The sequence below is a fragment of the Cobetia sp. 29-18-1 genome, from assembly GCF_029846405.1.
GTDB lineage: Bacteria > Pseudomonadota > Gammaproteobacteria > Pseudomonadales > Halomonadaceae > Cobetia > Cobetia amphilecti.
On sequence record NZ_JARWKS010000012.1, the window covers coordinates 1 to 57,671 of the forward strand.

Annotated in this window: 45 protein-coding genes (1 of these 45 running past the window's edge); 24 read left to right on the forward strand and 21 right to left on the reverse strand. The window is 64.1% G+C overall.

The features are described 5' to 3' along the window. The first annotated feature begins 322 nt into the window (after positions 1 to 322). The 4 genes from msrB to htpX all read left to right on the forward strand — a co-directional run bounded on the left by msrB (position 323) and on the right by htpX (position 4,528). Entirely contained in the window at positions 323 to 745 is a 423-nt protein-coding gene (gene msrB / locus QD208_RS10665; RefSeq protein WP_043334292.1) for a peptide-methionine (R)-S-oxide reductase MsrB, read from the forward strand. Between the two features lie 233 nt (positions 746 to 978). Next, complete coding sequence (gene ylqF / locus QD208_RS10670; RefSeq protein ID WP_043334293.1) at positions 979 to 1,956, forward strand: ribosome biogenesis GTPase YlqF; 978 nt, start codon at positions 979 to 981, stop codon at positions 1,954 to 1,956. A 238-nt stretch (positions 1,957 to 2,194) separates the two neighbouring features. After that, complete coding sequence (locus tag QD208_RS10675) at positions 2,195 to 3,433, forward strand: pyridoxal phosphate-dependent aminotransferase (protein ID WP_225347204.1); 1,239 nt, start codon at positions 2,195 to 2,197, stop codon at positions 3,431 to 3,433. A 195-nt stretch (positions 3,434 to 3,628) separates the two neighbouring features. Continuing rightward, entirely contained in the window at positions 3,629 to 4,528 is a 900-nt protein-coding gene (gene htpX, locus QD208_RS10680) for a protease HtpX (RefSeq protein WP_107336103.1), read from the forward strand. A gap of 111 nt (positions 4,529 to 4,639) precedes the next feature. Here htpX and QD208_RS10685 read toward each other — a convergent pair whose 3' ends face one another. Together QD208_RS10685 and QD208_RS10690 are read right to left on the reverse strand one after the other, a co-directional pair. Further along, positions 4,640 to 5,263 carry a TetR family transcriptional regulator C-terminal domain-containing protein gene (locus QD208_RS10685; protein ID WP_043334296.1) on the reverse strand — a complete coding sequence of 208 codons (624 nt, stop codon included), beginning with the start codon at positions 5,261 to 5,263 and terminating at the stop codon, positions 4,640 to 4,642. Between the two features lie 10 nt (positions 5,264 to 5,273). Further along, positions 5,274 to 6,167, reverse strand: coding sequence for an arginine deiminase family protein (locus QD208_RS10690; RefSeq protein WP_279836776.1), 894 nt, complete (start codon positions 6,165 to 6,167; stop codon positions 5,274 to 5,276). 201 nt (positions 6,168 to 6,368) lie between these two features. Between QD208_RS10690 and QD208_RS10695 the strand changes: the two genes are divergently transcribed. The 5 genes from QD208_RS10695 to argE are packed head-to-tail and all read left to right on the forward strand — an operon-like array spanning position 6,369 to position 10,651. Beyond that, positions 6,369 to 7,169 carry an amino acid ABC transporter ATP-binding protein gene (locus tag QD208_RS10695; RefSeq protein WP_279836777.1) on the forward strand — a complete coding sequence of 267 codons (801 nt, stop codon included), beginning with the start codon at positions 6,369 to 6,371 and terminating at the stop codon, positions 7,167 to 7,169. 18 nt (positions 7,170 to 7,187) lie between these two features. Continuing rightward, a complete protein-coding gene (locus QD208_RS10700; RefSeq protein ID WP_248380800.1) occupies positions 7,188 to 7,961 on the forward strand; it encodes a transporter substrate-binding domain-containing protein in 774 nt (257 codons plus the stop codon). A gap of 44 nt (positions 7,962 to 8,005) precedes the next feature. Then, a complete protein-coding gene (locus QD208_RS10705; RefSeq protein ID WP_043334300.1) occupies positions 8,006 to 8,731 on the forward strand; it encodes an ABC transporter permease subunit in 726 nt (241 codons plus the stop codon). After that, positions 8,724 to 9,488, forward strand: coding sequence for an ABC transporter permease subunit (locus tag QD208_RS10710; RefSeq protein ID WP_279836778.1), 765 nt, complete (start codon positions 8,724 to 8,726; stop codon positions 9,486 to 9,488). Before QD208_RS10705 ends, QD208_RS10710 begins: the two co-directional genes overlap by 8 nt. 8 nt (positions 9,489 to 9,496) lie before the next feature. After that, a complete protein-coding gene (gene argE / locus QD208_RS10715; protein WP_279836779.1) occupies positions 9,497 to 10,651 on the forward strand; it encodes an acetylornithine deacetylase in 1,155 nt (384 codons plus the stop codon). A 97-nt stretch (positions 10,652 to 10,748) separates the two neighbouring features. Here argE and nhaC read toward each other — a convergent pair whose 3' ends face one another. Both nhaC and pdxB read right to left on the reverse strand, forming a co-directional pair. Then, complete coding sequence (nhaC, locus tag QD208_RS10720) at positions 10,749 to 12,305, reverse strand: Na+/H+ antiporter NhaC (RefSeq protein ID WP_279836780.1); 1,557 nt, start codon at positions 12,303 to 12,305, stop codon at positions 10,749 to 10,751. 303 nt (positions 12,306 to 12,608) lie between these two features. Then, positions 12,609 to 13,787 (reverse strand): 4-phosphoerythronate dehydrogenase PdxB, encoded by a 1,179-nt coding sequence (pdxB, locus tag QD208_RS10725; RefSeq protein WP_043334303.1) that lies wholly within the window; start codon positions 13,785 to 13,787, stop codon positions 12,609 to 12,611. A 211-nt stretch (positions 13,788 to 13,998) separates the two neighbouring features. Here pdxB and QD208_RS10730 point away from each other — a divergent pair, with 211 nt between their 5' ends. Further along, positions 13,999 to 14,277 carry a WGR domain-containing protein gene (locus tag QD208_RS10730; RefSeq protein ID WP_043334304.1) on the forward strand — a complete coding sequence of 93 codons (279 nt, stop codon included), beginning with the start codon at positions 13,999 to 14,001 and terminating at the stop codon, positions 14,275 to 14,277. 93 nt (positions 14,278 to 14,370) lie between these two features. Here the strand turns inward: QD208_RS10730 and QD208_RS10735 are convergent, their stop codons facing one another. Both QD208_RS10735 and rlmKL read right to left on the reverse strand, forming a co-directional pair. Continuing rightward, positions 14,371 to 14,721: a glutaredoxin family protein gene (locus QD208_RS10735; RefSeq protein ID WP_279836781.1), complete on the reverse strand. Its 351-nt coding sequence runs from the start codon at positions 14,719 to 14,721 to the stop codon at positions 14,371 to 14,373. A gap of 3 nt (positions 14,722 to 14,724) precedes the next feature. Further along, the gene (rlmKL, locus tag QD208_RS10740) at positions 14,725 to 16,941 is read right to left on the reverse strand and encodes a bifunctional 23S rRNA (guanine(2069)-N(7))-methyltransferase RlmK/23S rRNA (guanine(2445)-N(2))-methyltransferase RlmL (RefSeq protein WP_279836782.1); all 2,217 of its coding nucleotides are present in this window, start codon (positions 16,939 to 16,941) and stop codon (positions 14,725 to 14,727) included. 488 nt (positions 16,942 to 17,429) lie between these two features. Here rlmKL and rmf point away from each other — a divergent pair, with 488 nt between their 5' ends. Then, the gene (gene rmf / locus QD208_RS10745; RefSeq protein WP_043334308.1) at positions 17,430 to 17,639 is read left to right on the forward strand and encodes a ribosome modulation factor; all 210 of its coding nucleotides are present in this window, start codon (positions 17,430 to 17,432) and stop codon (positions 17,637 to 17,639) included. An 833-nt stretch (positions 17,640 to 18,472) separates the two neighbouring features. On the opposite strand, the gene QD208_RS10750 is transcribed toward rmf, so the two are convergent. The 9 genes from QD208_RS10750 to doeA form a co-directional block, all read right to left on the reverse strand. Next, positions 18,473 to 19,516 carry a quinone-dependent dihydroorotate dehydrogenase gene (locus QD208_RS10750; protein ID WP_279836783.1) on the reverse strand — a complete coding sequence of 348 codons (1,044 nt, stop codon included), beginning with the start codon at positions 19,514 to 19,516 and terminating at the stop codon, positions 18,473 to 18,475. Between the two features lie 207 nt (positions 19,517 to 19,723). Next, positions 19,724 to 20,866: a hypothetical protein gene (locus QD208_RS10755; protein WP_279836784.1), complete on the reverse strand. Its 1,143-nt coding sequence runs from the start codon at positions 20,864 to 20,866 to the stop codon at positions 19,724 to 19,726. 338 nt (positions 20,867 to 21,204) lie between these two features. Next, positions 21,205 to 26,043, reverse strand: a complete 4,839-nt coding sequence (locus tag QD208_RS10760; protein WP_279836786.1) for an NAD-glutamate dehydrogenase — start codon at positions 26,041 to 26,043, stop codon at positions 21,205 to 21,207. Between the two features lie 357 nt (positions 26,044 to 26,400). Beyond that, positions 26,401 to 27,531 (reverse strand): tRNA (uridine(54)-C5)-methyltransferase TrmA, encoded by a 1,131-nt coding sequence (gene trmA / locus QD208_RS10765; RefSeq protein WP_248380820.1) that lies wholly within the window; start codon positions 27,529 to 27,531, stop codon positions 26,401 to 26,403. A gap of 207 nt (positions 27,532 to 27,738) precedes the next feature. After that, positions 27,739 to 28,692 carry a glutamate racemase gene (gene murI / locus QD208_RS10770; RefSeq protein ID WP_279836787.1) on the reverse strand — a complete coding sequence of 318 codons (954 nt, stop codon included), beginning with the start codon at positions 28,690 to 28,692 and terminating at the stop codon, positions 27,739 to 27,741. A gap of 73 nt (positions 28,693 to 28,765) precedes the next feature. After that, the gene (locus QD208_RS10775; protein ID WP_279836788.1) at positions 28,766 to 29,779 is read right to left on the reverse strand and encodes a LysR family transcriptional regulator; all 1,014 of its coding nucleotides are present in this window, start codon (positions 29,777 to 29,779) and stop codon (positions 28,766 to 28,768) included. Positions 29,780 to 29,873: 94 nt separating this feature from the next. Next, positions 29,874 to 30,377 carry an Lrp/AsnC family transcriptional regulator gene (locus tag QD208_RS10780; RefSeq protein ID WP_192837421.1) on the reverse strand — a complete coding sequence of 168 codons (504 nt, stop codon included), beginning with the start codon at positions 30,375 to 30,377 and terminating at the stop codon, positions 29,874 to 29,876. Continuing rightward, positions 30,374 to 31,459 (reverse strand): N(2)-acetyl-L-2,4-diaminobutanoate deacetylase DoeB, encoded by a 1,086-nt coding sequence (gene doeB, locus QD208_RS10785; RefSeq protein WP_279836789.1) that lies wholly within the window; start codon positions 31,457 to 31,459, stop codon positions 30,374 to 30,376. The genes QD208_RS10780 and doeB overlap by 4 nt, the downstream gene beginning before the upstream one ends. Before the next feature lie 45 nt (positions 31,460 to 31,504). After that, entirely contained in the window at positions 31,505 to 32,815 is a 1,311-nt protein-coding gene (doeA, locus tag QD208_RS10790) for an ectoine hydrolase DoeA (protein WP_279836790.1), read from the reverse strand. 444 nt (positions 32,816 to 33,259) lie between these two features. Between doeA and QD208_RS10795 the strand changes: the two genes are divergently transcribed. Continuing rightward, positions 33,260 to 34,276 carry a glyoxylate/hydroxypyruvate reductase A gene (locus tag QD208_RS10795; protein ID WP_279836791.1) on the forward strand — a complete coding sequence of 339 codons (1,017 nt, stop codon included), beginning with the start codon at positions 33,260 to 33,262 and terminating at the stop codon, positions 34,274 to 34,276. A 54-nt stretch (positions 34,277 to 34,330) separates the two neighbouring features. Here the strand turns inward: QD208_RS10795 and QD208_RS10800 are convergent, their stop codons facing one another. Further along, positions 34,331 to 34,786, reverse strand: a complete 456-nt coding sequence (locus QD208_RS10800; RefSeq protein ID WP_043334316.1) for an Lrp/AsnC family transcriptional regulator — start codon at positions 34,784 to 34,786, stop codon at positions 34,331 to 34,333. A 234-nt stretch (positions 34,787 to 35,020) separates the two neighbouring features. Between QD208_RS10800 and QD208_RS10805 the strand changes: the two genes are divergently transcribed. Continuing rightward, positions 35,021 to 36,100 carry a pyridoxal-phosphate dependent enzyme gene (locus tag QD208_RS10805; RefSeq protein ID WP_279836792.1) on the forward strand — a complete coding sequence of 360 codons (1,080 nt, stop codon included), beginning with the start codon at positions 35,021 to 35,023 and terminating at the stop codon, positions 36,098 to 36,100. Positions 36,101 to 36,206: 106 nt separating this feature from the next. On the opposite strand, the gene QD208_RS10810 is transcribed toward QD208_RS10805, so the two are convergent. Further along, the gene (locus tag QD208_RS10810) at positions 36,207 to 36,767 is read right to left on the reverse strand and encodes a DJ-1/PfpI family protein (RefSeq protein ID WP_043334317.1); all 561 of its coding nucleotides are present in this window, start codon (positions 36,765 to 36,767) and stop codon (positions 36,207 to 36,209) included. A 258-nt stretch (positions 36,768 to 37,025) separates the two neighbouring features. On the opposite strand from QD208_RS10810, the gene QD208_RS10815 reads away from it, so the two are divergent. The 3 genes from QD208_RS10815 to QD208_RS10825 all read left to right on the forward strand — a co-directional run bounded on the left by QD208_RS10815 (position 37,026) and on the right by QD208_RS10825 (position 40,125). Then, positions 37,026 to 37,889, forward strand: coding sequence for a hypothetical protein (locus QD208_RS10815; protein WP_279836793.1), 864 nt, complete (start codon positions 37,026 to 37,028; stop codon positions 37,887 to 37,889). Between the two features lie 195 nt (positions 37,890 to 38,084). After that, complete coding sequence (locus QD208_RS10820) at positions 38,085 to 39,011, forward strand: lysine exporter LysO family protein (protein ID WP_153636470.1); 927 nt, start codon at positions 38,085 to 38,087, stop codon at positions 39,009 to 39,011. Between the two features lie 76 nt (positions 39,012 to 39,087). After that, positions 39,088 to 40,125 (forward strand): LacI family DNA-binding transcriptional regulator, encoded by a 1,038-nt coding sequence (locus QD208_RS10825; RefSeq protein WP_153636471.1) that lies wholly within the window; start codon positions 39,088 to 39,090, stop codon positions 40,123 to 40,125. 58 nt (positions 40,126 to 40,183) lie between these two features. Here QD208_RS10825 and QD208_RS10830 read toward each other — a convergent pair whose 3' ends face one another. Continuing rightward, positions 40,184 to 40,774 carry a gluconokinase gene (locus QD208_RS10830; RefSeq protein WP_324690533.1) on the reverse strand — a complete coding sequence of 197 codons (591 nt, stop codon included), beginning with the start codon at positions 40,772 to 40,774 and terminating at the stop codon, positions 40,184 to 40,186. Positions 40,775 to 41,067: 293 nt separating this feature from the next. On the opposite strand from QD208_RS10830, the gene QD208_RS10835 reads away from it, so the two are divergent. From QD208_RS10835 to betT, 8 genes are all read left to right on the forward strand, one after another. Then, positions 41,068 to 42,426, forward strand: coding sequence for a gluconate:H+ symporter (locus tag QD208_RS10835; protein ID WP_043334321.1), 1,359 nt, complete (start codon positions 41,068 to 41,070; stop codon positions 42,424 to 42,426). Between the two features lie 367 nt (positions 42,427 to 42,793). Continuing rightward, positions 42,794 to 44,239, forward strand: a complete 1,446-nt coding sequence (locus QD208_RS10840; RefSeq protein ID WP_279836795.1) for an efflux RND transporter periplasmic adaptor subunit — start codon at positions 42,794 to 42,796, stop codon at positions 44,237 to 44,239. Continuing rightward, a complete protein-coding gene (locus QD208_RS10845) occupies positions 44,236 to 47,361 on the forward strand; it encodes an efflux RND transporter permease subunit (RefSeq protein WP_279836796.1) in 3,126 nt (1,041 codons plus the stop codon). The genes QD208_RS10840 and QD208_RS10845 overlap by 4 nt, the downstream gene beginning before the upstream one ends. After that, entirely contained in the window at positions 47,358 to 48,776 is a 1,419-nt protein-coding gene (locus QD208_RS10850) for an ATP-binding protein (protein WP_279836797.1), read from the forward strand. Before QD208_RS10845 ends, QD208_RS10850 begins: the two co-directional genes overlap by 4 nt. A 33-nt stretch (positions 48,777 to 48,809) precedes the next feature. After that, positions 48,810 to 49,553: a response regulator gene (locus tag QD208_RS10855; protein ID WP_215823399.1), complete on the forward strand. Its 744-nt coding sequence runs from the start codon at positions 48,810 to 48,812 to the stop codon at positions 49,551 to 49,553. Positions 49,554 to 49,752: 199 nt separating this feature from the next. After that, complete coding sequence (locus tag QD208_RS10860; protein WP_279836798.1) at positions 49,753 to 50,148, forward strand: hypothetical protein; 396 nt, start codon at positions 49,753 to 49,755, stop codon at positions 50,146 to 50,148. Positions 50,149 to 50,391: 243 nt separating this feature from the next. Beyond that, the gene (locus QD208_RS10865) at positions 50,392 to 51,576 is read left to right on the forward strand and encodes a hypothetical protein (protein ID WP_279836799.1); all 1,185 of its coding nucleotides are present in this window, start codon (positions 50,392 to 50,394) and stop codon (positions 51,574 to 51,576) included. Positions 51,577 to 52,585: 1,009 nt separating this feature from the next. Continuing rightward, on the forward strand, positions 52,586 to 54,625 hold the full coding sequence (gene betT / locus QD208_RS10870; protein WP_043334330.1) for a choline BCCT transporter BetT: 2,040 nt from the start codon (positions 52,586 to 52,588) through the stop codon (positions 54,623 to 54,625). 159 nt (positions 54,626 to 54,784) lie between these two features. Here betT and QD208_RS10875 read toward each other — a convergent pair whose 3' ends face one another. The 3 genes in view from QD208_RS10875 to ptsP are tightly spaced (each overlapping or abutting the next) and all read right to left on the reverse strand, a layout consistent with a single transcriptional unit that may run on beyond the window. Beyond that, entirely contained in the window at positions 54,785 to 56,572 is a 1,788-nt protein-coding gene (locus tag QD208_RS10875; RefSeq protein ID WP_279836801.1) for a PTS fructose-like transporter subunit IIB, read from the reverse strand. Then, positions 56,569 to 57,612 carry a 1-phosphofructokinase family hexose kinase gene (locus QD208_RS10880; protein WP_279836802.1) on the reverse strand — a complete coding sequence of 348 codons (1,044 nt, stop codon included), beginning with the start codon at positions 57,610 to 57,612 and terminating at the stop codon, positions 56,569 to 56,571. The genes QD208_RS10875 and QD208_RS10880 overlap by 4 nt, the downstream gene beginning before the upstream one ends. Continuing rightward, positions 57,612 to 57,671, reverse strand: the 3' portion of a protein-coding gene (ptsP, locus tag QD208_RS10885; RefSeq protein WP_279836803.1) for a phosphoenolpyruvate--protein phosphotransferase. 2,985 nt of this gene lie beyond the right edge of the window; only the last 60 of its 3,045 coding nucleotides appear in the window; the start codon falls outside the window, past its right edge; it ends in the stop codon at positions 57,612 to 57,614. The genes QD208_RS10880 and ptsP overlap by 1 nt, the downstream gene beginning before the upstream one ends.

Here is a 57,671-nt window from a genome sequence, read left to right on the forward strand (position 1 = left end):
ACCCCTGTTACCGCCGTGAAAGGGCGGTGTCCTGGACCACTAGACGAATGGGACGTAACGTTCTTGCCTCGTCGAGGTGGCGCGTATATTACAAAGACCCTCCCCCTTCGTCAACCCCCTGCTTCAACAGGATTTTTCCGGCGTTGGCCAAGTGCATCCACCACATGCTTGTGGTCACGCCCTGACGCCCGCATTCTTGGGGTATGTACCGGGTTTCGCGTGAAGACCGGCAGTCACTCTTTTCGAATTGCCGCGCAGGAGAACTTGCTTGCAGGTTCACACGAGCGCCATTCGAGAAACGCATAGATAGAGAGAAGAGATCATGAGCGAACAAGACCCGCAGACTCAGGACAAGCTGATTCGCAGTGAAGAGGAGTGGCGCAAGCGCCTGACGCCGGAGCAATACCGGGTGACGCGCGAGGCAGGGACCGAGCGCCCCTTCACTGGCGATCACGAAGTCAGCCCGACGCCGGGTACCTATCACTGCATCGCCTGTGACGCCAAGCTGTTCGACAACGACACCAAGTTCGACTCCGGCTGTGGCTGGCCGAGCTTCGACCGCCCCTATGCCGATGCCGCCGTCGAGGAGCACTTCGATACCAGCCATGGCATGCGTCGCGTGGAAGTGCGCTGTCGCCGTTGCGAGTCCCACCTGGGGCACGTCTTCCCGGATGGCCCGACTGACACCGGTCAGCGCTACTGCATCAACTCCGTCGCGCTGCGCTTCAAGCCGATACGTGCCTGACACCCGGGACATGGAGAGTCGACAGAGCGCTGAGGCAGTGATGACCGGATAGCGCGCCTCCATGGCCAGGCCGCCTCTGATAGAATGCGTCGCCATACGCGTCCCCTCCTCTGCCGCATGCCATGTAGCGCCATCCCTGATGGATGAGCGCCTTTCCTGGCATGCGGGAAGAAGGAGGCAGGACAGAGGTCACAGAACAACCGTCATACCCCTGACGGCAGGAGAGAAGCGACATGCTGGGCTGGTATCCGGGACATATGCACAAGGCACGCCGTCAGATAAAGGACGCGCTGCCCGAGATCGACGTGGTCATCGAAGTCCTCGATGCCCGCCTCCCCTACTCCAGCACCAATCCGGTGCTGTCCGAACTGACCCGCCACAAGCCGGTACTCAAGCTGCTGTCTCGCGCCGATCTGGCGGACCCGGCACGCACGCGCGAATGGGTCGAGTATTTCGATGCCCTGCCCAACACCCGTGCACTGGCGATCACCACACTTGAGGCGCGTGACCTCAAGCAGATTCCGCGGCTATGCCGCGAGATGGCCGGTCATATCCGCGTCGATCGTGATGCGCGCGTGATGGTGATGGGCATCCCCAACGTCGGCAAGTCGACGCTGATCAATGGCCTGGCGGGTCGCAAGATCGCCAAGACCGGCAACGAGCCCGCCGTCACCAAGCGCCAGCAGAAGATTCGCATCGACGGTGGCATTGCCCTGATCGATACCCCCGGGGTGATGTGGCCGAAGATCGAAGACCAGGCCAGCGCCTATCGCCTGGCCGGCAGTGGCGCGATCCGTGACACCGCCATCGATTACACCGATGTGGCGGTGATCGTCGCGGCGGAGCTGGCCAAGCGCTACCCCACGGAGCTGACCGCACGCTACAAGCTGAAGTCACTGCCGGCCTACAGCGCCAACCCTGACGCCGAGCGAGTCGAGAGTGATGGCCCGCGCAAGGTCGATCTGATGGCGCTGTCCGGCTTCAATGGAGTCGCGATTCTGGAAGAGATAGCCAGCAAGCGCGGTGGCCTGCGTGCCGGTGGCATCATCGACCTGCACCGCGGTGCCGAGGTGCTGCTGCATGAACTGCGCGACGGCAAGCTCGGGCGCCTGACACTGGAAACACCCGCCGACATTCCTGCCGAGCCGGTGCCGGAAGCCAGTGGCGAGACAGAAGATGGAGCCGAAACGCGTGAGCAAGAGAGCGAATAACGCTACCAGAACAAGGCGCTAACGCGACTCTCGTCTGGCTCCCGTCCGCGGAACACGCCTGAATTCCAGTTGAAAATCCCGCCAGAAAACCTCTGGCGGGATTTTTTTCTGCCTGAACATCTCAAACCACAAATTTAACCACGCTATTGGCCCTTGGCCGTGGCGCGGCAGGCCAGCGGCGCGATATGCTGGACGCTCGCCCCTACACCTTACGTGACGGAGATCTACGGAAAGCATCATGGATACCGAGCAAAGAAAGCCCCGCGAAATTCGCAAGTCACACAAGCTGGACAACGTCTGCTATGACATTCGCGGGCCGGTTCTCGAACACGCCAAGCGTCTCGAGGACGAGGGCCATCGCATTCTCAAGCTCAATATCGGCAACCCGGCGCCCTTCGGCTTCGAGGCACCGGAAGAGATTCTGCAGGACGTGATGCGCAACCTGCCGACAGCGCAGGGCTATTGTGATTCCAAGGGGCTTTACTCTGCGCGCAAGGCGATCATGCAGGAGTGCCAGCGCAAGGATATCCAGGGTGTCGGGATCGAGGACATCTACATCGGCAACGGCGTCTCGGAATTGATCGTGCTGGCCATGCAGGCATTGCTCGATGATGGCGACGAGCTTTTGGTACCGGCGCCGGATTACCCGCTATGGACTGCTGCCGCCAACCTGGCCGGTGGTCGCGCCGTGCACTATCTGTGTGACGAAGCGCAGGACTGGGCGCCCTCCATCGAGGACATCCGCGCCAAGGTGACCAGCCACACAAAGGGCATCGTGCTGATCAATCCGAACAACCCGACCGGCGCGGTCTATCCGCCCGCGGTGGTGAAGGACATCCTGCAGGTCGCGCGCGAATTCGGTCTGGTGGTGTTCTCTGACGAGATCTACGACAAGATCCTCTACGACGGTACCGAGCACGTCTCCACCGGCGCGCTGGCCGATGACCTGCTGGTCGTGACCATGAACGGTCTGTCCAAGAGCTACCGCTGCGCGGGCTTCCGCTCCGGCTGGATGATTCTCTCCGGCGACAAGCGCCCGGCGGCCGACTTCATCTCCGGCCTCGACATGCTGGCTAGCATGCGCCTGTGCGCCAATGTGCCGGCGCAGCACGCCATCCAGACGGCGCTCGGCGGCTATCAGTCGATCAATGATCTGGTACTGCCGGGCGGACGCCTGCTGGCCCAGCGTGACGCGGCCTGGAAGAAGCTCAACGAGATTCCCGGCGTCAGCTGCGTGAAGCCCAAGGGCGCGCTCTACATGTTCCCGCGGCTCGACCCCGAGATGTATCCCTTCGAGGACGATCAGCAGATGGTGCTGGAGCTGTTGCTGGAAGAGAAGATGCTGCTGGTGCAGGGCACCGCCTTCAACTGGCCGAATCCGGACCACCTGCGCATCGTCACCCTGCCCTACGCCGACCAGCTGGAAGAAGCCATCGAACGCCTCGGCCGCTTCCTGGCGCGACGTCGCAAGGCCTGACATCGGCCCAGCCCCCGTGATCAAGGGGCTACGCAGATCGCCTCCAGTGGTGATACCTTGCTGTCCTTGCAGACCGTCCTTGCAGACTGTCGACGCAAATTCTGCCCGCGCTGCCGCCAGTGATTCATCTCACTGTCAGTATCGCGGGCAGATAATTGCGCCCTACCGATATATTGGCATTGGAGACCTGACCCCATGATGCGGATAGCCCTTTTCCTGATCACCAACCTGGCGGTGGTGCTGCTGGCCAGTGTCACGCTGCGCCTGCTGGGCTTCGATGGCTACATGGAAGCCAACGGCATCAACTACACGGCGCTGCTGATCTTCTGCTTCATCATCGGCATGGCCGGTTCCGTGATCTCGCTGTTCCTGTCCAAGACGATGGCCAAGTCCTCGACCGGCACCGTGATCATCGAACAGCCGCAGAACGACACCGAACGCTGGCTGCTGGACACCGTCGGAGAACTGGCGCGCGACGCTGGCATCAAGATGCCGGAAGTCGGCATCTTCCCGGCGCAGCAATCCAATGCCTTCGCCACCGGCTGGAACCGCAATGATGCGCTGGTCGCCGTCTCGGCCGGCCTGCTCAATCGCATGCGCCCCGAGGAAGTGCGCGCCGTGCTGGCGCACGAGATCGGCCACGTCGCCAACGGCGACATGGTGACGCTGACGCTGATCCAGGGCGTGGTGAACACCTTCGTGATGTTCTTCGCGCGTATCGCCGCACATGCCATCGACGCCTTCCTCAAGCGCGATGACGAGAACGGCGGCCTGGGCTTCTTCGGCTACATGGCGGTCGTGTTCGTGCTGGAAATGGTGCTGGGCCTGGTGGCCTCGATGATCGTCGCCTGGTTCTCGCGCTGGCGCGAATACCGTGCCGATGCCGCAGGCGCAGGCCTGGCGGGCAGCGGCTCGATGATCAACGCCCTGGCTCGCCTCAAGCAGGAACATGAGCTGCCGGACCAGATGCCCGACACCATGACCGCCTTCGCCATCACCACCGGCAAGAGCCGCAAGCTGATGGAACAACTGTTCGCCAGCCACCCGCCGCTGGATGACCGTATCGCCGCGCTCAAGGCCGCTGCCTACAAGTAAGCTCCGCCAATCCTGCACGGCCTGATTGGCCCCTGCAGACAGCAAAAAGCCCGCCACGTGATCCACGTGGCGGGCTTTTCTGTCAGTGGGCGCCGCTCGACATGCCGCCCCTCACGCCAACGCTTCCCACCCCGACAGCCCCAGCAGATTCACGGCAGCGTCGAGGCCGATCTGTTGCATCTCGCCCACGTTCAGCGAGTCACCCCGCAGGGCGCCCTCGATCCACAGGCCATCGACCAGCCCATTGAGCGCGATGGTCAGATGCTGCAGCCGGGTCTCGTCTTCCTGACGCCCTTCCGCCACCAGAACGTCCTCCACCAGATGACGGAACAGCTCGGTCGTTTCGCGATAGGCCTCGCGGCGAATCTCGGCCATGCGAGGGTCGCCATAGGTGAGCGGCAGAAAGTTGGCCCACAGCAACAATGTCTGCGGCGTCACGATCGGCGGTGACAGATTGGCCTCAAGAAAGGCCTTCAACCTCGCATGCGGTGCCAGCTCTCGCCCTTCTATCGTGTCGGAGGCATCGGACAGCAGGCGCTCAAGAAAGCGGCGATAGGCCGCATAGAGCATGTTGTCCTTGCCTTCGAAATAGAAGCGGATCAACCCATTCGAGACACCGGCATATTCGGCGACACGCCGCACTGTCGTGCGCGAGATTCCCTCGCTGGCAATGCAGGTCAGGGTCGCTTCGATCAGGTCATCCTCTCGGGCATTGTTGTCTCGACGACTGGCCATGGAACGTGAATTACCCCTCGCGCAGAATCGGATTGGTCAGGCAGGTGGGGCCACCTTCGCACGCCATGCACAGGGCGTCACCTTCAAAAGTGCGCACACGTATGCCGGCGGCTTCCATCATGGCACGCGTGCCGGGGAAGCCATCGATCATCACGCAATCGTTCGGCGCCAACGGCATGACATTCAGGCTCAGGCCCAGCGACTGATGGAACTCCTCTTCCGGGGCAATCACGAAGCGGATACCGCGCGCTTTCATCAAGGTCCAGAGTGCGGCAGGGATCAACTTGGGATGTACCAGATAGGTGTCATCCGCCAGCGGCGAGATAACCGACATCAGATGCAGGCAGGCCGCCTCGCCCTCCCAGACGGGCAGGTCGAAGCCCAGCACCTCGATCCCGTGCGGATTGAGCAGCGCGTTGAGCTGACGCACGCCCTCCCGATTGGAGCGGAAGCCCATGCCGACGACAAGGGTGTTCTCATCCAGCCACAGGGTGTCGCCCCCCTCGATGGCCGCCTCACCTTCCAGGTGACCGATGACCGGAATGCCGGCCTGCTCATAGACCTGACCATGCCGGTTCGGTTCGTCCTTGCGCAGCGGCTTGCCCATCTGGAACAGCACGGCGCCAGCACGCGTCACCACCGAAGCATCGCGGGTGAACATGGCATCTGACAGCCCGTCATTGGTGTCCTCGAGCCAGACGATCTCGGCACCGCTCTCCTCCACCATCTCGACCAGGGCCTGGTACTGACTGATGGCTTTCTCGGCATTGAAGTAGTGGTTGTAATGCCAGACCGCCGGATCGGCATTGCGCAGGCTGTCGCCAGGACGACGCATCAGGACACGCGTCATTCGAGCGGCCATTGAGTGGCAACCGAACCGGGAGGAGGCGGGGGTATTCGACATGGAGGAAACCTCATTTTGATGGTCTGTCAGTCGCAATTGACTCGAATGTTATACAGATGCATAATTTTTATACAGATGCATAGTCTTATACAGGCACATGACTTTATGCAACTGCATAGTCTTATACAGGCACATGACTTTATGCAACTGCATAGTCAGTACCCGAGTGCATAACAACAAGATCAATCAGAGGACTCGCGCGTGCCTCACTCCCCTGCCACCCCGTTGACCGACAAGAATGACGATGCCGTCATCGACATTCGCGGACTCTGGAAATCCTTTGCTGGACGCGAAGTCCTCAAGGGCATCGACCTCACCGCCCAGCGTGGTGACGTGATCTCACTGATCGGCAGCAGCGGCTCGGGCAAGTCCACCCTGCTGCGCTGCATCAACCTGCTCGAGACACCCAGCGACGGGTCCTTGCGCCTGCTGGGCGAGGACGTGGCGCTGCGGCGGCGCGGCCAGCGACTCGAACCCGTCAATCGCCGACAGCTGCGTCTGCTGCGAGCTCGCCTGGCGATGGTCTTCCAGAACTTCAATCTCTGGCCTCACATGAGCCTCGAAGCGAACCTCATGGAAGCGCCGATGCAGGTGCTCGGTCAGTCCCGCGCAGAAGCTCGGGAGCATGCTCACCAGCTGCTGGAGCGCGTCGGGCTGTACTCCCACCGCCAGGCCAACCCGAGAACGCTTTCCGGCGGCCAGCAGCAACGTGGCGCCATCGCCAGAGCCCTGGCCATGTCGCCGGAGGTGCTGCTCTTCGATGAACCGACCTCGGCACTGGACCCCGAACTTGTCGGCGAGGTGCTCGAGGTGATGCGCGACCTGGCTGCCGAAGGGCGCACCATGGTCATCGTCACCCATGAGATGAAGTTCGCCGCTGACGTCGCGAACAAGGTCATCTTCCTCGACCAGGGCAACATCGAGGCCCAGGGCACCCCCGACCAGATATTCCGCTCCCCCTCTTCCGAGCGCCTCAAGCAGTTCATCGGCTCGATTACCTGAACCAGGAGAAGACCAACAATGAAAACCCTGTCCGCTATCGCATCTCTCGGGGCCATCGCCCTGTCTCTGAGCACCGTAGCCCAGGCCGACGTCGTACGTGTCGGCTTCGCCAGTGAGCCCTACCCGCCGTTCGCCACCCTGCAGTCGGATGGCAGCGTGACCGGCTGGGAAGTCGATATCGCCAATGCCGTCTGTGCCGCGGCAGAGCTTGAGTGCGAGATTGTCACCTCCTCCTGGGATGGCCTGATTCCGGCGCTGACCACGCGCAAGATCGATGCGATCGCCGCTTCACTCTCCATCACCGAGCAGCGCCGCAAGGTCATCGACTTCTCGGACAAGTACTACCAGACCAGCGCTGCCGTCATGGGTGCCAAGGGCGACGAGATCACGCCGACGCCAGAAGGACTGGCCGGCAAGACACTGGGCGTGCAGTCGGCCTCCATTCATCAGACCTATGCCAAGCGCCACTTCCCCGACACTCGAGTGCGTGAATACCAGACCCAGGATGAGGCCAACCAGGACCTGTTCGCCGGACGCATCGATGCCACCCTAGCCGACATCCTCGTGCTGGATGACTATCTCGCGAGCGACGATGGCGAACTGTGCTGTGACATGAAGGGCAATGTCGCGCACGACGAGAGCATCCTGGGGTCCGGCGTCGGATTCGGCGTGCGCAAGGGCGACAGCGAGCTGCTGGAGCGCCTGAATGCCGGTATCGCCGAGATTCGTGCCAGCGGGCGTTATGACGAGATCAGCAAGCAGTACTTCGACTTCGACATCTACGGAGATTGAAGCCGCCCTCGTCTCGACTTCGCCATACCGCATGAGGAAATTGCATGGCTGACTATCGCAACATGAGCATCGGCGAGCTGCTGTCGCTGACGCCGCCGGGCTGGGGAGGCGCTCTGCTGGATGGTCTGGTGCTATCGCTGCAGGTAGCGGCGAGCGGCTATCTGATTGGCCTGGTGATCGGCATGGCGGGCGCTGCGGGCAAGATCTCGGGTGGCCCCGTCACCCGGGATCTGCTCACCGGCTATACGACGGTGATACGCGCGGTTCCCGAGCTGGTACTGATCCTGCTGGTGTATTTCGCGGCGCCGGATGCCCTGAACCATCTGGCGAGCGCCGTCGGCCTCGGCCCCCTCGAGATCAGCCCCTTCGTCGCCGGGGTGGCCGTCATCGCTCTGGTGCAGGGCGCCTATGCCACCGAAGTCATCCGCGGTGCCATCAATGCCATCCCCAAGGGAATGCATGAGGCCGCACTGGCGCATGGCATGGCGCCCTTCACCATCCTGCGCCGCATCACGCTGCCATTGTTGCTGCCAGGCGCCCTGCCGGGCCTCTCCAATCTATGGCTGATCGCGACCAAGGACACGGCTTTGCTGGCGGTCGTGGGCTTCACGGAGCTGACACTGGCCTCGCGTCAGGCGGCCGGCTCCACCCGTCATTACCTGCTGTTTCTCGGCGCCGCGGGGGTGCTTTATCTGATCGTATCGCTTGCCTCCAACCTGCTGTTCAAGACACTGGAACGTCGCATGGACAAGGGGGCCCACCATGGCTGAGCCCAGACTTCCGCCCCATCGCCTCATCCTGATCGCGATTGTCGTCGCCATCCTGGTGGCGATCGGCACCCAGATGCACTGGGAGTGGGTCGCCCAGTACCGCGGTGAGATCGTCAAAGGCGTACTACTGACGCTCTTGTTGCTGGTCTCCACCAGTGTGGCGGGCTTCCTGCTGGCCATCCCGCTGGGGCTGGCACAGGCACGTGGGCCGCGTCCGCTGGCGTGGCTGGCGCGAGGGTTCTGCAATCTGATTCGCGGTACCCCATTGCTGCTGCAGCTGTGGATTCTCTACTACGGACTGGGGTCTCTGTTTCCGTATATTCTCGGCTTGCGTGGCAGCTGGTTATGGCCGGTGCTGGCAGATCCGTGGATCTACGCCTTCTGTGCCTTGACCCTGTCGTTCGCGGGTTATGAAGGCGAGATCATGCGCGGCGCCTTTGCCGGCGTACCGCGCGGCGAACTTGAAGCGGCTCGCTCGCTGGGCATGTCTCCCTTCAGCATTCTCCGGCGCATCTGGCTGCCCAGAGCCGTACAACGGGTATTGCCCACGCTGAATGGCGAGTTGATCATCCAGCTCAAGGCGACGCCACTGGTCGCGACCATTTCCGCCATCGATACCTATGCCGTCTTCGGGCGTATCCGCCAGGAAACCTATATCGTCTACGAGCCGCTGCTGCTGATGGCCTTGATCTATCTCGTCATCGCGGGACTGATCACCCTCGGCTTTCGCACACTCGAGAAACGCCACGCTTCATGAGGCCTGACATGCAACGTACCCTCGATATCCTCACTCGCCTCATCGCCTTCGATACCACGTCGGACCGCTCCAATCTGGCGTTGATCCACTTCGTGCGTGACCTGCTGGCCGAGCACGGTATCCAGGCGACCGTGCTGGCGAATGCCGAAGGCGACAAGGCCTCACTGCTGGCGACGATAGGGCCGCCTGTCGCCGGGGGCGTGGTGCTTTCCGGTCACACCGACACCGTGCCCGTCACGGGGCAGACCTGGTCGCAGGACCCGTACCAGGCCACGCTCAAGGAGGGGCGCCTGTACGGTCGCGGCTCGGTGGACATGAAGGGCTTCATCGGCCTTTGCCTGGCGATGGTGCCGCAGTTTCTCGCATCGCCTCTCAAGCGGCCGATCCATCTCGCCTTCTCCTATGACGAAGAAAGCACCTGCATGGGCTGCCTGCCGCTGATCGACCACATGCGCGAGACACTGCCCGAGGTCGCCGCCGTCATCATCGGCGAGCCGACGCAAGGCCGCGTGGTGTCAGCGCACAAGGGCGTGCACTCCTGGCGCACGGAGGTGACGGGCGTCCCGGCCCATTCGAGCCGGCCAGACCTTGGCGTCTCGGCCACCTTCTACGCCGCGCGCATCATCTCGGAACTCGAACGCACGGCAAACGAGCTGCGCACTAATGCCATCCGGGGAGAGCTGTTCGAGCCGCCCTATTCCACCCTGCACGTCAGCGCCATGCAGGGCGGCAATGCCCCCAATATCATCGCCAAGGACGCTCGTCTGCATTGGGAGCTGCGCAATCTGCCCAGTGATCCGCCTGACGCGGTGCGTGCACGCTTCGATGACTTCACCGCGCAACTGGCGCGCGAGATGCAGCAGCATTCAGCCGACTGCCGCATCCAGACACTGGAGGACTATGCCTCGGTGCCGGCACTCACCCCGGAACCCGACGGCAAGGCTGAGGCGCTGGCCTTCGCCCTGACGGGACAGAGTGAGCGCTGTGGCGTCGGCTTCTGCTCGGAAGCGGGCTGGTTCCAGGATCGCGGCTTCTCCACCGTCGTGTGTGGGCCGGGCTCCATCGCACAGGCCCACAAGGCAGACGAATACATCGAGATGGCGGAACTTGAGCGATACCGTGACTTCCTCGCGCGCCTCATGCAGCACCAGTGCGCGGATTGAGCGCTGAGAACAACGGTTTCGCCCTGACCTTGAGCCGTAAAAAAGCCCGCCACGTGATCCACGTGGCGGGCTTTTTTATCTATCCCTCAGGATCGAGTCAGCGTGACTCCGAGGTCTCGTGGGGCGTATCCAGCACCAGTGACTCGGCCAGCGGCGTCGGCTCCACGCCTTCAGTCCCCTCGCCTTCTTCAAGGCGCTCCAGTTTGAAGCCGACCATGGCGTAGGCCACTGCCAGCGCCAGGTTGATCAGGTTGAACAGTGCAAAGGGCAGGTAGCTCAAGGTCGCGACGCCCAGGGTGGCCGCCATGTAGGCACCGCAGCTGTTCCAGGGAATCAGCGGCGAGGTGATGGTGCCGGAGTCTTCCAGCGCGCGTGACAGGTTGACCGGCGCCAGGCGGCGGCGACGGAACTCGGCGCGATACATGCGCCCCGGCAGGATGACCGAGATGTACTGATCCCCGGTCACCACGTTGGAGGCCAGGCAGGTGCCCAGCGTGGTGATGACCAGCGAACCGGCATTGCGTGTCGCGCCCAGAAGGCTCTGTACCAGACGCTCCAGCAGACCGAGGCGTTCGATCACGCCGCCGAAGGTCATCGCCGACAGGATCAGCCACACGGTGTTGAGCATGCTGCTCATGCCGCCCTTGGAGAGCAGCGAGTCGATCACCTCATCACCGCTGTGGGAGACATAGCCATCGAACATCGACATCCACACGCCCTTGAGCAGCGCCATGGCGGTGGACATGTCCGTGACGCTTGCCAGCCCCACCACCGCCTGCGGCTGGAAGATGACCGCGAAGACGGCGCCCAGCGCCGCGCCGATGAAGATGGCCGGGAAGGCGGGCATCTGACGCACGGCCATCACCAGCAGCACCAGGAGCGGAATCAGCAGGTGCAGGCCGATGTTGAACTGCTCGCCCAGCTGGGCACGCAGATTGGCGACCTGCTCCGGCGTCTGCAGGCTGGAGACGGAGTCATGGCCGAGCCACAGAAAGCCTGCCAGCGCGAGCAGGATGCTGGGCACGGTCGTCCACAGCATGTGACGAATATGCGCGAACAGCGTGGTGCCGGCCGCTGCCGGCGCCAGATTGGTGGTATCGGACAGCGGCGAGAGCTTGTCACCGAAGTAGGCTCCGGAAATCACCGCGCCGGCGGTGATCGCCTCGGACAGCCCCAGGCCATCGGCGATACCGATCAGGCCGATGCCGATGGTACCGGCGACCGTCCACGAGCTGCCCACCGACAGCGCCACCAGCGCGCACAGCAGACAGGCGGAGGCATAGAAGTACTGCGGCGCGATCACGTCCAGACCGTAATAGATCATCGCCGGCACGGTGCCGCCGAGAATCCAGGTGCCGATCATCGCGCCGACCGCCAGCAGGATCAGGATCGCACCCAGCGAGATCTGGATGCCCTTGTTGATCCCCTCTTCGATATCGCTCCAGCGATAGCCGTTCTTGAGACCGATCAGGCCCGCGATCATCGCGCCGGACAGCAGCGCGACCTGATTGGGCCCCCAGGAGGCATCGGCACCGAACAGCACCACCGCCAGCACCAGCATGGCGATGACCAGCACGATGGGAATCAGGGCATCCAGCAGAGAAGGCGGACGATAGCCGCTGTCCTCAGCAGAGTTATCAGGGTGTTGTTGCATTCAAGACACCATCTTCAAGAAATGAGGACGCCGACACGCCGCGTGGTGACGGGCATGGCAGAAGACACGGAGAATGGGGAGCAACGCCGCGGCGTCAGGCGGGGCATGCCGTCAAGGCCAGCCCCGGCGCGTGTCGCCAAGCGATCTGGGGCGCATTATATCGACCAAGGTCGAAGACCGAAACGGTCAGGGATTCAGGCATGCGGCAAGGTCCTCATCCATCAAGCGACCTCCACAACGCGAACGCCCCCGCCAGCAGAGCTGACAGGGGCGTTCCAGGGCGGCTTGCGAATCACGCCGTGATCATTTGCTGACCAGCTTGACGCGAGAGAAACCGAAGCCCTCGAGTACCTCACGCAGTTCGCGGGCATTCTTCTTGAGCTCGACACGCAGCGTGGAGAACTCGCGACGCAGCGGATATTCCCGTCGATAACGCACGAAGCCCTCGGCATTGCCGAAACGACGCTGATAGCGACGCAGGCCCAGCGCATCGCGACGCACGTCATAGCAGGCGCGTACGCAGAGCCCCAGCGCCTCTTCCGGCGGCGCCCAGCCCGTCAGCACCAGCTTGCGCAGCCACGGGTCCGGCTTGAGCTGACCCAGCTTGCGGCGCGCCGGCAGCCCGAAGTGACGACAGGCCTGCTGATAGATGATCTCGGTGCCCTGCATCTTGCCATCCAGGCTATGCCCGGCGATGTGCGGCGTGGCGATGTCCACCAGTGCGGCCAGCTCGGCATCGATATCCGGCTCGTTTTCCCACACATCCAGCACGGTCAGCAGGTCAGCCTGCTCCTTGAGGCGCTGCTTGAGCGCCGCGGTATCGACACAGCCACCGCGGCCGGCACTCAGCAACACGCTGCCGGGCTTCATGGCGCGGATGCGCTCGGCATTGATCAGATGATGGGTCGGATGCTCGCCACCGGTGACCATCGGGGTGTGCACACAGATGACATCACACTCGGCGACCAGCTCATCGAGGTCCACGAAGCGGGACTTCTCGGGGCGCTCATCGCTCTGGCCCTCAAGCGCGGCGCGCGGCGGGTCACAGACCAGCACCTCGGCACCCAGCGACTCGAGACGCTTGACCAGTCGTGACCCGACCTGACCGGCCCCGACCACGCCGAAGCGGCGGTCCAGCTGCAGATCCAGCCCTTCCTGCTCGGCCAGATGCCACAGCGACGACAGCACGTAATCCACCACCGAGTCGGCATTGCAGCCCGGCGCGTTGGTGAAGTGGATATCGTTGGCCGCGAGCCATTCGAGATCGGCATGGTCGGTGCCGATGATCGGCGAGCCGACGAAGCGCACCCGCGTTCCTTCCAACAGCGCCTGATCCACGCGCAAGGTAGAGCGACAGATCAGCATGTCGACGTCCTTGAGGACGGCATTGGTGATCTCGCGAGTCGGCATGCAGGTCACCTCTCCCAGTTCGGAGAAGAATTCCTCTGCCAGAGGGACGTTATCGTCCACGATGATGTGCATCTGTTGCCTTTCCTTGCTGTGGCAATGAGTGTCGCTGCGGGTTCACGGGCCAGCATGAGCGCCTTAGTGACTTCACACCTTGCCGCAAGGCACGTGAAGATTACAATGGTATGCTTGCTTGCCCGCCGCCGTGCCATCTTAGGCGCACGCAACGGGCGTCACAAGCTCATGATTGAGTCCAGCCACCATCGTTTCGCCTCGGGAGTCACGCGTGATCATCCGCTGGGAAAGCCACCACGATTACGTTCTGGTCCATGTGCATCAGGACATGTTCGGCGACTGGATCGTCAGCCGCTCATGGGGCCAGATCGGCACCCAGTTCGGCGGATTGAAGCACGATCTCGCCGAAAGCCACGAACAGGCCATGACCTGGGTCAGCGACCTCGCCCACATCCAGGCCTCACGCGGCTATACCAAGGTGCTGGAGGCCACGGCCGATAGCCCGGAAGCCGAAGACGCCATGCGCCAGATGTCGCTGCTGGAGAGTTAGTGCGCAGCACGGTGCCGGACACGAAAAGACCGCCGCTACCCTGAGGTAGCGGCGGTCTTTTTGCACCAGCTTATAGCGACACGTCTGCGCCGCTCAGCGCAGAAAGCGACGCCCGTTGCGCAGGGTGGACCCCTGCGGCTCAGTGGCTGAGTCGTGCTCGGCCGGGGGCGTGATTTCGACACCCTGCTCGAGGCGCTGCTCGACGCCCTGCGCGCGCAACCACTCCGGCAACACCTCTTCGCCATCGGCCAGCGAATACTCCGCACCCGATGCGCTCGCCAGTACAGGGATGCGCGTCGCGTAACGCTCGCTCAGCTGCGCATCGAAGGCGATCTCGACCCGCGTGAGCGTGACATCCGCCCCCAGCGCCTGCAGCGTGGCTTCCAGCCGAGCGCACAGATGACAGCCCGCCGTGGTGTAGAGCCACAGCGGGACGCTGGCCATCGCTCAGCCCTTCACATCGCTGGCGCGACGGATGCGGAAGACGTGGTGGATATCCGGACGACGCTTGAAGTCCGGGTCCAGCAGCTTGCGCGACAGGTCTTCCACCACATGGTGCTGGCTGACGCTGTCATCCATCACGAAGCGACGATGGTTGTTGGAGAAGATCAGCGTGCCGCCCGGCGCCAGACTGGCCATCGCCAGGTCGATCAGGCGCGCGTGATCACGCTGGATATCCAGGGTGCCTTCCATCTTCTTGGAATTGGAGAAGGTCGGCGGATCGAGGAAGATCAGGTCGAACTCCTCGCGGGAGCGCTCCAGCCACTTCAGGCAGTCGGCACGCACCAGCTGATGGCGTTTCTCGCTGATGCCGTTGAGCTTGAAGTTCTCGCGCCCCCAGTCCAGATAGGTATTGGACATGTCGACGCTGACGCTCTCGCTGGCACCGCCCAGCACCGCATGCACGGTGGCCGTCGCGGTATAGCAGAACAGATTGAGCACCCGCTTGCCGTCCGCTTCCTTGCCCAGCAGCTTGCGCACCGGACGGTGATCCAGGAACAGGCCAGTATCCAGGTAGTCCTTGAGATTCACCCACAGCCGGGCATCGCCTTCCTGCACCTCGATACGCTGACCGGAGCTGTCCTGACGCGTGTACTGCGCCTTGCCCGCCTGACGCGTGCGTTGCTTGATATGGATATCGTTGGGCGAGCAGCCCAGTACCTGCGGAATCGCCGCCAATGCATCCATCAGGCGGCGCTGCGCCTGACTGGCATCCACGGACTTGGGCGGCGTGTATTCCTGCACGTGCACGTGACGGCCATAGATATCGATGGCCAGCGCGTACTCCGGCATATCGGCATCGTAGAGGCGATAACAGGTGGTACCGCTCTGCTTGAGCCAGCGTGCCAATGACTTCTGGTTCTTCTTGAGGCGATTGGCGAACATCTGGCCGCCCTCGCTCAGCGCGGGCTGACTGCGGGCATCTTCGGCCACGCTGTCTTCGTCGACCGCACGCTCACGCGCCGCCACGTCGATCATCAACAGCTTGCAGTCGAGCTGACCGTTGCGGAAGGCGTACTGGCGATGCGCACGCAGGCCGAGGCGATGGCCGAGATCCGGATTGCCGGTGAACATGCCCAGCGTCCAGCCGCCGAAGTGGCGCTTCATGCGCTCACCCAGGCTTGCGTAGAGCGGCACCAGTGCCGGCAGCTCGCCCAGACGCTCACCATAGGGCGGGTTGGTCATCACCAGGCCAGTGGTGGCGCCCTCGGGACAGGTCAGCTCGGCGACGGAGGCGCCTTCCAGCTCGATCAGCGCCGGAATGCCGGCACGCATGGCGTTGGAGCGCGCGGCAGAAATCGCCTGCGGGCTGTGATCGCGACCGAACAGACGTGCAGTGACCTTGCGGCGCCCGGCAATGGCACGCTGCTCCATCTCTTCCCACAGGCCCTTCCAGATGCGCTCGTCATGGCGCCCCCAGTGACGGCAGGCGAACTCCTGGTTCAGCGACTGCGGCGCGATATCCGCCGCCATCAAGGCCGCTTCGATCAGCAGCGTGCCGGAGCCGCACATCGGGTCGACCAGGCTCTCGCCACGCGCCGCACGCGCCGGCCAGTCGGCCCGCATCAGCAGGGCCGCCGCCAGGTTCTCCTTCAGCGGCGCATGCGCGAGATCAGGACGGTAGCCACGCTGGTGCAGACTGCGCCCCACGAGGTCGATGCCCAGGGTGATGTAGCCATTGTGCAGGTGCGCGTAGATGCGCAGATCTGCATTCTTGCCATCGACGGTCGGCTTGTTGCGGCCTTCCTCGAACATCGCCTCGACGATGCCGTCCTTGACGGTCTGGGCACCGAAGAAGGTGTGGCGAATGTCTTTCCATGTTCCGTGGAAATCGACGGCGATGGACGCACGATCCGGCAATTCCATCGCCCAATCGACACCCGCACTCGCCTTGCGCAGTTGCTCGCCGGTGTCGACGCCACCCACGCGAGTGAGCAGACGAATGATGCGGTTGGCCAGTCGCGACCACAGGATGGTGCGGTAGGCGGTTTCCTGGCTACCGTTGAAGTGTACGCCAGCGACGGTCGTGCCAGTCACCTCGGCACCCAGAGCCGTCAGCTCATCGGCCAGCAGCGTTTCGATGCCACGCGGGCAGGTCGCAAACCAGGTAGAGAGCGAGTTGCTGGGCGCGCGGGGTGTAGTCGCAGAGGTCGTATCAGTCATGAATCTCTCACCGGCAGGTGCCGGACTTATTCCTGTGAGTTGGCTTCTGGCACTAGCGATATTCCTATACGGCTGTCGACAAGCCAGAGGCAGTGTTCTAAAAACTATAGGTGTAGCTGCAATTCGGAAAGGTGACACGCCATGCGAAATAGAGGATCAAGGGACACGAGCCTCATTCGGGCAGCCTACCTGTGCCGCTCAGGAGATCGGACTTCCGGCACGGCAAGGCAGTCGCTCTTTCACCATCACGCTCGAGCATATACAGGCAAGACCTTCCATCATCTCACACTCGTGACCTTTTCCGACAAGAATGGCCAACGACGCGAGGTGATGATGCACGAGGCCGGCAGTGCCCGACAGGGCATCGGCCAACTCTCTCACTCGGCATGTCCAATGGCAGGGACAACCGCGGCCAGACAAGGTCTCGCCGGGTACGTCTCTCCATCACTGGCACACAGTGCCGATGGGTTCTCACTTAGAGGTCATCCATGAAGAGACAGAAACGTGATCGCTTTCAGCGTGCCTATGTTCACGGCTACAAGGCTGGTGTCACCGGCCGTTCCCGTGATGATTGTCCCAGTATCGATGTCAATCTACGTGAATTCTGGATGAGCGGCTGGCGTGAAGGCCGCGGGGACCAGTGGTCGGGAATGACCGGCGTCTCCGGCATCCACAAGAACCCCATGGTGCTCAGCTGAGCACCGCATGACGCCAAGGTTCATCATCCGCGACCAGGAGGTCATCCCATTTCAGGAAAGCGGCACGTCACGGAATGACACTGGCAATACGGCGCCTGGCGCCTTTCACCCCGCCGACGCAGCCTGATGCGCTGCCCAAGCGGATTCTCCGGCATCACGCCACCGGCTCCTGACATGTTACAGGGTCGGCTGGCACGTACAGAGAGGACTCGAGGTGTTCACGGTGAGTCGGTTTAGCGACATCACCCGGAAAATCCCACGGAAGTCGCCCAGCGACACGTCAAATCACCAGGGAGGTAACGCCTTATTTCTATCTTGATGACGCGCGGCACTGACAGGCAAGAGACGCAGTAGGCAATGGGGCCGACTCGCTTCACTTCCTGAAAGGCCGAGATGTTGGCGCTCGTGTCGTTTCAATCGTGGTATGGCTCCAGAAGAGGAGGCGCAGCAGGCGACGGCCTGCGAGGACGACGGTCCAGCGCGGAGCACGACACGGGCAAACGTTCACCTTGACTGCATCAGCAGGTTCTTTCCAGGCCTGCTTCAACCATCCACGCACCCGATGAGCTCAAGGGGCCAACCCCCAACCGCCGTTTCTGACGGCAAAAGCGCTTCGCATCGTGCACGCTGGCTGGACATGGCAGCCAACACGACAACGGCAGATCACGCATCACTTCCCTGCCGTTGTCATATCATCATTCACGCCGGTACCGAGGCCGCCTTCTGATGTCAGAAGGCGGCTTTTCTGTGTCTGCCCTTCCCCACTCGCCCCTCTCTTGAAGCGCCGTGAGTGGGAGATACCAGCATCACGCTGCGACGGAGCCCAGGCCGGATCACACCTTGATCAGGGTATCGGCCTTCTCCAGTGCACGCGCGCACTCACCGATCAATGCCGGGCCGCGGTAGATCAGCCCGGAATACAGCTGCACCAGATCCGCCCCCGCGGCGATCTTCTCACGCGCACTCTCGCCATCGGTGATACCGCCCACACCGATGATCGGCATGTTCGGCAGCGCTTCACGCAGGCCACGAATCACCCGCGTCGACGATTCACGCACCGGGGCGCCGGAAAGTCCGCCCGCCTCCTGCGCATGCGGGCTACCCGCGACCGCCGTACGCTCGATGGTGGTGTTGGTGGCGATGACGCCATCGATGCCGTTGTCCGCCAACGCGCGCGCCACGAACAGGATTTCCTCGTTGTCCATGTCGGGCGCGATCTTGATTACCAGCGGCACCTTCCTGCCGCGCTCGGCATCGAGCTGATCGCAACGCTGGCGAAGCCCGGCCAGCAGCTGGCTGAGATGATCACCGAACTGCAGATTGCGCAGCCCCGGGGTATTGGGCGACGAGATATTGGCGGTGATGTAGTCGGCATGCGCATGCACGGCATCGAGGCAGACCAGATAGTCGCTCAATGCATCATCCACCGCCGTGGTCAGGTTCTTGCCGATGTTGATCCCCAGCACGACACCAAAGGCAGCACGCGCCTGACTGGCCTTGACCTTCGCGACCAGATGCTCGACTCCGGCATTGTTGAAGCCCATGCGGTTGATGATCGCCTGATGCTCCGGCAGCCGGAACAGACGCGGCTTGGGATTGCCGTCCTGCCCTTTCGGCGTCACCGTGCCGACCTCCACGAAGCCGAAGCCCAGAGCGGCAAGCGCATCGAGGTGATCGGCATTCTTGTCGAGACCTGCCGCCAGGCCAACGCGATTGGGGAATTCGAGCCCCATTAGCGAGACCGGATCACGCGGCGCTTCACCGCCCAGACCGCGCGCCATGCCGAGGCGATGTGCCATGTCCAGCGCACTCAGCGTCACACCATGAGCTGTTTCCGGGTCGAGCTTGAAGAGAAGCGAGCGAGCAAACGAGTACATGATGATCTCCAGACAGCGGGCGGCAGGGTCGTGACGACAGCATAGCTGGGCGCGAAGTATACCCGAAGCCCGCGGGGACAGACACTGCGCGCCGGAACGCTCGCGCTGCTGTCGATAGCATTGCTCACACTCAGGGCAACAAAAAAGGGCGACCCGCTGGGCCGCCCTTGTGTCGCCCCCGACGGGGTCGGGGTCATGCCCTGCAGATCATTTCACGTCGAGTTGCTGCACGCGCACGGTGTAGTTGTTGACACCCTGCATGGAAGAGCCGAACTTCTGACCGCTGACCCAGACGGTGTAACGCCCCGGCTCAAGCACGGTCTTGAGGTGGAAGTCGCCCTGGAAGCCTTCGCCCTTGTCGCTGGCGACGGTATTGCCACTCTCGTCCAGCAGGCGCATCTGCAGCTTGTAGGTACCTTCGCTGCCCGGGAAGGTCTCGCTGTCGATGGTCACGGTGCCGCGGTCCGCGACATCGAAGGTCATGACCTCGCCCTTCTCGAGAATGCGCACATCGGTGACGATCTCGTCGAAACGACGATCCGGCTCCGCTTCGGCCTCGGTTTCCGTCACGGCTGCACTGCCCGTGGCAGCAGCGGTCGTGGCAGCAGCGGCAGACGTCTCGGCTGCAGCAGTCGCGGCTGCCGAAGTAGTAGCGACGGCGCCTGTGGCGGAAGCGCCTTCAGCTGCCGCATTGCCTGTCTCGGCAGCCTTCTTCTCACGGGCGGCCTGTTCGGCGGCGGCAACGGTGGCCGGCTTGATGGTCGCGACTTCATCGTTGGCATCGACGAAGGCGGTACGACGGCCATCGCCATCGGTGTCGAGGAAGACCAGGCCGTTGCCGGTCTCGATGCCGCTTTCCTCGGCAGACAGCTTCTCGCCACTCTCGCTCAGGCCTGCGACGTTGATTTCATAGGTGTTGCCGCCCGACTTGCCAGCCCCCAGCTTGTCGGCGCGCACACGCAGCTTGTAGACGCCCGGCTCAAGCTCGGTATTCATGTTCAAGCCATCAGAGGCCCTGTCACCTTCTGCAGTGGCCACGACCTCACCCTGCTCACTCTCGAGCGTGGCTTTCATGGTGTAGGGGTCGGTCACATCGAAACTGGCGACGCCATCGATTTCGTAGCGTCCGGCTTCCTTGATGGTGAACTGGTGCACGCTGGTGCCGCCGAACAGGAAGTTCTGGCTGTGGGCATCACTGCGCGGCTTGAGGAACTTGGAGATGTCCAGCTTGCCTGCCGCTTCTTCTGCACGCTGCTGAGCGGGGCTGCCATCGGCCAGCACGGCCTGGGATGCCAGAGTGGACAGGCCGAGCGCGAGGGCGCAGGCGAGGGGTAATGCACGATGTGACATGGTGTCTCTGCCTTGTTGTACTGATGCTTTGAAAACAGAAGCCTCCAGCGAGCGCCGCAGCGACTCCGAGACTTGAAATGAGGGTCTGAAAATCAAGGACTGAAAACAGGGTCTGCAGAAAAGGATGCAACCATCAGGGCCTGTATCAGTCTCTGCACTGGTCGCCATTCAGCATACCAGACAGCTGACGACAGTTACCTTACCGCAGGCTTCAGCTATCACTTTTTTATTCATTCCCGACATGAAAAAGCCCTCACCAATGGTGAGGGCTTCTATCAGCGAGTCATCAGATGCTCGCCACTTGCGTCAGCCTCTTGCTGCCTCCGAGGCCGAAAGCATCAGGCTTCGCGCTTGGACTCGGCCAGATCGACCAGCTCGCGCAGGGCGACCGCGAACAGCGGGAAGCTCAGCTGAGCACCGCCCTTCATCTCGCCGAGCAGTGAGCACCAGCGGCTGACCAGACTCTCGTGGCTGGCCATCCAGCTGTCGACACGCTCATCGATCTCGCGCGGTGCATTGTCCTGCTTGAGCACGCTGACGGTCAGTGCCAGCTGCTGACGATCGAGATCATCGCGGAAGCTTTCACGTGCCTGCGCCTGCCAGCTGTCCTGCACCTCAAGGCCGTTGATCTTGTCACCGACCCACGGCAGCTCCAGACGATGGCCGATGCCGTAGAAGGCTTCTGCCACGCGATTTATCTTCTCGCCGGTCGCCTTGGCCGCCTCGATGATGCCAAGCCCTGCATAGAGGCTTGAGGTCGCGGCGATGGTGCTGGCCAGGGCCTCCGGCACGCCTGCCTCGACATAGCTGTCGCGACGCGCTTCCCAGTTCTCGCGGGCTTCGCCCTTGAGACGCTCACCGATGCTTTCGGAGAGCTGGGCCAGACGCGGGGCGAAGTGGCCGATGCATTCCTTGACGCCCATGGAGCTGCGCTGACGCAGGAACCAGCGAGTGGCACGACGCATCAGGCGCATCAGGTCACCCATCATGCGGTACTGCAGTTCTGCCGGCACCTGGTGATCGAGAGCCTCGATCTGGGTCCACAGCGCTTCCAGATTGAAGCTGTCACGCGCCACGATGTAGGCACGCGCGATTTCCGCCTTGTCGGCACCAGTGGTGTCTTCCAGGCGACGCACGAAGGCAATGCCCATGTGGTCGACCAGGTCATTGGCGATCTGGGTCGCGGCGATTTCACGCTTCAGACGGTGCTGGTACATCTCTTCCGGGAAGCGCTCCATCAGCACGCGCGGGAAGGCGCGCTCGAGGTGCTGCTGCACGTAGCTGTCGTCCGGCACGTCAGAGGCGATCAAGCTGGTCTTGAGATCGCTCTTGGCGTAGGAGACCAGCACGGACAGTTCCGGCAGGGTCAGGGCTTCACCGGCGTTGGAACGCTCGATCAGCGCTTCATCGGACGGCAGGAACTCGAGTTCACGGTCCAGGGTGCCGGCCGCTTCCAGCTCATTGATGAAGCGACGGAAGACGCCCATACCTTCCCTGGACTGCTGCTCGGAGAGCGACAGTGCCTGGGTCTGGCGATAGTTGTCCTTGATCACCAGCTCGCCGACTTCGTCGGTCATCTCGGCGAGCTGCTGGTTGCGCTGCTTGTCGGTCAGATCACCACGGGCGACGATGTCGTCCAGCAGGATCTTGATGTTGACCTCGTGATCCGAGCAGTTCACGCCACCGGCATTGTCGATGAAGTCGGTGTTGACGCGCACGCCCTGCTGGGCCGCGGCTTCCATGCGGCCACGCTGGGTCAGACCCAGGTTGCCGCCTTCGCCCACCACCTTGCAGCGCAGCTCACGGCCGTCGATACGCAGGCCATCGTTGGCCTTGTCGCCGACATCGGCGTGGGACTCGCTGGACGCCTTGACGTAGGTTCCGATACCGCCGTTCCAGATCAGGTCGACCTGCGCCTTGAGCATCGCGTTGATCAGCTCGTTGGGCGCCAGATGGTCGGCACTGATGTCGAAGACTTCCTTCATCTGCGGGCTGATGGCGATGGTCTTGGCATCACGCGAGAACAGACCGCCGCCTTCGCTGATCAGGCTCTTGTCGTAGTCGTCCCAGCTGGAACGCGGCAGACGGAACAGACGCTCGCGCTCGGCGAAGCTCTTCGCGGTGTCCGGGTTCGGATCGACGAAGATGTTGCGGTGGTTGAAGGCACCGACCAGGCGGATCTTCTCGGACAGCAGCATGCCGTTGCCGAAGACGTCACCGGCCATGTCACCGATACCGACCACGCTGAACTCGTCTTCCTGGATGTTGATGCCCATCTCGCGGAAGTGACGCTGCACGCTGACCCAGGCGCCCTTGGCGGTGATGCCCATGCCTTTGTGGTCGTAACCGTTGGCGCCACCGGAGGCGAAGGCATCGCCCAGCCAGAAGCCGTACTCGTTGGAGATGGCGTTGGCGATGTCGGAGAAGGTCGCGGTGCCCTTGTCGGCCGCGACGACCATGTAGGGGTCGTCTTCGTCGTAACGCACGACGGCCGTCGGGGCCACCACGTCACCGCCGGACAGGTTGTCGGTGATGTCGAGCAGTGCGCGGATGAAGATCTGGTAGCAGGCGATACCTTCCTTCTGGATCACGTCGCGGTCGGTGGTTTCCGGCATGCGCTTGCAGACGAAACCGCCCTTGGCGCCGACCGGCACGATGACCGCATTCTTGACCTGCTGCGCCTTGACCAGACCCAGCACCTCGGTGCGGAAATCTTCATGACGGTCGGACCAGCGCAGACCACCACGTGCGACCTTGCCGCCACGCAGGTGAACACCTTCGACGCGCGGCGAGTAGACGAAGATCTCGAACATCGGGCGCGGCTTCGGCACGTCAGGAATGCTGCGCGTGTCGAGCTTGAAGCTGATGTAGTCCTTGGCCTGACCATCTTCTGCCGGCTGGAAGAAGTTGGTACGCAGCGTCGCCATCATCAGGTCGACGTAGCGACGCAGCAGCCGGTCGTCGTTCAGGCTGGAGACCTGGTCGAGCAGACCATTGATGCGCTCGCGGCAGGCGTTGACGTCATCCTCGCCACCCTGACCCTGCGGGTCGAAGCGCAGATTGAACAGCTGCACCAGCTCGCGGGTGATATCCGGATGGCTGCCCAGCGCATTGGCGATGTAGGCCTGGGAGAGACCGAAGCGGATCTGCTTCAGGTAGCGCGCGTAGGCACGCAGCATCGCCACTTCACGCCAGTCCAGGCCAGAGCCGATGATCAGGCGGTTGAAGGCATCGGATTCGGCTTCGCCGGACCAGATCTTCTTGAAGGCTTCGATGAAGCTCTCGCGCACTTCGGAGAGCTCGACCGCGCCTTTGCCGTGATGCTCGAGATCGAAATCGTGCACCCAGCAGGAGGAATCGGTGCGGGTGATCTCGTAGGGACGCTCACCGATGACACGCAGGCCGAGGTTTTCCAGCACCGGCAGCACGTCGGAAAGCGGAATCGGCTGATGCTTGTGGAACAGCTTCAGGTTGACGCCGGAGTTGTCGTCCTCGACCAGACGATAGGTGCTCAGGCCGACGGCCTGGCCTTCGTCCAGCGCGCGTAGATGGCCCACGTCATAGACGGCGGTGCGCGGCGAGAAGTCGTCACGGTAGCTGCCCGGGAAGGCATCACGGTAGCGAGTCATCAGCTCGTTGGCCTGCTCTTCACCGAAGCCTTCGACCATGGCGGCGTGCAGCTCGTCACGCCAGCTGCGGGCCAGCTGAGCGATCTTGTTCTCCAGCGCGCGCATGTCGTACTGGCCCGGCTCATCGCCCTTGAAGCGCAGGATGAACTGGATACGTGTCAGCACGGACTCGGACAGATACGGCGTGAAGTCACCGAAGGTGGCGTTCAGCTCTTCACACAGCAGATTCTGGATGCGCACACGCAGGTCGGTGGAATAGACGTCGCGCGGCACGAACACCAGTACCGAGAAGAACTTGCCGAAGCGGTCTTCACGCACGATCAGACGCACGCGACGACGCTCGCGGATGTTGAGGATGCTGGTGGCGGTACGGGTCAGCTCGTCCGTGGAGATCTGGAAGAGGTCATCGCGCGGATAGACTTCCAGAATCTGCAGCAGGTGCTTGCCGTTGTGGCCCTTCGGGTTGACGCCGGCGGCTTCCATGACGTCCTGCACCTTGCGACGCAGAATCGGCACGTTGCGCGGGCTCTGGTTGTACACCGTGGAGGTGTAGAGCCCCAGGAAGCGGCGCTCGCCGATCACGCGGCCTTCTTCATCGAAGCGCTCGACGGTGATGTAATCCGGGTAGGCCGGACGGTGCACGCGGGCGTGGAAGGCGCTCTTGGCGAAGGACAGCAGCTCCGGAATCAGCACGTACTGATCGCTGTTGACGCTCTGCTGGTGACGGGACTGCTCGTGATAGCGCTCGAGGTCCAGCTTGAGCACCCCCAGCTCGGAACCTTCGACCTTGTTCAGCACGCGGGTGCCGTCTTCCTGCTCATCGACGGTGTACTCGTCATAGCCCAGGAAGGTGAAGTGGTCGTTGCCCATCCACTGCATGAAGTCGCAGGCTTCCTGATGGTCAGCCTCGGAGACGGTCGGCGGACGGTTGTCACGCAGCTCCTGCAGCGCCTGGGCGCCCTGGCTGCGCATGGCGTCGAAGTCAGCGACGGCAACGCGCACTTCGGCCAGCACTTCACGCAGGCTGGTCTCGAGGTCTTCCAGCGTCTCGGCGTCGTTGTGACGATCGACCTCGATGTAGATCAGCGACTCGCGGTGCTGCGGGGCGTTCTCGGCACGCGGTGCGGTCACGCGCTCCAGCTGACCGGCATCATCACGTGCAACGGCCAGCACGGCGTTGTGGATGGCGTGAACGGTGATGCCACGACGGTTGAGCTCGATACGCACGGAATCGACCAGGAACGGCATGTCCGGGTGCAGCACTTCGATGATGGTGTGCGTCGACTGCCAACCATGCTTCTCGAAGTCCGGGTTGTAGGCACGCACCTTGGGAGCCTCGAGGCTCTGCAGGAAGTGCCATACGGCCAGGGTGGAACCGTAGAGGTCATCCAGCTTGCGCTCGGCCATGTCCTCGAAGGAGGCCGTTGCGTGATAGTCGCGCGCAAACGCCGCGATCACGTCCACCTTGTCCTTGGGAAGTCGCTTGTCCAGCTGCTCTTCGAGCTGCGCAAGAAATTCCTGCTTGCCGTCCGTCGCCACGTGTAGCATCAATCACCTCGACTGACCTGATGGATGTATCAGGGAAAATAGTCATAGAGAGTCTGCGCCGGCCAAAAAGGCGTTGCAGCACAGACTCATGCAGTGCATCACAGACTAGCGCAGTCTGCGCCTCTGCCCCATGCCTGTTCCATATTGGTCATGCAGCATTACATCTGTGCATCGGGTATTGACTTGGCGGTCCGCGCGTGAAACGAAAGTCTAATTCGAGTGACTGTCATGTGCGCAAAAAAGCCCCGTCGTCCCCTACCTGACAGGTAGATGACGTCGGGGCTCTGGTTTTTCAAACGATTGCCGCGATACGTCGCTCACGCGGGCGTGACATCGGCTGTCGGTTTGAAGATGCGCTTATCTGCGAACCAGATAGACACCGCATTCGAGGTGGTCGGTATACGGGAACTGATCGAACAGCGCGAAGCGTTCGATACGGTGCGTGCGACACAGTACTTCAAGGTTGTCGATCAGCGTCTGCGGGTTGCAGGAGATATAGACGATGCGCTCGTAGCGCGCGGTCTGCTCGCAGCTGTCGGCATCGAGGCCGGCACGCGGCGGATCGACCAGCACGGTGCGGAAGTCGTGGTTGTCGAGGTCCATCTCCGCGACGCGACGGCCCGCCTTCTCGCCCGCCAGCGCCAGCGAGAAGTCCTCGGCCGACATGCGCGCCACCTGGGCATTGTCGATGCTATTGGCCGCCAGGTTGACCTGCGCCGAGGCCACGGAAGTGCGTGAGATCTCGGTGGCCAGCACGCGGCGGAAGTTCTCGGCCAGCGCGATGGTGAAGTTGCCGTTGCCGCAGTAGAGCTCGACCAGATCGCCCTGCTCACGGCCTTCCGCCTGCGCCTTGTCAGGATGAGTCACGTCTCGTGCCCAGCTGAGCATCGAGCGGCAGATCTCGGCATTGGGCTGGGTGAAGCTGTTCTCGACCTGCTGATAGACGTACTCGCGGCCATCGACCTCGAGACGCTCGAAGACGTGATCGCGCGTCAGCACGATATGCTGCTTGCGCGAACGCCCGATGATCATGATATCGAGCTCTTCTTCCAGCGCACGCGCCTCGGCTTCCCAGTCTTCGCCGAGCTTGCGATGGTAGATCAGCGTGACCAGCGCCTCGCCGCTCAGGGTGGTGAGGAACTCGCACTGGAACAGACGCTCACGCAGCACCGGGCTTGCCTTGAGTCGCTCACGCAGCAGCGGCATCAATTCATTGATGCGCTGGCTGGCGACCGGGAAGTCGTCCATGCGCACGACCGTCTTCTTCTTGTTGCCCTCGTCGTCGAACTCGACCTCGAACATCGCGTAATAGAGGTCATCATCCTCGTGCCAGATACGGAACTCGCAACGCATGCGGTAATGGCTGGGCGGCGAGGGAAATACCTCCAGTTCCGGCGCATCGAAGGCAGCGAAACGTGCGCGGGTCTGCTCGGCCTTCTCGGCGAGCTGCTGTTCATACTGACTGGGATCGACGACGGCGATGGCCACACTGACTCCTGCCTGCGGGCATACCGCAGCACTGAAACGATGAGCAAAGGGACGCGGGGACGTCATGGTGAACCATGCCGATCACGTCCATTCAAAGGTTGGGCGCGCTAGCCTACCATCGGCAGCGCGAAGCTCAAGCGCCAAATGGCGAGCCAAGGCGGGAGCAGGCAGGTGCAAGAGGGCCGCGAGAGTCAACGCCCCTGCTCCTCAGTCGTCGAACGCCAGCGCCTGCGGCGCGGCGAAACCCTGACTGGCCAGCGCCGTGGCCAGCCCCGGCTGCCGGGCATCCGTCGCCAGCGCCATGTGCTCATGCGGTGCTGGTTGAACCGCTTGAGCGACTTGCTGTTCAGCCTCTTGGGCGACTTGCTGAGCAGCCTGAGCGAATTGCTGATCAGCCGCTTGCGCCGCAGCACCAAGCGCCAGCACCTCCGCCACGCGGCGGGCGATTGCCGCGCCGGAATCCACCAGCGCCACCCGAGACTCGCCCAGCACCTGCGAGATGTCGGCGCCGAGCAGCGGGAAATGCGTGCAGCCGAGAATCACCACTTCCAGCGCCTCGACCGCCGCCAGATCAGCCAGACTGGCCGCCACCACCTCGGGGCGCGCCGGCTCACCGCGCAGACGCCGCTCGGCCTCCGCGACCAGAGGATCGGCGGCGACGCGAATCACGCGACAGTCGGCGGCGAAGTCACGAATCAGCTGCTCGGTGTAGGCGCGACGCACCGTGGCGGATGTCGCCAGCAACGCGAAGACCGGCGGCTCGCACTTCTCACGACGTGCTGCACTCTGACGCGCACGTGCCAACGTCGCCGCCGGCTTGATGGCGGGCACGGTGCCGATCACCGGAATCGACAGCGCTGCGCGTAGCGCCGTCAGCGCCAGGGTGCTGGCGGTATTGCAGGCGACCACCAACGCCCGTGCCCCGCTTGCCTCGACGGCCGCCACGCACACCTGAACGATGCGCGGTATCAACCAGTCATCCGGCTTGGTGCCATAGGGCAACGCGGCGTTGTCACAGACATAGGCCAGCGACAGCTGCGGCCACTGGCGGCGGATCTCGGCGGCGACGGACAGCCCGCCGACGCCGGAATCGAAGACCAGCACCGGGGCAGAAGAACGGGAAGCAGAGGCAGGCGTGTCGCCTGGGCGGGCAGGACTCATCGGCAGATACCGCTGGCGACAATCATCATGGAGACGGGCGACTCGAACAGACGGGACAAGGGCGCGGAGTCTATCACGGCCGCAGACCCGGCTTCACAGCCTCGAGCGGTGACAGATCGTTCTGCCCGGCATCATTCACGGCCGTGGTGTCGCGGACGGCTGTCGATGACGTGGCGAGCACGTCGGGCATCATCGTGTGGCCAATCCGCGCGAAGTGCTCACACAGCACCTCTATCAATGCCCGCAGGCGTGCCGGCTGCATGTCGCGCTCGGCATAGACCAGATGGATATCCACCGGCGCGCACCAGTAGTCGACAAGCAGCGGCACCAGGCGGCCATTGGCGACGTCATTGGCCACCAGGAAATCCGGTTTGCAGGTAATGCCGATGCCCTGGGCGGCGGCCTCGACCAGCCCGCGCCCGCTGTCGCAGCTGAAGGTCGGCGACAGGCGGATCTTGCGTGGCCGCCCGTCAACCATGAAGCTCCACACCGGCCCTTCGCGCTGCTGGGTGTAATTCAGGCAGCGGTGATGGGCAAGGTCTTCCGGCACCTCGGGCGTGCCATTCTCGGCCAGGTAACCCGGGCTGGCATAGACTCCGACCTGGGTGCCCGCCAACCGGCGCGCGATCAGGCTGGAATCAGACAGCGCACCGGCGCGAATCACCAGATCATAATCCTCGGCCATGAGATCGACATGGCGATCCTCCAGGCGCAGGTCGAGCTCGACATAGGGGTAGGTCTGGCGGAAATGCGCCAGGGCCGGCATCAGACACTGGATGCTGAAATCCATCGGTGCCGACATCTTCAAGCGCCCCCGAACCTCGCCCTGGCGCTCGCCAAGACTGTCTTCCAGCGCCTGAAGGTCATTGAGCACACGACAGGCACCCGCCAGGTAATGCTCGCCCTCGGCGGTCAGCTGCAGACTGCGCGTGGTGCGCATCAGCAGGCGAACGCCCAGCTCGACTTCCAGGCGCGAGATCTGCTTGCTGACCATGCCGTTGGATAGTCCCAGCTGACGAGCACCGCCCGCGAAACTGCCCTCCTCTACCACGGCGCGAAACACCTGCATGGCAGTGAGTCTATCCATCGTGCGATCCCCTTTGCGATCAAGGAAAATGAGCCAGGAAAGTGAGCCTGAAAAGCGGGACGGCAAGATGACGACAAGTCCGCGCCCGGCGCGCCTATTTTACCTGCTTGGTGACGATGTAAGTGAAATAGCGATCGATGCCCAGCTCTGACACCAGCCAGTGATCGACCAGACGCTGATAGGCATCGATGCTGGCGGTCTCCAGCCGCAGCAGGTAGTCCACCCCGCCGCCGACGGCGACGCATTCGATCACCTCATCCGCCTCTCGCATGGCACGCTCGAAGCGTTGGAAGCTGCCGGCATCATGATGCTTGAGGTGGATCTCGACCCACACCGGCGTGCGCGGGGCAGCCCCCGAAGCAGCGCCACCCTGCTGATCACTCAGGCGCTGCTGATTGATGATGGCGGCATAACCCTCGATGATGCCCGCCTGCTCGAGGCGCTTGACGCGCTCCCAGCACGGGCTGACCGACAGGTTGATCTCCTCGGCCAGCCGCGACTTGGTGATACGGCCATCGCGCTCGAGTATCGCCAGAATCTTGAGATCGAAGGCATCCAGCTTCGGCGCTGGCTGCGAGCGGGAGGGACTCGCGCTCATGAGGCCTCTCGCGCCAGGTCGTCCACGACTTCCGCGATCACCGCCAGGGTGTCGCCCAGACTCACCTGGGCCGGGAAGCGCCGCGCCACCAGCACGCCATCACGGGCCGCGCGATATTCCACCGCCGCCTGACCGGCGCGCCCCAGCGGATAGACCCGCGCCACGCATTGCCCCGCCGTGACCTGCTCGCCGAGTGCCACGCACAGCTCCAGCAGCCCTTCATGCTCACTCTGCACGTAACAGCTGGCATCCGGCATGTCGATCAACAGCGGCGCGTTCGCCTGGTTGGCACGCTGGCGCTCGATGTCCTGCTCTAGATCCGCGCGACTGCGCTCGCGCAGCACACCACTGAAGGCGAGGAAGTTGTCGACGCCACGGTCGGCGATCGCCTGACGCTCCGGCGTGGTGGAACCGCCGCCGCCCAGCTCCGTGGTGACGAAGACCTTGCCCTGGCGCTCCACCGCGGTGTCGTAGAGTGCCTCGGCGTCCAGCTCGAACATCATCATCGCCGAGGGCGCCCCGAAGGCCAGCGCCCCGGCCAGGCTCTCGGCTTCCTGCAGACGACACTGCTCGACGCCCAGCGACTCCTCGAGATAGTCGAGACGGTGCGCGGCCGCGAACGGCAGGATATCCAGGGTGCGGCCGCCGGAATGCAGGTCCAGCGCATAGTCGCACTGCGGCACCAGCACTCGGGTGAAGTAGTCGGCGATCTGCTCGGTCGGGCCGCCGGTGGGGCTGCCGGGGAAGCTGCGATTGAGGTTGCCGCCATCGAGAGGCGAACAGCGCCGCCCGGCCTTGGCCGCCAGCGCATTCATGGTCGGCACGATGATGACGCGGCCCTGCACGTCCTCGGCAGTCAGACGCGCCGCCAGCTTGTAGAGCGCGGTGATGCCTTCGTACTCGTCGCCATGATTGCCGCCGGTCAGCAATACCGTCGGCCCCTCACCATTGGCGATCACGCTGATCGGGGTCATCACCGCGCCCCACGCCGACTCGTCAGTCGAGATCGGCAGCTTGAAGAAACCGTGCTGAACGCCATCGGCGAACAGATCGATGGTCAGACTGACGGGGGACTCTCGCATGACACCACTCCTTGTTATGGCGGGCTGCTGACACTTGTCGGCAGGCTATTTGACGAACAGCTGGCGCGGCACATCACACAGCGGCTCGGCACCGTTTTCCGTGATCAGGATCGACTCGGTGATCTCGAGCCCCCAGTCGTCCATCCACATGCCGGGCATGAAGTGGAAGGTCATGCCCGGTTCCAGCACGGTCTCGTCACTGGGGCGCAGACTCATGGTGCGCTCGCCCCAGTCCGGCGGATAGCTGATGCCGATGGGATAGCCGCAGCGTGCGCCGCCACGGTCGAAGCCGTACTTGTCCATCGCCGCGCCCAGCGCCAGCGCGATGTCACAGCAGCGATTGCCGGGCTTGGCGATGGCCAGACCACTCTCGATGCCTTCCAGCAAGGCGGACTCACCACGCACGAAATCGCGCGGCGGACGGCCGAGAAACACGGTACGCGACAGCGGTGCGTGATAGCGCTTGTAGCAGCCGGCCAGCTCGAAGAAGGTGCCCTCGCCCTGACGAAATGGCGTGTCATCCCAGGTCAGGTGCGGCGCGGCGGCATCACTGCCAGTGGGCAGCAGCGGCACGATGGCCGGATAGTCGCCACCGAGAATCTCGCCCTCGGGCCCGATCACGCCCTCGACGCCGACCCGGTAGATCTCCGCGACCAGCGCACTCTTGGGCAGGCCCGGCTCGATCATCTCTAGGATGCGTGAATGCATGCGCTCGACGATGCGCCCGGCCACGCGCATATAGGCGATTTCCTGCTCGGACTTGATCGCCCGACACCAGTTGACCAGCGAGTTGGCATCCACCAGCCGCGCGTGGGGCAACTCCTTGACCAGCGACAGGTGCGCCCGCGCCGAATAGTAATAGTTGTCGAGCTCGACCCCGACGACCCCATCGTGCCAGCCACGCTGCGGCAGGATGGACTGGGCGAGAAACTCCATCGGATGCATGTCCGGATTCTGCACGTAGTAATCCGGATACCACAGGATGTTGTCCTCACCCATCCAGCAGGTACGCAGCGCGCCGTTGCCGTCCTGACGGCGCCCGTACCAGACCGGCTCGCCGGAAAGCCCCAGCAGCACGCACTGGTGCACATAGAAGGACCAGCCGTCGTAGCCGGTAAGCCACGCCATGTTGGAGGGGTCGGAAATCACCATCACATCGATGCCAGCGCGCGCCATGGCCTCACGCACCCGATGGATGCGCGCGCGATACTCGCCGATGGTGAAGGCCTGACGGCCAGCGGACAGCGCGCGTGGCGTCCAGTCACTCTCGGTGGCCGGTGCCTCGCTGCTGGGCAAGGTGGCCAGGCCAGCGAAGGCTGGCTGGGGCGCACCAGTATGGGGCGGGAATTGACTCATGCAGCGCTCCTTTTCGATCAGGCCTTGAGGCAAGCAGCACGTTGGGGCGGAGCCAGTGGCCATACGCAGGGCCAGGCGGCGGGTGACCGACCTGTCAGCCGCTCCGGGCTGACAATGCCTGCATGCGCCGCGAGCGAACGATGCGCCCTGCGGGTCGGCAGGGTCGGCGTACATGCGTACATCCGAATTCCCCTCTGGATTCGAGTCTGTCACTCTGCCAACAACGGGTCAAAGGACGACTCTGGCACTGTCGCCCTTCGCTTGAGCCCTTGCAAGGCCTGCGCCATTGCCGCCCGCGAGCCGGCCATGCCCGCAAGGCAATGGCGCATGGTGAGGCGACAACTCCAGCCCCTTTGCACAGAGCCACGAACAGAGCCTGCGAACAGGCCGGGAGAGTGCAGCAATCCCGACCCGCCACCCAGCGTCCCTGAAGAGGAGAACAGCATGCGAATACTGGTACATCATGAACGCGCCGAACGTTGGTGCGATGCTCTGCGTCAGCGCTTGTGCGATACCGCCAGCACCAAGGGGTCGCGGCAAGGCGAGTCGTCGGAACAGCCGTCGGAACCGTCATCAAAACAAGCGCCGCTGGAAATCGTTGCCGATGACGGCGAGATGCTGGGCGATGTGCTGGTGGTGTGGGCGCCGCCTGCGGCGCTGTTCGAGCGCCACCGTGATCACGACGTCAAGGCGATCCTCAATCTGGGCGCGGGCGTCGACAGCCTGCTCGACAACCCGGCACTGCCTGACGATGTGCCGGTACTCAAGCTGAGCGATGCCGGCATGGCCAGCCACATGCTGGATTACGTGCGCTACGGCCTGCTGCACTTTCGGCGTGACTTCGACCGCTACGCCAGACAGCAGGCGGACACCCAGTGGGCCCCACACCGCGTGGTGCGCGCCCACCAGTACCCGGTGGCGGTACTCGGGCTCGGCGCCATCGGCAGCCAGATCGCCGAGTCGCTGGCGGCAGACGGCTATCCGGTACATGGCTTCAGCCGCAGCGCCCACACGTTGCAGGGCGTGACCTGCCACCATGAGACCGGCGAAGGCGGCCGCTCGCTCAAGCAAGTGCTGGGCGACGAGTCGCTCGGCCTCAAGGCGGTGATCAACCTGTTGCCCAATACCCCGGCCACGAGAGACGTGCTGAACGCCGAGGTCTTCCAGGCTCTGCCCGACGACGCCGTGCTGATCAATCCGGGGCGCGGCAGCAGCGTGGTCGAGGAGGATCTGGTCGCGGCGCTCGAGGAAGGCAAGCTCAGGGGCGCCCTGCTCGATGTCTTCCAGCACGAGCCACTGGCCGAGGACAGTCCGCTGTGGCACCAGCCGCGCGTGATCATCACGCCGCATGCCGCCGCGCCGACCCCGGTGGCCGAGGCCGCCGACCAGCTGGCCGACAACATTCGTCGCATTCAGCGGGGTGAGGTGCTGACCGGCATCAGCCGCGAGCACGGTTATTGAGCGCGCTGGCGCGCGGTGCTCAACCGGCGATCAGACGTCACTGCCTGACAGCCATCACAGCGGCAGCGCGGTGGTCGTCTTGATGCGCTCCATCGCGAAGCGGGCCGACACGTCGCTCAGCTCGTCGATGGTGTTGACCAGCCGCTTGTAGACGCGGTCGTAGGCGTTCATGTCCTCGACCTGCACCTTGAGGAGATAGTCGTAGTCACCGGCCATGCGATAGAACTCGGTGACTTCCTCGATCTCCTCGACGATGGCCACGAAACGCTCGAACCAGGCCCGCGAGTGATCGCGGGTCTTGAGCTGCACGAAGGCCGTCAGCCCCATGCCGATCAGCTCGGCATTCAGCAACGCCACCCGTGCGGTGATCACGCCACACTCTTCCAGGCGCTTGAGGCGCTTCCAGCAGGGAGACGTGGTCAGATGCACGGCTTCCGCCAGCGCCGCCAACGACAGGCTGGCATCGCGCTGCAGCAGCCGCAGCAGGGCGCGGTCCGTAGCATCGAGCACTATTTTCTCCATTACCCTCACCTCGCAATGAATTCTTGCCATGAAACATGGCTCACGCCATGACAACTGGCAAGTTTTGCTTGGCGGCTGGTCGTACCATGAAAGCTCCTTCCTGCGACCGGAAATGCCGCCATGCCGACCACTGCCTCGCCCTCGACTGCGCCTTTCAGCACGCCCGCAGCACAGCACGCCCCGCACGCGAGTCAGCGCGAGTCATGGCGCCAACGCAGCCTCATGAAGCTTGCGACCTTGAAGGCCGCCACCCCGGCAACCCCGCTGCTGGAACTCAGCCTGCGCGGGCTGGGCGAGGCGCGCATCCTGATCAAGGACGAGCGGGCGCATGCCAGCGGCTCGCTCAAGCATCGCTTGGCGATGTCGCTGTTCGAGCAGGCCCTGCAAAAGGATTGGCTGACGCCCGGCGGCCCGGTGATCGAAGCCTCCTCGGGCTCCACCGCGGTCTCTGAAGCGTGGCTGGCACGCCGGCTGGGGCTGGAATTCATTGCCGTGGTGCCCAGGGGCACCGCCTTTTACAAGCAGCAAGCGATTCGTGGCGAGGGCGGGCGCGTGGTGGAAATCGAGGACTCCGCTCGGCTCTGTCAGCATGCGCAGGCACTTGCCGACGACAGCGGCGGCCACTTCATCAACCAATTCCGCCATGCCGCTACTGCCGGTGACTGGGCAAGCGACACCAGCCTGCCCGGGGAGTGCCTGGCACAGATCGCCGCGCGTGACCTGCCCGAGCTGCAGGCGGTATTTCTTGGCGCCGGTACCGGCGGCAGCGCCGCCAGCTTCGCGCGTCATCTGCGCCACAAGCGCCATCTGCATCAGGGGAGCCATCTGCATCACGGGAGCCATCGCGCCCGCGTGATCGGCGTGGACCCCGAGCACTCCGTCTATCACGCCTGCTGGCAGCACCATCGTGCCCACGGCACCCGTACGACCCGCCTGCCCGCCCCGCAGGCGTCCAATCCCATCGAAGGCATCGGGCGCCCCTGCGTACTGGAGGCATTCGACCCCGCCCATTTCGATGATTACCGACGCATTGCGGATGCGCGCAGTCAGGCGGCCGCGCTGTGGCTGGCCGAGCATGCCGGGCTTGAGGTCGGCCCCTCCACCGGCACCGCCTTCGCGGGGCTGCTCGAGAGTCTGGCGCTCAGGCGCGCACGCGGTGAGTCGCTGGCCGGCAGCTGGTTGCTGCTGGCCTGTGATCACGCCGAGCGTTATGCCACCACGCTGGGCGACCCCGCATGGCGAGCTGCACAGCAATCGCGACTCGCCCCACAGCGGGCCTGGATCGAGGCGTTTGGCGACTGAAACGACGACGCCCTTTACGACACCCCGCCTGAAACGACGACACCCCGCCGAGTGGCAGGGTGTCGTAAGGCACATCCGATGCGATGGCGTGGCTAGCGGGGGTGAATCACACCAGCAGCGCCTGGAACTGACGCAGCCATTCCGGATGCGCCGGCCAGGCCGGTGCGGTCACCAGCTTGCCGGAGGTCACGGCGTCGGTCACTTCCAGCGACACGAACTCACCGCCCGCCAGCTTCACCTCCGGCGCACACGCCGGATAGGCGCTGACGCGATGGCCTTCCAGTGACATGGCGGCGGCCAAGAGCTGCGGACCATGACAGACGGCGGCGATGGGCTTGTCGGCCTCGACGAAGTGACGCACCATCGCCAGCACACGCTCATCCAGACGCAGGTACTCGGGGGCGCGGCCACCGGGGATCAGCAGCGCGTCGTAACTCTCGACGGCGATCTCGGCGAAGCTGGCGTTGAGCGCGAAGTTGTGGCCCGGCTTCTCGGTGTAGGTCTGGTCACCCTCGAAGTCATGGATGGCGGTCTTGACGATATCGCCTTCCGTCTTGTCCGGGCAGACGACATCCACGCGATGCCCCATCGCCTGCAGCGCCTGAAACGGCACCATCAGCTCATAATCTTCTACAAAATCCCCGGCAATGATGACAATGCTGGCCATGATGATCTCCTGATTGGACCCAACGTCTAGGTACGCGCCGCGCGCGGCGGGAAGGACAAGGCAGTTACAGAGTACCTATCCATTGCACATGAGCAAGCGCTGAAATATCGTCGTGGCCGCCTGACGGGCGTTGGCTTGATTGTGGATCACCTCAACATCATTACATCATCACGTATAGTCGCCCTGCCCCGTCGCTGCCTGACCGCTCGACACCCCCATTCACAGGCCACGGCTCCAGTGCCGGTCTCGGGAGTCACCATGACCCTGCCATCTTCCGCCTTGTCTCACTTCTCTGAATCTGCCGCGCGGCGCGGCGCTTGTACCGCCACACGCGCCGATCGGCCCTCGGCATGGCAGCGCCTGTGTCGCGCAGGCCTGGGGGCGCTCCTGCTGCTGGCGGGCAATGCCCAGGCGGCCAGCGATGAGGCCGCTGTCAGCCCTGACGCGCCCCTGGCGCCTGTCGCCAGCATCGCGCCGGTGCCCTTCACCGCCCACTACACCCTGGTGCTGGATGGCTGGCCGGACGTGCCCATCACCCAGCGCGTCAGCCAGAGCGGCGAGCTGTACATCGCCAGCATGGAGGCCTCCATCAAGGTCGCCAGTGGCTATGAGCAGGGCCGCTTCACGCTCGCGGAGGGTCGCCTGCTGCCCGAGGGCTATCGCTCCGGCTATCGGCTGGCCGGCATCGGCAAGGACTACAACCGGGAAGCGCCGGTGGCAGGCGACACCCGCCTGCCTGACCGTCAGAGCCTGCTGGTGTTGCTGAGCCAGCAGGTCGACAGCCAATGGAGCGAGCAGGCCTGTCTGGCCGCGACGCCCTGCTCACTGGATTATCTCGACCACAAGGGCCGCCAGCGCACCTTGATGTACGAGATCCAGGGCCAGGAAACGCGCCAGGCGGCACAGCGTACCTTCCGCACCCTGCGTATCGAGGCGTGGCGCAAGCATCGCGAGCACAAGCACTACCGTATCTGGCTGGCGCCGCGCTGGCCGGGCCTGATGGTCGGCCTCGATTACCTCGACTACGAAGACGTCATGGACAAGGACGGCAACCGCAACGGCGAGGTGCCGCCGCGCTCGGCCCATCTGACCCTGAACCAGCTGAGCAGCGCCCGCCAGTGAGGAAAGCTCCCGCCTCTAGCGCGGCTGATCATAAGCCCCGCTGATACGCCATGAGCAAGTCTCTCGCGCAATGGTGATGGCGGGGTTATCCAGACTCCACGCCAACCGATATAGTAAGGCCCTTCGGCGGTATTCACCGCCAATCAATCACTTGCGCCGCCCCTGCTGTCCGGGTGGCAACGCCAAGGAAGGGTCATGCTGTCGGGTCTCATCTTCATTCTGCTGCCGCTGATACTCGGCTATCTGGTACGCCTCACCGATCCTGGCCGCCTGGCGGTGGTCAATCGGCTGGTCAATGCCTCCATCTATCTCATCCTGTTCCTGATGGGCATGGGACTGGCGGCGCTGGAGCAGTTGAGTGTCGGCATGGCCGCCATGAGCGGTCAGGCGCTGACGCTGTTCGCCATCATCACACCGCTGAATCTGCTGGCGCTGTGGTGGCTGTCGCGCCGCAGCCCGCTGCGCGCCAATCCCGCCCAGGCGGTGGATGGCGCGCCGATGACCCGCTGGCAGGCGCTGTCCGGCTCGCTGACCCTTGCCGCCGTGGTCGCGCTTGGCGTCGGCGCCGGCGTGCTGCTCAAGACCTTCGGCACCCAGCTTGATACCGACACCCTCGCCGAATGGGCGCTCTATGTGCTGCTGGCGCTGATCGGCTGCCAGCTCAGAAGCTCCGGCATGAGCCTGCGCCAGATCCTGCTCAATCGGCATGGCCTGATCATCGCGCTGACGGTGATGGCCAGTTCGCTGCTCGGTGGCCTGCTGGCGGCCCCCTTGCTGGCGCTGGAGTGGAATCAGGGCATGGCGATCTCGGCCGGCTTCGGCTGGTACTCCCTGTCGGGGATCCTGATCGGTGATCAGCTCGGGCCGATTCTCGGCGGCGCCGCCTTCTTCAATGATCTGGCGCGCGAGCTGCTGGCCTTCGTGCTGATCCCCCTGACCATCCAGCGCTACACGCCGCTAGCCATCGGCATCGGCGGGGCCACCTCGATGGACTTCACGCTACCGGTGATCCAGCAGACCGGCGGCGTAGCCTGCGTCCCGGTCGCCGTGGTCTCGGGCTTCCTGCTGTCGCTGGCGGCACCGCCGATGATCCTGTTCCTGCTCTCGCTGAGTCACGTCTGATCCGCCGGGCAAGGCTTGCTCCCGGGCTGCCTTAACAGGGACACTCTTGTCCTCCTTCGCAGCCGCTTGAATGTCCATGCCCTCTCAGCCACACAAAGCTTCCCGCCTCAAGCGCGTCACCCTGGCCGATATCGCCGCCCGACTGGGCGTCACCAAGGTCACGGTGTCGCGCGCGCTCAATCAGCCCGAGAAGGTGTCCGCCGCGATGCGCGAGCGGGTAACCGAATGCGCCCGCGAGCTGGGTTACATGCCCAATCGTCAGGCCGGCAGCCTCGCCAGCGGTCACTCGCGACTGATCGCGCTGCTGATTCCGTCGCTCTCCAACGCCGTGTTCTCGGAGCTGCATCGCGGCCTGGAAGCCCCGCTGGCCGCCGCGGGCTATCAGCTGCTGATCGGCCATACCGGCTATTCGATGCAGGAAGAGGAGCGCCTGATCGAGACCTGGCTCTCCTTCGGCATCGACGGGCTGGTGCTGTGCGGCAGTCGCCATAGCCCTCGTACCCGCGAGATGATCGCGCGCTCGGGCTGTGCGGTGGTGGAGTGCATGGAGAAACGCGAGACGCCGCTCGACATGGCGGTGGGACTGGACCAGCACGCCGCTGGCCGCGCGATGACCGAGGCCATGATCGCCCTGGGCCATCGCCATATCGGTTTTCTCGGTGCGCGCATGGACCGCCGCGTCGAACAGCGCCTGGGCGGCTGGCGTGCGGCGATGGAGGCCGCCGGCCTGTCGCAGCAGGCGCTGTTGACCACCGATGCCCCCTCCAGCGTGCGCATGGGCGGCAAGCTGCTCGACGAGATGCTGACCCGCTGGCCCGAGACCCAGGCCGTGTTCTGCTGCAATGACGACCTGGCGGCCGGCGGGCTGTTCGAGTGTCAGCGCCGCGGCCTGTCGGTGCCCGACCAGCTGGCGCTGGCCGGCTTCAACGGCCTGGAGATGACCCGCGGCACCTGGCCGCCGCTGGCCAGCGTGGTCACGCCACGCCGCGAGATCGGCGAGCGCGCCGCCACCCTGCTGCTGGCGCGCTTGAACGGTGATCTCGACGCCACGCCCCACGGCCTGTGGGAAGACCTGGGCTTCAGTCTGCAGACAGGCGGCAGTCTGGCACCGTGATACTTTGTCCACGTAATACGTGGCGGCAGCCTAGCGCCGTGAGACGTCTGGCGAGCGACTAGCGCTCTGGCGCGTCGACGATCTGCTGACAGACACTCTCGACCAGCGCCTGCGGTGTGGCGCTGATGTCGAGGGTGTGGATGCGCCCTTCATCGTCGCCGGGCACCTCGAGCGTCGCCAGCTGGTTGTCGAGCATGTCAGCGCCCTTGAAGAAATGATCGGTCCGCGCCTCGAGGCGTTCCAGCAGCAGCTCGCGCGTGCCTTCGAGGAAGACGAAACCCAGCGCGGGGTCCCCGCCACGCAGTTGATCCCGATAACGGCGCTTCAAGGACGAGCAGGCCAGTACCAGACTGCGCCCGTCGCGACGCGCCTCCTCGATCAGCTCGGCCAGACGGGCCAACCAGCCGTGGCGATCGTCGTCATCCAGCGGGATGCCGCGCGCCATCTTGGCCACGTTGGCCTCACCGTGATAATCGTCGCCATCGATGAACTGCGCGCCTAGGCACGCCGCCAGCTGCTGCCCGACATGCGACTTGCCACAGCCCGACACCCCCATGACCACCAGACGCACGCCACCCTGAGCGGCCAGAGCCTCTGACCTGGTCGGTATCGACGCGACCGCTGATGCTCCTTCTGCCTGCTGCTGCATGAAAACCCTCTCCCCCTGAATGAAAACAATGGCCCACCAGCGTACCCGATGTTGCCGATCAATCCCTTGTCCGGCGCCTCGGGGCGGCTGTCGCGCACTGAGCGACTGCCAATTGACGGACAGTCAGCTGCCAGACGCGACAGACTTTTGTCCCTCATGCACCTTTCGGATCATTGCGTAAGCGTTAATGTTACCGGTAACTTTCATCCTGCACGACCCACGACGCCTCACACAATACGCCTTTGGGCAATGGCCGATGATCACGCCGTTGCCAGCCGCAAGAGTTCGCCATCATGTCCCCAGATAGCACCCTCGTCCTTGCCGCCCTCGGCGGCATTCTGCTGCTGCTTTACCTCGTCATGCGCCTGCGCCTGCATGCCTTCGTTGCCCTGCTGGTGGTGAGCCTGGGGGTCGGACTGGCCACCGGCATGCAGCCCGACGCCATCATCGACTCCGTCACCAACGGCATGGGCAACACCCTGGGCTTCGTTGCCACCGTGGTCGGTCTCGGCGCGATGTTCGGCAAGATGCTGGAAGTGTCCGGCGGTGTCGATCGCATGGCCAACACCCTGCTGGGGCGCTTTGGCACCTCGCGCTCGCAATGGGCGCTGGCGCTGACCGGCTTTCTGGTCGCGATTCCGGTGTTCCTGGATGTCGCCTTCATCATCCTGGTGCCGCTGGTCTATGCGCTGGCACGCCGCAGCGGCCGCTCGCTGCTCTATTACGGCATCCCGCTGCTCGCCGGCCTTGCCGTGACCCACTCCTTCATTCCACCGACGCCGGGGCCGATCGCGGTCGCCAAGCTGATCGGTGCCGATCTCGGCTACGTCATCCTGTTCGGCGCGCTGTGCGGCCTGCCAGCGATGATCGTCGCGGGGCCGATCTTCGGTCGCTTCATCGCGGCGCGCATCGACGCCAGGATTCCGGATTACATGGAAAATACCGGCAGCGTGATGAGCGATGAAGAGGTCAATCAGCGCGCCCCGGGCTTCGGTCTGATCCTGTCCATCGTGCTGCTGCCGCTGGCGCTGATCGTGCTCAATACCGTCTCGGGCTTCCTGTTCGGTGACGACAGCCCGCTGGTCGGCTGGCTGGGCTTCCTCGGCCACCCGTTCGTGGCACTGAGTCTGGCCACCCTGATGGCCTTCACCCTGCTGGGCACACGCCGTGGCATGACGCGCGAACAGGTGATGGAAGTCGCCACCAAGGCACTCGAACCTGCCGGCATCATCATCCTGGTCACCGGCGCGGGCGGCGTCTTCAAGCAGATGCTGATCGATTCCGGGGTCGGTGACGTGCTCGGCAACCTGATGGCCGACAGCAATCTGCCGCCGATCCTGCTCGCCTTCCTGATCGCCACCGCCGTGCGAGTCATCCAGGGCTCGGCCACCGTGGCGATGATCACCGCCGCCGGCCTGATGGCCCCGGTGATCGATACGCTGGCGCTGTCCGGCCCGGTGCTGGGGCTGGTGGTGATCGCCATCGCCAGTGGCGCCACCGTCCTCAGTCACGTCAATGACTCCGGCTTCTGGCTGGTCAGCCGCTACTTCGGCCTCACCGAGAAGGAAACACTCAAGAGCTGGACGGTGATGGAGACCCTGATCGGCGTGATCGGCGTCTGCATGGCGCTGCTGATCGGCCTGTTCATCTAGTTTATCCCGTTCATCCAGCTCAACTATTTCAACTATTTCAACTACTGAAATCTGGCCTGCCCGCGCGGTTCAGCTCGGCTGATAGAGCGATTCATCCGTCAGCAGGCGCCGCCCGCCAGGCGCACTCGTGAAAAGCTGCCACTTCGTGTGGCAGCTTTTTTCGTGGGGTGCCAATCACGCAATGGCAGATTGCGTCTGTTGCACGCTATTTCCCATTTTGGCATTGCGCCTGAATGGCATCATGCGATCATCCACCCATTCGTCTGCCTTTCATGGCCATGATCCACCGCCCGCTCTGACCGACGCCAAAGCGACTGGCCGGAAGACGGCTGCGCATCAGGCCAGTCACTTTTCGTTCGGAGTCCGCATGGACCATAGCCCTGAGACGCCAGCGTCGTCTTCCGCGTCGCCCGCCCCAGCCGGCCGCCCCGCACCCTCCTCGCGGCGCCTGATCTGGATGCGCCTGCTGGCGCTGATCATTCTCGCGCTGGCGATCGCGCTGGCTGCCTGGTGGATGAATCATCGCCCCGGGGCGCCGAAGCGTGCCCCCAGCGAGGCACCTGCGCCCACGGTCGAGGTGGTCACGGTCAGCCATGCCGCCAACGCCCCGACGCTTGAGGGCTTCGGCCGCGTGATCGCCGATCGTCAGACCACGGTCTCCACGCGCGTCAGCGGTCAGCTGGCGCCCTTCCCCGAAGGCATCGAGGCCGGCCGCGAAGTCCGCGAGAACCAGCTGCTGGCCAGTCTCGATCAACTGGATTATCAGCTGGCACTGCGTCAGGCCGAGGCGGATCTCGCCACGGCAGAAGCCAGCCTCGCCTCTGAAAAGGGCGAGCAGATCCGCGCCGCCTCGGAATACAAGACCTTCGGTCGCAACCTGCCGGCGGCCCAGAAAGCGCTGGTCCTGCGCGAACCTCAGCTCAAGTCGGCCCAGGCCGCCGTGGAAAGCGCCCGCGCCAGCCGCGATCAGGCCAAGCTCAATCTGGCCCGCACCGAGATTCGCGCCCCCTACGACGGCCTGATCAGCGAGCGTCTGGTCGGCGAAGGCAGCGACCTCAACGCCTTCACCGACCTGTTGACGCTGGTGGCCACCGACCGCTTCTGGGTGCGCCTCAATCTGCCGCAGGCCGACATGGAGTGGCTCTCGACCCACGCCCGTGATGGCCAGGGCACGCCGGTACTGCTCTCGAGCAAGGCCTGGCCAGATGGCCAGCATCGCCGTGGCGAAGTGTGGAGCGTGCTGCCGTCGCTGGAAGACAACGGCCTGCTGACCCAGGTGATGGTGGCAGTGGAAGACCCGCTGGCGCTCAATGTCTCCGAGGAGGCGCGCGCCAGCACCCCGGCACTGCGCATCGGCGATGTGGTCGAGGCGACCCTGACGCCCCAGCGCACCGCCTCGCTGATCGAACTGCCGATCAGTGCGCTGCGCAGCGGCCAGCAGGTCTGGGTGCTGACGGAGGATGGGCATCTCGAGAAGCGCTCGGTAGGCGTGCGCCATCTGGGCAATGACACCCTGCTGGTCGCCGACGGTCTGGTGGACGGCGAGCGCGTCATCACCAGCTCCCTGAGCAGCGTCGAGGCCGGCATGGCCCTGCGCGCGCGCGGCGATGCGCCGACGCCGACCGCCAAGACAACTGATGCCGAGGCGGCTGACGACAAGACGACGGCTGGCGACACGAGCACCGCGACAGTTGAGAAGGACACGGCGGTTGTCGACAAGAGCACCGCCGCTGGCGACAAAAACACCGCAGCTGGCGACAGGAGCACCACGGTTGCCGACAAGAACGCCACGACCACCGGAAGTGACTCATGACGGCACAGTCGCGCCTCAAGGGCCCCATCCGCTGGATGCACGATCACGGCGTCGCCGCCAACCTGTTGATGCTGTGTCTGATTCTCGGCGGCCTGCTGATGTCCAGTCAGATCAAGAAGGAGGTCTTCCCCTCCTTCGAGCTCGAGATCATCAACGTCAGCGTCAGCTATTCCGGTGCCACGCCGGATGAAGTCTCCGAGAGCCTGTTGCAGGCGATGGAGTCCGCGGTACAGGACGTGGAGGGCATCGAGGAGATCACCGCCACCGCCGAGGAAGGCCTCGGCTCGCTGTCCATCGAGCTGCAGGACGGCGTCGAGACCATGCGCGCCTACCAGGACATCCAGCAGGCCATCGACAGCATCACCACCCTGCCCGATGAATCCGACCCGCCCGTCTACTCGCTGGCGGGCCGCTCGCGCAGCGTGATGGAACTCAAGCTGCATGGCCAGACCGATGACCAGACCCTGCGCAATGTCGCCGAGCGTCTGCGCCTGAGCCTGCTCGACAGCGACGACATCACCAAGGTGGAGCTGACCGGCATCCGTGACCGCGAGGTGCATGTCGCGCTGGAAGAAGGCGCGCTGCGTCGCTATGGCCTGTCGCATCAGGATATCGCCGGCCTGATCGGCAATCAGGCGCTCAACCTGGCCGGGGGCAGTCTCGACACCCAGCAGGGCGAATACCTGGTGCGCTATGAGGCGCGTCGCGACGGCGCCGCCGAGTTCGCGCAGCTGCCGGTGATCTCCAGCCAGGAAGGCAATGTCGTGCGTCTGGGCGATATCGCCACCGTCACCGACGGCTTCGCTGACAGCGACAAGGAAGTGCTCTACGACGGCGAACCGGCGATCGGTCTCGACATCTATCAGGTCGGCTCCCAGACGCCCAACGAGCTGTCCGCCGCGACCATGGCGATGCTGCCGCAATTGACCGCCAGCCTGCCGCGCGGACTGACGCTGAGCGTCGAGGACGATGACTCGCTGGTCTATCAGGACCGTCTGGAGCTGCTGCTCAAGAATGCCTGGATGGGGCTGGTGCTGGTGCTGGTGCTGCTGGGGCTGTTCCTCGAGGCGCGTCTCGCCTTCTGGGTCACGCTGGGCATTCCCACCGCCTTCCTCGGCGCGATGCTGTTCCTGCCGCTGGTCGGCGTGTCCATCAACATGATCTCGATGTTCGCCTTCATCATCGCGCTGGGCATCGTGGTCGATGACGCCATCATCGTCGGCGAGAACATCCACTCGCACCGCGAGCGCGGCGCCAGCATGCGCGAAGCCGCCATTCTCGGCGCGCGCGAGATCGCGGTGCCGCTGGCGTTCTCGATCCTGTCCAACATCGTGGCCTTCATTCCGCTGCTGTTCCTGCCCGGCTTCCTCGGGCTGGTATTCGGCATCATCCCGCTGGTGGTGATCAGCATCTTCGCGCTGAGCTGGATCGAGGCGATCTTCATCCTGCCCGCGCACCTGGGCCACACCAGCGAGAAGCCGATCCGCTGGCTGGCACCGCTGGACCGCGTGCGCCATGGCGTCCAGCACGGGCTCGAGCGCTTCACGCGTCGCCGCTTCCAGCCCTTCCTCGAAGGGTGCCTGAACTATCGTGGCCTGACCGCCATCTGCGGCCTGGCGCTGCTGGTGCTGGCGATGGCCTGGATGGCCAGCGGCCGCCTCGGCTTCTCGCTGATGCCGCGTGTCGAGTCCAACCGTGCCGGTGTCACCGCCAACCTGCCGGTGGGCAGCCCGATCAGCCAGGACCGCGAAGTGCGCACCCTGCTGCTGGACGCGCTGGAGCGGGTCCGTGAGCGCGACGACGCCCCCGCGATCTATTCCACCAGCGCCGAGATCGAAGGCAACTCGCTGAGCATCATCGCCAATCTGGACACCACGGTGGAAGACAACTGGTCGCCCTCGCAGCTGATCACGGCCTGGCGTGAGGAAGCCGGCACCATCGCCAATACCGAGTCGCTGCTGTTCGAATCCGATATCGGCGGGCCGGGCCGCGGCGCGGGCCTCACCATCCGCCTCTCCTCGTCTGACAGTGGCGCGCTGATGGCTGCCGCCGAGTCGCTGGCGACGTCGCTTGAGGATTACAGCTCGCTGTCGGACATCGACAGCGGCCTGGATGACGGCAAGCGCGAGCTCTATCTGCAGCTCAATGCCTACGGTCGCTCGCTGGGACTGGATGGCGCCACCCTGGCCAACCAGCTGCGTGGCCCGCTGTCCGGCGCGACCGCCCTCAAGCAGCAGCAGGGTCGCAATGAGGTCGAGGTCAAGGTGCTGCTGCCCGAAGACCAGCGCGCAAGCCTCGCCCAGCTGGAGAACTTCGGCGTGCAGACCGGCAACGGCGTCAGCGTACCCCTGGGGCTGGTGGCCGACATCGAGCAGGGACGCGCCGCGTCCAGCATTCTGCGCATCGACGGGCGCCGCGTGATCGAGGTCACCGCCAACGTCACCCCGTCCGACGCGGTCAATCAGGTGATCACCAGCCTGGAAAGCGACGTCTACCCTCAGCTTAAGAGCCAGTATCCGAGCCTGAGCATCGGCTATGGTGGGCGTCAGGAAGAGACCGCCGACAACCTGGGGTCACTGCAGGTGTCGTTGCTGCTGACACTGGCGGCACTCTATCTGCTGCTGGCGTTGCCGTTCAGAAGCTACCTGCAGCCGCTGCTGGTGATGACGGCGATCCCCTTCGGCCTGATCGGCGCGGTCATCGGCCATCAGCTGATGGGCTATGGCCTGTCGGTGATCAGTCTGATGGGCATGCTGGCGCTGTCGGGCATCGTCATCAACGACGCCCTGGTGCTGATCGACTACGCCAACCGCCAGCGTCTGGCCGGCGCCACCGCGCGTGAGGCGATCATCATGGCGGCCACGCGGCGTCTGCGCCCGATCCTGCTGACGACGCTGACGACCTTCTTCGGCCTGGCGCCGATGATCTTCGAGACCTCACGTCAGGCGCGCTTCATGATCCCGATGGCGGTCTCCATCGGCTTCGGCATCCTGTTCGCGACGGTGATCCTGCTGATTCTGGTGCCCTCGCTCTATCTGTTGCTGGAAGATCTGCAGCACAACCTGCGCCGCCTGCTGGGGCTGCCGCCCCGCACCCCGCGTCATGAGGAGCAGACATCATGATGCCCGCCGTCACCGCCTGGCGCTCACGGCTGTCCGTGCGGCTGTTCGTGATCCTGCTGCTGACCAATGTCGTGATCGGCGGCAGCATCTACATGTTCATCTCCCACAGCATGGACAGAGGGTTCGCGGAGTATCTGGAGCAGACTCAGCAGGAGCGCATCGAGCTGATCTCGTCCGATCTGGTCAGCGCCTACGCCGCGGAAGGCAACTGGGACTGGATGAAGAGCCGGCGCAACTGGGGACGCATCGTGCATTCCCAGGCGCCGCCGGACAGGTTCGAGATGCCGCCGGGCGCCAACATGAATCGCCCCCAGGACTACATGCTGCGCGATACCCGCGGCCAGCGCCTCAATGGGCCGCCGCGCCCCATCCCCGGCATGCGGTTCAAGGACCTCATGCTGGACGGCGAGAAGATCGGCGAGCTGGGCTACCTGCCGGTGAGTGAATTCCTGCGCCGCGGCAAGGACCAGTATCTGGAGCGTCAATCGCGCAATCTGGCGACCATCATCCTGTCCTCCACCTTCGCCTCGCTGCTGGCGGCGGCCGGCATCGCCTGGTGGCTGGGCCATCGGGTGCGTGACCTCGCCAGTGGCGCCAGCCGTCTGTCGAGTGGCGACTATGCCACCCGCCTGCCGGTGCGCGGGCGGGATGAGCTGTCGCGGCTGGCCGGCGACTTCAATGCGCTGGCGCAGACGCTGGAGACCAACCGCGATTCGCGCCAGCGCTGGGTGAGTGATATCTCCCATGAGCTGCGCACGCCGCTGGCGGTGCTCAAGGGCGAGATCGAGGCCATGCAGGACGGTATCCGCCCGATGAACCAGGACAGCCTCGGCTCGCTGGAGCAGGAGGTGGATGCCCTCAACCGCCTGGTGTCGGATCTGCGCCTGCTGGCCCAGAGCGATGCCGGCACCCTGGAAGCCTGGCGCGAGCCGCTGGAGCTGGATGCCCAGCTCAGCGACAGCCTGGACGACCTGCGCGGCTGGCTGGAAGACAGCGGCATCCAGCTGGAGACCGACATCCAGCTGCCGCTGCGCGTTCAGGGCGACATGCAGCGCCTGCATCAGCTGTGGAGCAACCTGGCCAGCAACACCCGCGCCTACACCGACTCGCCCGGCAAGTTGAGGGTCAGCCTGCTGCGCGAGGCCGCCGCACCCGGGGATGGCGCCGGCCACCCAGGCTGGGCGGTCGTGCGCTGGGAAGACTCGAGCCCCGGCGTGCCAGAGGCCGAGCTTGCCCACCTCACCGAGCGCCTGTATCGGGTCGAGAACTCGCGCAATCGCTCCAGCGGGGGTTCAGGGCTGGGCCTGTCGATCGCCAGCGCGCTGGTCAGTGCGCATGATGGCCAGCTGATACCGGGCCAGTCATCGCTGGGCGGACTGCGATGGGACATTCGCCTGCCGCTGTTGTCTACTTGAAACAGACATTTTCATCTGCAAGGACTCTTGACCATGAGCGACGTTCACGCCGACACCTCTGACGCCCGGGCCGAGACCCAGAAACCGCTGATTCTGGTGGTGGAAGACGAGCCCAAGATCGCAAGCCTGCTGTGCGATTATCTGGACGGCAGCGGGTATCGCACCCGGCATGTCGACGACGGCAACGCCGTCATCGCGGCGGTCAATGACGAGACACCCGCCCTGGTATTGCTGGACCTCATGCTGCCGGGCACCGACGGCCTGACCCTGTGCCGTCAGCTGCGGGCCGAGGACAACCTGCTGCCCATCGTGATGCTGACCGCGCGGGTCGAGGAAGTGGACCGCCTGCTGGGGCTGGAGCTGGGCGCCGATGACTACATCTGCAAACCCTTCAGCCCGCGTGAGGTGGTGGCGCGCATCAAGGCCGTGCTGCGTCGCAGCCAGGCGCTTGATCAGACCCTCTCGCAGACCTCTGACAAGGGCCAGCTGGTGCTCAATGAGGAAGGTTGGCAGGCACTGGCCGATGGCAGCGACCTGGGCCTGACCGCAGTCGAGTTCCAGCTGCTCAAGGTGATGATGCAGTCGCCGGGGCGCATCTTCTCCCGCGACCAGCTGATGGACCACATGTACCGCGACCACCGCATCGTCTCCGAGCGCACGGTGGATTCCCACGTCAAGAAGCTGCGCCGCAAGATCGCCAATGTCTGGCCGGAGCGCGACGTGATTCGCTCCATCTATGGGGTCGGCTACAAGTTCGAGCCTGACGTGCTGGACTGATATCTCGCCTCACGCAGGCCCTGAAACCTTTCAGAAACATGACAACCGCCGTCTGTGACCACAGACGGCGGTTGCGTTTTTGTTGCACCCACGGTGCGAACTTGCTGTCCAACTGCGACGGATACTGTCATCACTGCCTAAGCGAGAGCCATTTACTGCTGCTCAAGCGCGGGTCTACGCCACAAGTGAGGTATTCGTCATGTCCCACAGTCCTGCCAGTCGTGCTCTCTCCCGCACTCGCCTGATCGGTGCCGGCGTACTGAGCGTCATGCTGATGGCATCACCGCTGAGCGTGACCAGTGCCAGCGCCGCCGATGTCTCGCTGAACGTGCTGCTGGATGGCATCAGCCTGAACGTCAGCCAGCGTGCCACCCTCGACAAGCAATATCGCCACTATCGCCAGCAACGTCAGGCCGCAGAGAGCCATCACGACGCCAAGGCGCTTGCCAAGGCGCGCAAGGCCTACCTGGCCGATGTCGATCGCGTCCTGAATCGCCATCAGACCCAGCGCTTCCACCAGCAGTTCGACCGCCACTATCCGGCGAACGCCCAGGCGAACGCCAAGGCGGCGAATAAGCGCCACCACGGTGGCTGATGGCAACCGCGTCTGAGCGCCCCGGGTTGAAACCTGGCGTCATCACCTTGACCAAGGACTCAGTCCCTACAGGATTCAGACCACAAGATCACGCTGCAAAAAAGACACAGCAAGCCGTTGCATGTTCCGCCCAGGCGCGTTGCACGCAACCCCATGAAACGTTGCACAATGCCGGCACATTCACTGCTGATAATGCTCTTATCGCTTGATTCCGGCCCTTTATCTAGACACTCGGAGTACGCCATGAACCGCATTTCTCGCAAGCTCATCGTTTCCGGTCTGCTGACCGCCCTGGCACTGCCGATGACCGCCGTGGCCTCAAGCAACGACAAGCACCATGACGGCGCCGACCGCAAGGAAGGCCTCGACAAGATTCTCGCCAGCTGGCATCTCAGCGATGAACAGCAGCAACAGCTCGACGCACTCAAGCAACAGCAGATGGAAAGCCGCAAGCAGCTCAAGGAGCAGAAGTTCGACTCCCGCGAAGCGCGCCGCGACGCCATCCAGGCACAACGTGAAGAATACAAGGCCGCCCTGGCAGAGATTCTCGACGAGAATCAGGTCAAGGTGCTCGAAGCCTACTGGGCTGCCGGCAAGCCGATGCACGGCAAGCACATGGGCAAGCATGACGGCAAACGTCACGGCGAAGGCAAGCATGCCGACGAACGTGGTGGCGAACGCGGCGGCAAGCACATGGCCGGCGAGCGTGGCGGCAAGCACATGGCCGACGACGGCAAGCAGCGCATGCAGCTGATGGGCGCCCTGTTCGACAGCTGGGACCTGGATGACGACCAGCGCAGCGCGCTCAAGGACTCCTTCAAGTCCATGCGTGACGACATGGAGTCACTCAAGAAGACCGACTTCGACTCGCGTGAAGCGCGCAAGGCCGCCTTCGAGGAGCTGCGCAAGACCCAGCACGATCGTCTGGCCAAGGTGCTGGATGACGACCAGATCAAGGTGCTGGACCTGATGCACCAGCGTGACAAGCGCGGTCCGAAGATGGCCGACCGTCAGCAGCAGGAAGGCATGAAGGCGCTGCTGGCCAGCTGGAACCTGAGCGATGACCAGATGCAGGCGCTCAAGGAAGTCCGCAAGGAAATGCGTGACGAGATGCATGACAGCATGAAAGAGATGCACGACGACATGCGCGATGCCATGCAGGACGCCGACACCAAGCAGGAGCGTGTCGCCGCCCGCCAGGAAATGCGCAAGGAAATGAAGGAGCAGCGCCTGGAACTGCGTGAGGAAGGCCGCGAGAAACTCGCCGATGTGCTGTCCGCCGAGCAGCTCGATGCGCTGGAAGCCTTCATGGCCAATGGCATGCGCCATCACGCTGGCAAGCATCATGGTGGCATGAAGGGTGACATGAAGGGCGGCGACATGAAGCGCGGCCCGATGCATGACGCCGACCAGTCTGAAGATGCCTGAGTCAGGCCATCACCCGGGCAACTGAAAGCCGGCTGATCGACGCTCCGGCGAGGTAAGAATCGGGCGGTCGCGCCCCGGACGATCGCGCCTCGGACGATCGCGCCCCGGACGATCCACGCCCCGAACACAGCCATTCAACTGCCCTGCTGATGTCACTTTCGCCGCCCCGGCCACGATTCTGTGGTCGGGGCGGCGTCGTTGTGTCCTTTTACCGACAGCGATTTTTCCGAGCACGACACCGTGCCTGCGAGGCTCTGCCATCGGGCCTCGCGGCGACGTGATCGCGACACGAGGATAAGCGGAAGCGACAGTTGCACTGCCTTTTTCCCCAAAGGGGGGTTATATTTTTATTGAACAATCAATTAAAATAATTCTGCAAGGCTTTGAGCATTACACGGCGTGATGATGTGAGTCGCGTTTTCCTGACTGCTGAGCTCCCCCTCCGCTGCCGATCTCGACCGGCGGCAGCAAGACGGGATGCCTGCAACCGTCACAGGAAAGCGGACCCGGCAGATGCCGACGAGACTGACGCCTGCCATCCCGGCAACTTCAAGGGGGCAAGCGACGGCGACCGCCACGGGCTCGCGAGCAGACACCGGAGTGACCCGCCCCTTCGCGAGAAGGTCGGGTGACGTCCAGGGACGCCGAGTAGACGTTCGAAGTGATGAGAGCAGCACGATGAAGGTACAGCGTTCCCCAGCGCTCGGCCCGCCATCGTTCTTCTGCGGCCAATCTGGCCTGCAGAAAAGGGGCCGCACCACGGTGCGCACCCGGCGTCTCTCATGAATTGCCCATCGGCATTTCTTGCTTGCTGCCCAGCGATGCCCCTGCAATCGCGTCGCCACGGCAGTCGACACTGCCGCTGCTGCAAGTTCCGCCCCGCGCGTGAGCTGAGCACGGCCCGTGCCGTTCGTGTCCGTCTTTTCCTGCACGCCACCCGCAATTTCTGCGGCTGACGGGCAGCTAAGCACCACGCACGAGTGAAACTTCCCCTGATAAGGAGTTGCTCATGCAGAAACCTGCTTCCGCCGAGAACGCCACACCGTCCTCGAGTCGTATCAACCCGACGGTCTTCTACGGATCGATCATCGGTATCCTCGCCTTCCTGGCCTTCGCGATGCTGTTCACCGAACAGGCCGACGCCTGGATCGGCAGCGCCCTGGGCTGGACCATCGACACCTTCGGCTGGTTCTACATGCTGGCCATCGTCGCCTATCTGGTCTTCGGCGTGTTGATCGCCTGCTCGCGCTTCGGGCGCATTCGCCTCGGGCCGGATGATTCACGCCCGGAATTCTCGCTGCTGTCCTGGTCGGCGATGCTGTTCGCGGCCGGCATCGGCATCGACATCCTGTTCTACTGCATCGCCGAACCGCTGTCCCACTACGTGGCGCCGGTGACCGGTGACCCGCAGACCCAGGCGGCGATCCGCAACGCCATGGTGGAAACCTTCTTCCACTGGGGCCTCTCCGGCTGGGGCATCTATGTGCTCGCCGGCATGTCGCTGGCCTACTTCAGCTACCGCCACCGCCTGCCGCTGGCGATCCGCTCGGCCTTCTACCCTCTGCTCGGCAACCGCATCAATGGCCCGATCGGCAACGCCGTGGACATCTTCGCGATCATCTCCACCGTATTCGGCATCGCCACCTCGCTGGGCATCGGCGTCATCCAGCTCAATTACGGCCTCAAGTTCATGCTCGGCGTGCCCGAGAACCTCGCCGTCCAGGCCGCGCTGATCATCGGCGTGATGGTACTGGCGACCATCTCCGTGATCACCGGTGTCGAGAAAGGCATCCGCATGCTGTCCGAGTTCAACATGCTGCTGGCCACCGCGCTGCTGATCTTCGTGCTCGCCGTCAGCGACACCTCGCAGCTGCTCAACGCCCTGGTGCTCAATGTCGGTGACTACATCACCCAGTTCACCGCCAAGAGCTTCGATACCTACGCCTACACCCCGGGTACCGATGAGTGGATGAGCGGCTGGACGCTGTTCTTCTGGGGCTGGTGGATCGCCTGGACCCCGTTCGTCGGCCTGTTCCTGGCGCGTATCTCGCGTGGCCGTACCATCCGTCAGTTCGTGTTCGGCGCGCTGCTGATTCCGCTGAGCTTCATGATGGTGTGGATGAGCGTGTTCGGTAATTCCGCCATCGACATGGTCGCCAATCAGGACGTCGCGGCACTGGCCACCGAAGCCCTGAACGCACCTCAGAACACCATCTACACCTTCCTGGAGCAGCTGCCCTACTCCACCATCACCACCGCCGTGGTGGCGATTCTGGGTATCGTGTTCTTCGTGACCTCCGCCGACTCCGGCGCTCTGGTACTGGCCAACTTCACCTCCATCCTCAAGGACGTGAACCACGATGCGCCGATCTGGCTGCGCATCTTCTGGTCCGCCATCATCGGCCTGCTGACGCTGGCGCTGTTGATGGTCGGGGGGCTGAGCGCGCTGCAGAGCGCCGTGGTGATCACCGCCGTGCCCTTCTCCATCGTGCTGATCTTCATGATGATCGGCATGTACAAGGCGCTGATGATCGAGGACCGCAAGGAGAACGTGCGTCAGGACAACAGCTGCGTCTACGAAGGCGTCGACTGGCATGAGCGTCTGGATCACGTGCTCGACTTCGCCCAGAGCGGCAGTTCCGAGGCGACCCTCAAGCGCTCCATCCGCCCGGCCCTCAACCAGCTGGCCGAGGAGCTCAATCGTCGCGGTCAGGTCTCGAGCGTCACCGAAGAGACGCTGGAAGATGAGCCGCTGCCCCGCGTGACGCTGGAAGTCGAGTTCGAGGACGCCTCCAACTTCGTCTACCAGGTGCGTGCGGTACGCCAGCAGACGCCGAGCTTCATCGACGCCAATGACGACTTCTACCTGCGTCTGGAAGTGCACCTCTCCGAAGGTGGCAGCGGTCAGGAGCTCAACGGCCTGTCGCGTGCCCAGGTGCTCGACGAAGTCGTCACCGCTTATCAGCAGCATCTGGCCTTCGTGCGCCACGATACGGTCAATGAAGCGCCGGCGATGCCGGGCGTGATCGGCAAGTCAGAACTGGACTGATCAAAGTTGGACTGATCAGAACTGGACTGAGCCATCCGCTGTCGCTGAGCGCCTGCGCTCGGCCTGCAATGCAAAAGCCCCCGCCGGGAGACCGGCGGGGGCTTTTTGCGTCTTGCCTTGTGCGTTTGCGGCTTGTGTCCTTACCTGCCTGCCAGCGGCTCAGGTCGCGGCAGCGGTCTCGACCTGCTGTGCGCCCTTCTTGATCAGCGCATAGCCGATACCCGTCACCAGAGTGCCGGCGACGATGGCGCCCAGGTACATCAGCGGCACGTTGATGGCGTTGGGAATCAGCAGCACGAACAGCCCGCCGTGCGGCGCCAGCAGCTTGGCGCCTATCAGCATCGACAGTGCGCCGGTGACGGCACCGCCGACCATGCAGGCCGGAATCACGCGCAGCGGGTCCTTGGCGGCGAACGGAATCGCACCCTCGGAGATGAAGCACAGGCCGAGAATGAAGCTGGCCTTGCCCGCCTCACGCTCCGGCTCGGCGAACTTGGCTCGCGCGATGAAGCTGGCCAGCCCCATGCCCAGCGCCGGCACCATGCCGGCCGCCATGATGGCCGCCATCGGCGCATAGGTCTCGCTGGCCAGCAGGCCGACACCGAAGGCATAGGCGGCCTTGTTGACCGGACCACCGAGGTCGAAGCACATCATCGCGCCGAGCAGAATGCCCAGCAGCACGGCATTGGCCGAGCCCATCGATTCGAGGAATTCGGTCAGCGTCGCCATCAGCCCCGCCACCGGCGTGCCGACCACGTAGATCATCACCAGACCGGTGACCATGCTCGCCACCAGCGGGATGATCAGGATCGGCTTGAGCGATTCGATCGACTGCGGCAGCTTGACGAAACGGCTCAGCCCCAGCGCGCTGTAGCCCGCCAGGAAGCCGGCGATGATGCCACCGAGGAAGCCGGCATCCAGGGTGGCGGCCAGCCAGCCACCGATCATGCCCGGCGTGATGCCCGGGCGGTCGGCGATGGAGTAGGCGATGTAGCCTGCCAGCACCGGAATCATCAGCTTGAAGGCCGAGCCACCGCCGATCTGCATCAGCGCCGCCGCCAGGGTGCCTTCTTCCTCGAAGGCCTTGATGCCGAACACGAAGGACAGCGCGATCATCAGGCCGCCCGCCACCACCATCGGCAGCATGAAGGACACGCCGGTCAGCAGGTGCTTGTAGGGGCCACGCTTCTCGCCCTTCTGCTGGCTGCCCTGACCGTCCGCGGCGGTGGCGGACTCCACCTCGGCGCCTTCCAGCGCCTGCTCGATGGTATCGCGCGGCTTCTTGAGCGCGGTGCCGGTGGAGGTCCGCCAGACCCGCTTGCCGGCGAAGCGCGTCGGGTCGACCTCGATATCACAGGCCAGAATCACCACCTCGGCCGCGGCGATCTCCTGCTCGGTCAGCGCATCCTGCGCGCCCACCGAGCCCTGGGTCTCGACCCGCGTCGGGTAGCCCAGCGCTCGCCCTGCCTCGCTCAGAGCCTCGGCGGCCATGAAGGTATGCGCCACGCCGGTCGGGCAGGCGGTAACCGCGACGATGGACGGCTTGTGCGCCACCTCTCCATCAGCTGCGCTTGCTGCGCCGCTGGCCGTCGTGCTGACAGTCGCAGCCACGTCGGCGATGTCCTTGGCTTCCAGCACGCGGGCGCGGGCCTCGGCATTGGCCAGGAAGGCGGCGGGGTCCGGCAGCGCCTCTTCGATGGGCGCGACATGCACGCGCTTGCCGACGAAACGCTCGAGACCGGCGCTGGTCATCGGCGACGCCGCGACGATCACCAGTTCGGCGGCGGCGAGCTGGGCATCGCTCAACACGAGTTCACGCTCGAATTGCGAGCGCATGTCGATGAGGGGCTCCCAGTCGCGACGACGGGCGGCCTGCTCCAGGCGGCGCGCCGCCAGGAAGCTGGTCGCCATGCCGCTCGGGCAGGCGGTAACGATGATGACATTCATGGGCGTGGCTCTCCGGCTGTCGCGACCTCGGCACTGGCCAATGTCTCGATGCTGGTGTGTTGTTGGAGGGTTTCAAGCTCCGGGGCGGCGGGATCGCCCGGCCCCGGGTGGGTCACGGCCTCGGCGGAAAGCGCCGTGGCATGACGCAGAATCCGTTCACGCATGGCCGCCGTGGGTGTCGGATGGCAAAGCACCCCATGCAGCATGGCGGCCAGCAGGGTATCACCGGCACACACGGTACTGACCACTCGCATGCGCGGCGGGCGTGCCCGCAGTGTCTCGGCGCCGGGGCTTGCCCACAGCACGCCTTCCGGACCGGCAGAGATCAGCGCCTGCTCGATGCCATGCTCGACCAGACTCGCCAGCGCGCGCTGACGGGCGGCGTCGCTCTCCAGCGGTTCGCCCGCCCACAGCGCCAGTTCCTGCTCGTTGGGCTTCACGCCGCTGGGCGGCACCGCCAGACCGGCTTCGAGTGCCGTGCCGCTGGTATCCAGCCAGCAGGCAATGCGGCGGGCACGCACCCGCTGCACCAGGCTTGCCAGCTGCTCGCTGCTGACACCCGGCGACAGGCTGCCGGCGATGACGACGGCACAGCGCTCCGGACTACCCTCGGCCTGCTGACGATCGATCCACTCATCGATACGCACCTCAAGCCGCGTGAAGGCGGCCTCATCGACCTGCATGCCCGCGCCGTTGATATCGGTGACACGGCCACTGGCCTCCCCGAGCTTGACGTTGATGCGGGTCGCGCCCGCGACGCGTTCGAAGGCATCACTCAGCCCCCACTCGGCGAAGGCGGCCTCGAAATCGGCCTGGTTGTCGGCGCCCAGAAAGCCGCTCAGCGTCACCGGATGACCCAGCGTCGCCAGCACCCGCGCGACGTTGATGCCCTTGCCCGCCGCCTCGAGATGATGGCTGCGCGCCCGGTTGACCTTGCCCGGCACCAGGCTGTCGAGGCCGATGGTCATGTCCAGCGCCGGGTTGAGCGTCACGCACAATACCGGGCAGTCGGCGGCCTGACGCGTCGTGTTGTCACTCATCACACTGACTCCCGCGGGCTGTTTACATTACTGGCCGCACTACTGTCCGCATTACTGGC

What these genes read in the sequence shown, in the direction of transcription:
- QD208_RS10845 (WP_279836796.1), top strand. Translation starts at nt 44,236, where the DNA reads ATGACGGCACAGTCGCGCCTCAAGGGCCCCATCCGCTGGATGCACGAT.
- htpX (WP_107336103.1), top strand. Translation starts at nt 3,629, where the DNA reads ATGATGCGGATAGCCCTTTTCCTGATCACCAACCTGGCGGTGGTGCTG.
- QD208_RS10835 (WP_043334321.1), top strand. Translation starts at nt 41,068, where the DNA reads ATGTCCCCAGATAGCACCCTCGTCCTTGCCGCCCTCGGCGGCATTCTG.
- QD208_RS10795 (WP_279836791.1), top strand. Translation starts at nt 33,260, where the DNA reads ATGCGAATACTGGTACATCATGAACGCGCCGAACGTTGGTGCGATGCT.
- QD208_RS10775 (WP_279836788.1), bottom strand. Translation starts at nt 29,779, where the DNA reads ATGGATAGACTCACTGCCATGCAGGTGTTTCGCGCCGTGGTAGAGGAG.
- pdxB (WP_043334303.1), bottom strand. Translation starts at nt 13,787, where the DNA reads ATGCACATCATCGTGGACGATAACGTCCCTCTGGCAGAGGAATTCTTC.
- doeB (WP_279836789.1), bottom strand. Translation starts at nt 31,459, where the DNA reads ATGCGAGAGTCCCCCGTCAGTCTGACCATCGATCTGTTCGCCGATGGC.
- QD208_RS10690 (WP_279836776.1), bottom strand. Translation starts at nt 6,167, where the DNA reads ATGTCGAATACCCCCGCCTCCTCCCGGTTCGGTTGCCACTCAATGGCC.
- murI (WP_279836787.1), bottom strand. Translation starts at nt 28,692, where the DNA reads ATGAGTCCTGCCCGCCCAGGCGACACGCCTGCCTCTGCTTCCCGTTCT.
- QD208_RS10675 (WP_225347204.1), top strand. Translation starts at nt 2,195, where the DNA reads ATGGATACCGAGCAAAGAAAGCCCCGCGAAATTCGCAAGTCACACAAG.
- QD208_RS10815 (WP_279836793.1), top strand. Translation starts at nt 37,026, where the DNA reads ATGACCCTGCCATCTTCCGCCTTGTCTCACTTCTCTGAATCTGCCGCG.
- QD208_RS10735 (WP_279836781.1), bottom strand. Translation starts at nt 14,721, where the DNA reads ATGGCCAGCGTCCCGCTGTGGCTCTACACCACGGCGGGCTGTCATCTG.
- QD208_RS10710 (WP_279836778.1), top strand. Translation starts at nt 8,724, where the DNA reads ATGGCTGAGCCCAGACTTCCGCCCCATCGCCTCATCCTGATCGCGATT.
- QD208_RS10855 (WP_215823399.1), top strand. Translation starts at nt 48,810, where the DNA reads ATGAGCGACGTTCACGCCGACACCTCTGACGCCCGGGCCGAGACCCAG.
- betT (WP_043334330.1), top strand. Translation starts at nt 52,586, where the DNA reads ATGCAGAAACCTGCTTCCGCCGAGAACGCCACACCGTCCTCGAGTCGT.
- QD208_RS10755 (WP_279836784.1), bottom strand. Translation starts at nt 20,866, where the DNA reads ATGTCACATCGTGCATTACCCCTCGCCTGCGCCCTCGCGCTCGGCCTG.
- QD208_RS10805 (WP_279836792.1), top strand. Translation starts at nt 35,021, where the DNA reads ATGAAGCTTGCGACCTTGAAGGCCGCCACCCCGGCAACCCCGCTGCTG.
- QD208_RS10700 (WP_248380800.1), top strand. Translation starts at nt 7,188, where the DNA reads ATGAAAACCCTGTCCGCTATCGCATCTCTCGGGGCCATCGCCCTGTCT.
- QD208_RS10705 (WP_043334300.1), top strand. Translation starts at nt 8,006, where the DNA reads ATGGCTGACTATCGCAACATGAGCATCGGCGAGCTGCTGTCGCTGACG.
- QD208_RS10875 (WP_279836801.1), bottom strand. Translation starts at nt 56,572, where the DNA reads ATGAATGTCATCATCGTTACCGCCTGCCCGAGCGGCATGGCGACCAGC.
- msrB (WP_043334292.1), top strand. Translation starts at nt 323, where the DNA reads ATGAGCGAACAAGACCCGCAGACTCAGGACAAGCTGATTCGCAGTGAA.
- doeA (WP_279836790.1), bottom strand. Translation starts at nt 32,815, where the DNA reads ATGAGTCAATTCCCGCCCCATACTGGTGCGCCCCAGCCAGCCTTCGCT.
- QD208_RS10825 (WP_153636471.1), top strand. Translation starts at nt 39,088, where the DNA reads ATGCCCTCTCAGCCACACAAAGCTTCCCGCCTCAAGCGCGTCACCCTG.
- QD208_RS10840 (WP_279836795.1), top strand. Translation starts at nt 42,794, where the DNA reads ATGGACCATAGCCCTGAGACGCCAGCGTCGTCTTCCGCGTCGCCCGCC.
- QD208_RS10865 (WP_279836799.1), top strand. Translation starts at nt 50,392, where the DNA reads ATGAACCGCATTTCTCGCAAGCTCATCGTTTCCGGTCTGCTGACCGCC.
- ylqF (WP_043334293.1), top strand. Translation starts at nt 979, where the DNA reads ATGCTGGGCTGGTATCCGGGACATATGCACAAGGCACGCCGTCAGATA.
- QD208_RS10810 (WP_043334317.1), bottom strand. Translation starts at nt 36,767, where the DNA reads ATGGCCAGCATTGTCATCATTGCCGGGGATTTTGTAGAAGATTATGAG.
- QD208_RS10820 (WP_153636470.1), top strand. Translation starts at nt 38,085, where the DNA reads ATGCTGTCGGGTCTCATCTTCATTCTGCTGCCGCTGATACTCGGCTAT.
- argE (WP_279836779.1), top strand. Translation starts at nt 9,497, where the DNA reads ATGCAACGTACCCTCGATATCCTCACTCGCCTCATCGCCTTCGATACC.
- QD208_RS10685 (WP_043334296.1), bottom strand. Translation starts at nt 5,263, where the DNA reads ATGGCCAGTCGTCGAGACAACAATGCCCGAGAGGATGACCTGATCGAA.
- QD208_RS10750 (WP_279836783.1), bottom strand. Translation starts at nt 19,516, where the DNA reads ATGTACTCGTTTGCTCGCTCGCTTCTCTTCAAGCTCGACCCGGAAACA.
- nhaC (WP_279836780.1), bottom strand. Translation starts at nt 12,305, where the DNA reads ATGCAACAACACCCTGATAACTCTGCTGAGGACAGCGGCTATCGTCCG.
- QD208_RS10860 (WP_279836798.1), top strand. Translation starts at nt 49,753, where the DNA reads ATGTCCCACAGTCCTGCCAGTCGTGCTCTCTCCCGCACTCGCCTGATC.
- QD208_RS10760 (WP_279836786.1), bottom strand. Translation starts at nt 26,043, where the DNA reads ATGCTACACGTGGCGACGGACGGCAAGCAGGAATTTCTTGCGCAGCTC.
- rmf (WP_043334308.1), top strand. Translation starts at nt 17,430, where the DNA reads ATGAAGAGACAGAAACGTGATCGCTTTCAGCGTGCCTATGTTCACGGC.
- QD208_RS10880 (WP_279836802.1), bottom strand. Translation starts at nt 57,612, where the DNA reads ATGAGTGACAACACGACGCGTCAGGCCGCCGACTGCCCGGTATTGTGC.
- QD208_RS10850 (WP_279836797.1), top strand. Translation starts at nt 47,358, where the DNA reads ATGATGCCCGCCGTCACCGCCTGGCGCTCACGGCTGTCCGTGCGGCTG.
- QD208_RS10830 (WP_324690533.1), bottom strand. Translation starts at nt 40,774, where the DNA reads ATGCAGCAGCAGGCAGAAGGAGCATCAGCGGTCGCGTCGATACCGACC.
- rlmKL (WP_279836782.1), bottom strand. Translation starts at nt 16,941, where the DNA reads ATGACTGATACGACCTCTGCGACTACACCCCGCGCGCCCAGCAACTCG.
- QD208_RS10780 (WP_192837421.1), bottom strand. Translation starts at nt 30,377, where the DNA reads ATGAGCGCGAGTCCCTCCCGCTCGCAGCCAGCGCCGAAGCTGGATGCC.